This window comes from Polyangiaceae bacterium (genome assembly GCA_020633205.1).
GTDB lineage: Bacteria > Myxococcota_A > Polyangia > Polyangiales > Polyangiaceae > JAHBVY01.
This window is the reverse complement of record JACKEB010000014.1, coordinates 575,986-633,656: the sequence shown is the minus strand read 5'-3', so window position 1 is coordinate 633,656 and position 57,671 is coordinate 575,986. Positions and strand designations below refer to the sequence as shown.

General features: G+C 63.9%; 49 protein-coding genes and 1 tRNA gene (2 of these 50 only partly in view). 27 read left to right on the top strand and 23 right to left on the bottom strand.

Going from position 1 to position 57,671, the window contains the following annotated elements:
* Positions 1-528, bottom strand: the start of a protein-coding gene (locus H6718_22770; protein ID MCB9588249.1) for a diguanylate cyclase. 1,029 nt of this gene lie to the left of the window's left edge; only the first 528 of its 1,557 coding nucleotides appear in the window; it begins with the start codon at positions 526-528; its stop codon lies off the left edge, out of view.
* A 168-nt stretch (positions 529-696) separates the two neighbouring features.
* Between H6718_22770 and H6718_22765 the strand changes: the two genes are divergently transcribed.
* The 7 genes from H6718_22765 (at position 697) to H6718_22735 (ending at position 9,057) form a co-directional block, all read left to right on the top strand.
* Positions 697-1,350 (top strand): sigma-70 family RNA polymerase sigma factor, encoded by a 654-nt coding sequence (locus H6718_22765; protein ID MCB9588248.1) that lies wholly within the window; start codon positions 697-699, stop codon positions 1,348-1,350.
* On the top strand, positions 1,347-2,687 hold the full coding sequence (locus tag H6718_22760) for a FecR domain-containing protein (GenBank protein MCB9588247.1): 1,341 nt from the start codon (positions 1,347-1,349) through the stop codon (positions 2,685-2,687). The genes H6718_22765 and H6718_22760 overlap by 4 nt, the downstream gene beginning before the upstream one ends.
* A 17-nt stretch (positions 2,688-2,704) precedes the next feature.
* Complete coding sequence (locus tag H6718_22755; protein MCB9588246.1) at positions 2,705-3,883, top strand: hypothetical protein; 1,179 nt, start codon at positions 2,705-2,707, stop codon at positions 3,881-3,883.
* On the top strand, positions 3,876-4,775 hold the full coding sequence (locus H6718_22750; protein ID MCB9588245.1) for a hypothetical protein: 900 nt from the start codon (positions 3,876-3,878) through the stop codon (positions 4,773-4,775). Before H6718_22755 ends, H6718_22750 begins: the two co-directional genes overlap by 8 nt.
* 508 nt (positions 4,776-5,283) lie before the next feature.
* Positions 5,284-6,684, top strand: a complete 1,401-nt coding sequence (locus H6718_22745; GenBank protein ID MCB9588244.1) for a discoidin domain-containing protein — start codon at positions 5,284-5,286, stop codon at positions 6,682-6,684.
* A 256-nt stretch (positions 6,685-6,940) separates the two neighbouring features.
* Positions 6,941-7,013, top strand: a tRNA-Lys gene (locus H6718_22740).
* Positions 7,014-7,551: 538 nt separating this feature from the next.
* A complete protein-coding gene (locus H6718_22735; protein MCB9588243.1) occupies positions 7,552-9,057 on the top strand; it encodes a hypothetical protein in 1,506 nt (501 codons plus the stop codon).
* Positions 9,058-9,084: 27 nt separating this feature from the next.
* On the opposite strand, the gene H6718_22730 is transcribed toward H6718_22735, so the two are convergent.
* Together H6718_22730 and H6718_22725 are read right to left on the bottom strand one after the other, a co-directional pair.
* Positions 9,085-9,477 (bottom strand): MerR family transcriptional regulator, encoded by a 393-nt coding sequence (locus H6718_22730; GenBank protein ID MCB9588242.1) that lies wholly within the window; start codon positions 9,475-9,477, stop codon positions 9,085-9,087.
* Positions 9,478-9,546: 69 nt separating this feature from the next.
* Complete coding sequence (locus H6718_22725) at positions 9,547-10,308, bottom strand: SDR family oxidoreductase (GenBank protein ID MCB9588241.1); 762 nt, start codon at positions 10,306-10,308, stop codon at positions 9,547-9,549.
* 352 nt (positions 10,309-10,660) lie between these two features.
* Here H6718_22725 and H6718_22720 point away from each other — a divergent pair, with 352 nt between their 5' ends.
* Positions 10,661-11,059: a hypothetical protein gene (locus H6718_22720; protein MCB9588240.1), complete on the top strand. Its 399-nt coding sequence runs from the start codon at positions 10,661-10,663 to the stop codon at positions 11,057-11,059.
* A 47-nt stretch (positions 11,060-11,106) separates the two neighbouring features.
* Here the strand turns inward: H6718_22720 and H6718_22715 are convergent, their stop codons facing one another.
* The 3 genes from H6718_22715 to H6718_22705 all read right to left on the bottom strand — a co-directional run bounded on the left by H6718_22715 (position 11,107) and on the right by H6718_22705 (position 12,913).
* Positions 11,107-11,613, bottom strand: a complete 507-nt coding sequence (locus tag H6718_22715) for a GNAT family N-acetyltransferase (protein MCB9588239.1) — start codon at positions 11,611-11,613, stop codon at positions 11,107-11,109.
* A 7-nt stretch (positions 11,614-11,620) separates the two neighbouring features.
* Complete coding sequence (locus H6718_22710) at positions 11,621-12,343, bottom strand: hypothetical protein (protein ID MCB9588238.1); 723 nt, start codon at positions 12,341-12,343, stop codon at positions 11,621-11,623.
* Positions 12,344-12,556: 213 nt separating this feature from the next.
* Positions 12,557-12,913, bottom strand: coding sequence for a hypothetical protein (locus H6718_22705; GenBank protein ID MCB9588237.1), 357 nt, complete (start codon positions 12,911-12,913; stop codon positions 12,557-12,559).
* 1 nt (position 12,914) lies between these two features.
* Between H6718_22705 and H6718_22700 the strand changes: the two genes are divergently transcribed.
* From H6718_22700 to H6718_22680, 5 genes are all read left to right on the top strand, one after another.
* Positions 12,915-13,064, top strand: a complete 150-nt coding sequence (locus H6718_22700) for a hypothetical protein (protein MCB9588236.1) — start codon at positions 12,915-12,917, stop codon at positions 13,062-13,064.
* 106 nt (positions 13,065-13,170) lie between these two features.
* A complete protein-coding gene (locus tag H6718_22695; GenBank protein ID MCB9588235.1) occupies positions 13,171-13,836 on the top strand; it encodes a hypothetical protein in 666 nt (221 codons plus the stop codon).
* 53 nt (positions 13,837-13,889) lie between these two features.
* Positions 13,890-14,393 (top strand): DMT family transporter, encoded by a 504-nt coding sequence (locus H6718_22690; protein ID MCB9588234.1) that lies wholly within the window; start codon positions 13,890-13,892, stop codon positions 14,391-14,393.
* A gap of 37 nt (positions 14,394-14,430) precedes the next feature.
* Complete coding sequence (locus H6718_22685; protein MCB9588233.1) at positions 14,431-15,834, top strand: sigma 54-interacting transcriptional regulator; 1,404 nt, start codon at positions 14,431-14,433, stop codon at positions 15,832-15,834.
* A 50-nt stretch (positions 15,835-15,884) separates the two neighbouring features.
* Positions 15,885-17,174: a hypothetical protein gene (locus tag H6718_22680; protein ID MCB9588232.1), complete on the top strand. Its 1,290-nt coding sequence runs from the start codon at positions 15,885-15,887 to the stop codon at positions 17,172-17,174.
* 40 nt (positions 17,175-17,214) lie between these two features.
* Here the strand turns inward: H6718_22680 and H6718_22675 are convergent, their stop codons facing one another.
* From H6718_22675 to H6718_22665, 3 genes are all read right to left on the bottom strand, one after another.
* Positions 17,215-17,790 (bottom strand): hypothetical protein, encoded by a 576-nt coding sequence (locus H6718_22675; protein ID MCB9588231.1) that lies wholly within the window; start codon positions 17,788-17,790, stop codon positions 17,215-17,217.
* A gap of 69 nt (positions 17,791-17,859) precedes the next feature.
* Entirely contained in the window at positions 17,860-18,429 is a 570-nt protein-coding gene (locus H6718_22670) for a hypothetical protein (protein MCB9588230.1), read from the bottom strand.
* Positions 18,429-18,899 carry a DUF1330 domain-containing protein gene (locus H6718_22665; protein MCB9588229.1) on the bottom strand — a complete coding sequence of 157 codons (471 nt, stop codon included), beginning with the start codon at positions 18,897-18,899 and terminating at the stop codon, positions 18,429-18,431. Before H6718_22665 ends, H6718_22670 begins: the two co-directional genes overlap by 1 nt.
* A gap of 256 nt (positions 18,900-19,155) precedes the next feature.
* Between H6718_22665 and H6718_22660 the strand changes: the two genes are divergently transcribed.
* Positions 19,156-20,793, top strand: coding sequence for a hypothetical protein (locus tag H6718_22660; protein MCB9588228.1), 1,638 nt, complete (start codon positions 19,156-19,158; stop codon positions 20,791-20,793).
* Here the strand turns inward: H6718_22660 and H6718_22655 are convergent.
* The 3 genes from H6718_22655 to H6718_22645 form a co-directional block, all read right to left on the bottom strand.
* Positions 20,746-21,057 carry a hypothetical protein gene (locus tag H6718_22655; protein ID MCB9588227.1) on the bottom strand — a complete coding sequence of 104 codons (312 nt, stop codon included), beginning with the start codon at positions 21,055-21,057 and terminating at the stop codon, positions 20,746-20,748. The genes H6718_22660 and H6718_22655 overlap by 48 nt on opposite strands.
* Positions 21,058-21,268: 211 nt before the next feature.
* Complete coding sequence (locus tag H6718_22650) at positions 21,269-21,706, bottom strand: VOC family protein (protein MCB9588226.1); 438 nt, start codon at positions 21,704-21,706, stop codon at positions 21,269-21,271.
* Positions 21,707-21,786: 80 nt separating this feature from the next.
* Positions 21,787-22,308, bottom strand: coding sequence for a hypothetical protein (locus H6718_22645; protein MCB9588225.1), 522 nt, complete (start codon positions 22,306-22,308; stop codon positions 21,787-21,789).
* A gap of 215 nt (positions 22,309-22,523) precedes the next feature.
* On the opposite strand from H6718_22645, the gene H6718_22640 reads away from it, so the two are divergent.
* The gene (locus H6718_22640) at positions 22,524-23,804 is read left to right on the top strand and encodes a hypothetical protein (protein ID MCB9588224.1); all 1,281 of its coding nucleotides are present in this window, start codon (positions 22,524-22,526) and stop codon (positions 23,802-23,804) included.
* Positions 23,805-23,836: 32 nt separating this feature from the next.
* Here H6718_22640 and H6718_22635 read toward each other — a convergent pair whose 3' ends face one another.
* A complete protein-coding gene (locus tag H6718_22635; GenBank protein ID MCB9588223.1) occupies positions 23,837-24,256 on the bottom strand; it encodes a hypothetical protein in 420 nt (139 codons plus the stop codon).
* Positions 24,257-24,385: 129 nt separating this feature from the next.
* Complete coding sequence (locus tag H6718_22630; GenBank protein MCB9588222.1) at positions 24,386-25,816, bottom strand: response regulator; 1,431 nt, start codon at positions 25,814-25,816, stop codon at positions 24,386-24,388.
* Positions 25,817-26,030: 214 nt separating this feature from the next.
* Here H6718_22630 and H6718_22625 point away from each other — a divergent pair, with 214 nt between their 5' ends.
* A complete protein-coding gene (locus H6718_22625) occupies positions 26,031-27,164 on the top strand; it encodes a hypothetical protein (protein MCB9588221.1) in 1,134 nt (377 codons plus the stop codon).
* Positions 27,165-27,183: 19 nt separating this feature from the next.
* Here H6718_22625 and H6718_22620 read toward each other — a convergent pair whose 3' ends face one another.
* Positions 27,184-29,484 carry a TonB-dependent receptor gene (locus H6718_22620; GenBank protein ID MCB9588220.1) on the bottom strand — a complete coding sequence of 767 codons (2,301 nt, stop codon included), beginning with the start codon at positions 29,482-29,484 and terminating at the stop codon, positions 27,184-27,186.
* Positions 29,481-30,074 (bottom strand): YfiR family protein, encoded by a 594-nt coding sequence (locus H6718_22615; protein ID MCB9588219.1) that lies wholly within the window; start codon positions 30,072-30,074, stop codon positions 29,481-29,483. The genes H6718_22620 and H6718_22615 overlap by 4 nt, the downstream gene beginning before the upstream one ends.
* Before the next feature lie 788 nt (positions 30,075-30,862).
* Between H6718_22615 and H6718_22610 the strand changes: the two genes are divergently transcribed.
* From H6718_22610 to H6718_22595, 4 genes are all read left to right on the top strand, one after another.
* Positions 30,863-32,476, top strand: a complete 1,614-nt coding sequence (locus H6718_22610; GenBank protein MCB9588218.1) for a DUF1592 domain-containing protein — start codon at positions 30,863-30,865, stop codon at positions 32,474-32,476.
* The gene (locus H6718_22605) at positions 32,476-33,810 is read left to right on the top strand and encodes a DUF1552 domain-containing protein (GenBank protein ID MCB9588217.1); all 1,335 of its coding nucleotides are present in this window, start codon (positions 32,476-32,478) and stop codon (positions 33,808-33,810) included. Before H6718_22610 ends, H6718_22605 begins: the two co-directional genes overlap by 1 nt.
* Positions 33,807-34,703, top strand: a complete 897-nt coding sequence (locus H6718_22600; protein MCB9588216.1) for a hypothetical protein — start codon at positions 33,807-33,809, stop codon at positions 34,701-34,703. Before H6718_22605 ends, H6718_22600 begins: the two co-directional genes overlap by 4 nt.
* A gap of 71 nt (positions 34,704-34,774) precedes the next feature.
* Entirely contained in the window at positions 34,775-35,572 is a 798-nt protein-coding gene (locus H6718_22595) for a hypothetical protein (GenBank protein MCB9588215.1), read from the top strand.
* A gap of 16 nt (positions 35,573-35,588) precedes the next feature.
* Here the strand turns inward: H6718_22595 and H6718_22590 are convergent, their stop codons facing one another.
* Positions 35,589-37,301 carry a histone deacetylase gene (locus H6718_22590; GenBank protein MCB9588214.1) on the bottom strand — a complete coding sequence of 571 codons (1,713 nt, stop codon included), beginning with the start codon at positions 37,299-37,301 and terminating at the stop codon, positions 35,589-35,591.
* 181 nt (positions 37,302-37,482) lie between these two features.
* On the opposite strand from H6718_22590, the gene H6718_22585 reads away from it, so the two are divergent.
* The 3 genes from H6718_22585 to H6718_22575 all read left to right on the top strand — a co-directional run bounded on the left by H6718_22585 (position 37,483) and on the right by H6718_22575 (position 43,412).
* A complete protein-coding gene (locus tag H6718_22585; GenBank protein ID MCB9588213.1) occupies positions 37,483-38,862 on the top strand; it encodes a trypsin-like peptidase domain-containing protein in 1,380 nt (459 codons plus the stop codon).
* Positions 38,863-38,914: 52 nt separating this feature from the next.
* On the top strand, positions 38,915-41,083 hold the full coding sequence (locus H6718_22580; GenBank protein ID MCB9588212.1) for an alkaline phosphatase D family protein: 2,169 nt from the start codon (positions 38,915-38,917) through the stop codon (positions 41,081-41,083).
* A 127-nt stretch (positions 41,084-41,210) separates the two neighbouring features.
* Positions 41,211-43,412, top strand: coding sequence for an RNA-binding transcriptional accessory protein (locus H6718_22575; GenBank protein MCB9588211.1), 2,202 nt, complete (start codon positions 41,211-41,213; stop codon positions 43,410-43,412).
* Between the two features lie 4 nt (positions 43,413-43,416).
* Here H6718_22575 and H6718_22570 read toward each other — a convergent pair whose 3' ends face one another.
* The gene (locus H6718_22570) at positions 43,417-44,604 is read right to left on the bottom strand and encodes a hypothetical protein (GenBank protein MCB9588210.1); all 1,188 of its coding nucleotides are present in this window, start codon (positions 44,602-44,604) and stop codon (positions 43,417-43,419) included.
* Between the two features lie 695 nt (positions 44,605-45,299).
* On the opposite strand from H6718_22570, the gene H6718_22565 reads away from it, so the two are divergent.
* On the top strand, positions 45,300-49,469 hold the full coding sequence (locus tag H6718_22565) for a hypothetical protein (protein MCB9588209.1): 4,170 nt from the start codon (positions 45,300-45,302) through the stop codon (positions 49,467-49,469).
* A gap of 23 nt (positions 49,470-49,492) precedes the next feature.
* Positions 49,493-51,202 (top strand): outer membrane protein transport protein, encoded by a 1,710-nt coding sequence (locus tag H6718_22560; GenBank protein ID MCB9588208.1) that lies wholly within the window; start codon positions 49,493-49,495, stop codon positions 51,200-51,202.
* Positions 51,203-51,273: 71 nt separating this feature from the next.
* Here H6718_22560 and H6718_22555 read toward each other — a convergent pair whose 3' ends face one another.
* Positions 51,274-51,471, bottom strand: a complete 198-nt coding sequence (locus tag H6718_22555; GenBank protein MCB9588207.1) for a (2Fe-2S)-binding protein — start codon at positions 51,469-51,471, stop codon at positions 51,274-51,276.
* Between the two features lie 349 nt (positions 51,472-51,820).
* On the opposite strand from H6718_22555, the gene bfr reads away from it, so the two are divergent.
* Entirely contained in the window at positions 51,821-52,291 is a 471-nt protein-coding gene (gene bfr, locus H6718_22550; protein MCB9588206.1) for a bacterioferritin, read from the top strand.
* A gap of 58 nt (positions 52,292-52,349) precedes the next feature.
* Here the strand turns inward: bfr and H6718_22545 are convergent, their stop codons facing one another.
* The 4 genes from H6718_22545 to H6718_22530 all read right to left on the bottom strand — a co-directional run bounded on the left by H6718_22545 (position 52,350) and on the right by H6718_22530 (position 57,082).
* Positions 52,350-53,663, bottom strand: coding sequence for a tetratricopeptide repeat protein (locus H6718_22545; protein MCB9588205.1), 1,314 nt, complete (start codon positions 53,661-53,663; stop codon positions 52,350-52,352).
* A gap of 8 nt (positions 53,664-53,671) precedes the next feature.
* Positions 53,672-54,451, bottom strand: coding sequence for a DUF4331 family protein (locus H6718_22540; protein ID MCB9588204.1), 780 nt, complete (start codon positions 54,449-54,451; stop codon positions 53,672-53,674).
* A gap of 11 nt (positions 54,452-54,462) precedes the next feature.
* Positions 54,463-55,188 carry a DUF4331 family protein gene (locus tag H6718_22535; protein MCB9588203.1) on the bottom strand — a complete coding sequence of 242 codons (726 nt, stop codon included), beginning with the start codon at positions 55,186-55,188 and terminating at the stop codon, positions 54,463-54,465.
* Positions 55,189-55,789: 601 nt separating this feature from the next.
* Positions 55,790-57,082 carry a DUF362 domain-containing protein gene (locus tag H6718_22530; protein ID MCB9588202.1) on the bottom strand — a complete coding sequence of 431 codons (1,293 nt, stop codon included), beginning with the start codon at positions 57,080-57,082 and terminating at the stop codon, positions 55,790-55,792.
* Positions 57,083-57,230: 148 nt separating this feature from the next.
* On the opposite strand from H6718_22530, the gene H6718_22525 reads away from it, so the two are divergent.
* On the top strand, positions 57,231-57,671 hold the 5' end (the start) of the coding sequence (locus H6718_22525; GenBank protein ID MCB9588201.1) for a cellulase family glycosylhydrolase. 1,038 nt of this gene lie beyond the right edge of the window; 441 of the gene's 1,479 nt are visible here — the first part of the coding sequence; its start codon is at positions 57,231-57,233; its stop codon lies beyond the right edge, outside the window.

The following is a 57,671-nucleotide window of genomic DNA, read 5'->3' as shown; positions in this document are numbered from 1 at the left end:
CCCTTCCTCTTCAGCCCGCTCCTCCATTGCCGCGATGCTGCTCTGCAGCTCGGCGTTGTTGTTGCGTAGCTCTTCCTCGATCCATTTCCGCTCGGTAATATCTCGAGTCATCTGGACCGCGCCGGTGACCTCGCCGGACTCCGAACGCAGGGGGAAGCAGTCGATCACGACGTAGCTGCCTGCCTCGACGGGCGTGCGCAATACGAGCTCCGCCCCGTCCACGCGGGTGCCACGTAGCGCGTGCTGCAACGGTGTATCCAAAGGTAGCACGCTCTCCTCGGTCCCTGGCCGCACCAGCTCGAAGTTGTTGAACCAGTCCGGAGGGGCCTGAGTGGAGGGCAGCATGAACAGACGGCGCGCCGCCTGGTTTGCGTACACCAGCGCACCCGCAACGTCACACACGACCACTGCGTCGGGTAGCTGCTCCAACGTGGAGTGCAAAAGTCCGCTCTCCAAGCGCGCTTTGCTTAGGTCGACGACCGTGTGCGGTCCGATGCTGGCCGGGGGCTGAGAAAGGGCGAGTGCCATACCGCGGTGAACGGCGCTGAAGCAGCCGGCTTGAGCCCGGGAGGGAGGTCTCGTAGCTTTTCTGGTTTCTGACGCAGGGATCGCGCCAAGAGTCACCAGCTGGCTCTTTTTGGGGGGTGAGGGCGCGATGCATGAGCCGGAAGTGGCCGTTGCGGGAACTACCAACCGATGACCGTCGTTCAACTCAAGCGGAGCGCTCGCGCAGACCACCAAGGTGGTGCGCGGGTCCGTGCGCTGGCTGAACGACTGGATGACGCAGCACTCGTCAGCGCTATTCAACGGGGCGACCGCGCAGCGGCCGGAGAGCTCTTCGATCGGCACGCGCCGAGAGTACGTCGCGTGCTGGTTCGAGTGCTCGGCAGCGACCCCGATATCGCGGACCTCCTGCAAGAGGTCTTCGTTCACGCGCTGCGCGATCTGCCCAAGCTCAGTGACCCAAACGCCTTGGGAGGCTGGCTCAACGCGATCGCCGTAAACTTAGCACGCCGTACGATTCGCAAGCGCACGCGCTGGCGCTGGTTACGCCCCGCACCGCCAGAAGAGCTGAGCGCGGTGCCCGTCGATGGGCACGACGAGAACGGCAGCGAAGAGCTCGTCGCCGTCTATCGAATCCTCGGGGCAATGCATGCTGACGAACGCATCGCGTTCGCCTTGCGCTTCATCGAAGGCATGGAACTCAAAGAGGTCGCCGCTGCCTGCGATGTCTCCTTAGCCACCATCAAACGCCGCCTGGCACGTGCCGAGAGCTTCTTCAAGGAGCACGCGAAGGCAGACCCAGCGCTCCAAGAGCGCCTCGCCAAGAGCGAAGGGAGGCAAAAGTGACAGCACTCCGTCGCCTAGGCGAAGAGGTCGCGAGGCAGCAAGACACGCAAGGCGCAGGTCGGCCTGAGCTAGCCAACGCGGATCTCGAGCGCGCTCGCGAAAAATTCCTCAAGGAAACACAAGCCCCTACCCGTCGCACTCCGCGCGTTGTGTTGTTGGCCGCTGCAGCCTTTACGCTCGGTGCGCTCTTCTTCTTCCTGCGCACTCCAGAAAAGCAACTGAGCTGCGAAATCGTCAGCGCCGGGCGGGCGTGTCAGGTGGGTGAGTGGCTGCAGGCGAGCAGCCAAACACCACTGCGCTTCAGCGAGGGCACGACGGTGCTACTCGAGCCCGGCGCTCAAGCTCAACTCAAGGCGATGAACCAACACGGCGCGGACGTCACACTTCAGGACGGCAAGGCCGTAGTCAGCGTGAGTCACCTGACGGGCGCGCATTGGTCCTTTGCAGCAGGGCCCTTCGAGGTCGAAGTCACGGGCACGCGTTTCGATCTGGAATGGCACGATGCAGAGCAGCGGTTCTTGTTGGTGATGCAAGATGGGAGCGTGCTCGTCACCGGTCCAACGCTGGGCGACGGTCGTACGGTCGTGGCGGGTCAGCGCCTCGAGATTGATCTCGACGGCAACGCCGAGCTGGCTCCTCAAGACAGCGCCGCGCTGAACCGTACCGAGCCGCCTCCGACGCGAGTGGAGCAGACGGCGGATGTAGACGCTGGCCCGACCGGCAGCGCAGCGCCCAGTGCGTCGAGCGCGAAGCCCGGCGGCCCCAAGCTAGCGCCCGATGCTGGCGCGAATTTGACCTGGCAGGCGTTGGCGCGCCAAGGCGAGTACAAGCTGGCGGTGCAGACCGCGGAGCGAGACGGCATCGATGGTGTGCTCGGCTCCGCCTCAGGCGGAGACCTACTGCTGCTCGGAGACTCAGCCCGCTACGCTGGACGCGCGAATCTTGCGCGCCAAGCGTATCTCACTGCTCGCAGGCGCTTTCCCGGGACTTCTGCGGCGGCGATGGCGGCCTTTTCCCTCGGGCGCTTCGGTGGTGGAGACGCCCTCAGTTGGTTCCAACGGTACCTCGCGGAACAACCGACCGGCGCCCTCGCGAGAGAGGCGCTCGGTCGCGTTTTGGAGCTGCAAAACTCCGGGGGCGCGGATGCTGCAGCTCTGGGCACCGCGAGGAACTACCTGGCGCGGTATCCGTCGGGACCTCACGCGCCCCTTGCTCGGGCGATCGTCAATCGCGCCGCAGCCTTGGCGGACGCTGGGCCGACCGGAGACGGCGAAAAGGCTGCGCCAGCGCCTTCGAGTGGCTCCACGCCAGCCCCCACCCCATCGGCGACCGAGTAGTAGTAGGTTCGAAGAGCGTGAGGGGCGTACGCATCATTGTCGGGTTGCTTGGCCTAATGGGGCTTTGCGCTGGACTCACTCTGCCTGCCATCGATGCAGAGGCGGCGCCGGCCCCCGCTGCGGATGCGCCTCGCATCGCCCCGCGCATCTTGCTCGTGGTGGAAGGCGAGCCCGGTGCGTTGTTCCGCCGCCTGCAAGCGGAGCTGGAACAGCTCGGCTTCAATGTCCGCGCGGAACAGCAGGGCGGCACGAGTCTCGCGGAGCGAGCGGGTCGCGTTGGTGCCAATGCAGCGATCCGCGTGCCGCGAGCACGCAACGCGGTGGAAGTCTGGGTCGCTGATCCGGAGGGCGACGCCTCCGTCTTGAAGGAAGTGATCGTCACCCAGGAGCCGAAGAAGGGCGGCGCTGACGACGCGGTCATCGCGACCCGCGCGGTGGAGCTGCTGCGCGCGAGCTTCCTCGAAATCCACCTGGAGATGCCCGAGCCCGCGCCGGCGGAGCCTCCGCCAGCTGACCTGAGCGACGCTGGGGCCGGGAGTACGGGGGGCGCCGCTGAGGACGCTGGCCCCACCGACGTCGCGCCGAGTGCGAGCGCCCCTGCGCCTCAGGTGCCCCCAAGCGCCAAACCAGTCCCCGCGGCGACTCCTCGCGATTCCTCGCGGCAATTGCTGCCGCTCGACCACGGCAAGGAGCTCCGCCTCGTCGGAGTGGTTGCGGGCAGCGCGAGCCCCGGCGGAGTTCCGGCGGACGGCCACATCGGGCTCGGCTTGACGCTAGACTTCTCTCGGCACGTGGCGGCCACCGGCATGCTGCTGACACCCAGCCTGTTCAGTCAGCTGAGCGGGAGTGAAGGCTCCGCTTCGGTGCACATGAGCTTGGGCCTCCTCGAGCTCGCGTGGACCGGCGGCACCCGACTCGAGCCGGTGCTCGGAGCTGGGGCCGGCGTCGCTTGGCTGATCACCAGCGGCGATCCATCTGCCGGCTTCGAGGCCCAGTCCGACGCTGGTGTAGTCCCCGTCGGGTTGCTGCGCGCGGGCCTCGGGTGGCAACTGAGCGACACCTTGCGCGCCGCCCTGGATGGTCGAGTCGGCGCGACCGCGAGTCGCGTCCGCGTCCGCTTCGACTCCAGGGAGGTTGCAGAGTGGGGGCGGCCCCTGGTGCTCCTCTCCGCAGGGATCGAGGTACGCCTTGACTGATCGACAGCGACCGTTTGCCTTTGCGGCGCTTGCGTTGCTGACGTTGGTAGCGTGTCAGGACACGGATCTCGTCCCTTTGACCAAACTCGGCAGCGGAGGCGCCGGAGGGAACTCGAGCGGGGGCACCGCCGGGACCGCGGGCACCAGCGCGAGCGGAGCTGGGGGCGGCGTCAACGGAGGCGCCTCCGGTTCCGCAGGGAATGGACTTGGGGGCACGCTCGGGGGCGGCGCGGGCGGCACAGCAGGTCAGGCGAGCGGTGGAGCAGGTGGGAGCACCGCAGGCACTGGTGCGGCGGGCGGCGGCGGTACTGCAGCCAGCGGAGGCGCAGCGGGCAGCGGCGGTGTGGCGGGCAGCGGAGGCTCAGCAGGTAGCGGAGGAGCCGCAGGCAGCGCTGGTGCTGCAGGCAGCGCTGGAGCCGGCGGGGCGGGGGGCAGTGGTGGACTGGGCAGCGGTGGTCTGGGCGGTGCTGGTGGGCTCGTCGGGTACCAGCTCGGGGTGGTGGGCGGTGGACTCATCATGTCACTCGGCCAACCGGGAGCAGTGTTGTCAGGCCTGGAGACGGAAACCTGGAGCAACGGCACGAACACCTGCCAGCTGAACCTGACGGTGAGCAACGTGACCTTCACCTCGGGTTGCCCGACCTGCGACTGGGGCTACGACTTCGACCTGCTCAACGCCAACATCGTGAGCGGCGATTGCTCGCCCCTGAACTACACTGCTGGCGACCCCTCGAAGCGCCCGCGAGAGAGCTACGGCATCAAGCACCTCGACGCCCAGAACGCGGAGCTCTGGCGCTTCAACGGCTCCTCGTGGGCCAAGGTAGGCACCGTGTTTTTCGGCGGTGACCCGCTGGATGCGAGCGACTTCACCTGGAAGTGGCCCGACCCGTAGCTGGTTCCGCGCGGTAGTTTCGTCTCGAGCTACGTCGGCCCCCTCTGGGAGCACGACGGGTGCTTCCACGCTTCTTGCGCTGCACCCTCCCCCCCAAAAATGGACAAACCCTCAAACTTACCCGATTTTTCATCAATACTCGAGGTTCACTAGGCGGCCCCCGGTGAAATAAATTGGGTGCGATTTTCCACGAGATCGTGAGCCGTCTCCGCTGGGAGAGGGCACCTCTCTTTCAACCGACGACAACGTCAAGTCAGCAGACGGGATCCCTTCTCAACGGATCCTTTTCTCGTCCCCGGCGCTCGCGGCGAACGCTCCATCACTGCAGCGATGGGCGTTGATGTTCGTCTCGCTGACTGATCACTCACCTTCAGCGCTTGTTGCGGCTGGAGCGAATGCAGACGTGCGTCTTCTGTTTGGAGGGTCAATGAAACTTCGTTCTGAATTACTTACAAGCAATCGTTCCAAGGCCGCGGCGCTTATTTCCTCGCGGCATATCAATCGACGTATGCATTTCGTTTGCGCGCTCGGCGCGAGCCTCGCGCTCGTTGCCTGTGGCGGAAGCGACGACACCACGACGACCGGTAGTGGCGGCAGTGCTGGTTCTAGCGGCAGTGCTGGCTCCAGCGGCAGTGGCGCCTCAGGTGGTAGCGGAGCTGGAGGCTCTGGCGCAGTTGGTGGCAGCGGCGCAGTTGGTGGCAGCGGCGCAGTTGGTGGCACTGGCGCAGTTGGTGGCAGCGGCGGAGCGACAGGAGGCTCAGGCGGCGTGGCTACCGGGGGAACTGGCGGCGCCGTTGGTGGCGCCGGCGGCATGACCAGCGGCGGCTCAGGTGGCATGGCCACGGGTGGTGTCGGCGGGGCGACTGGCGGTAGCGGAGGAACGACTGGCGGCTCAGGCGGCATGGCCACCGGCGGTTCCGCGGGGATGTCCAGTGGCGGCTCAGCGGGCATGGGCACAGGCGGAACAGGTGGCACCACAGGAGGAACCGGCGGAACGACAGGGGGAACCGGCGGAACGGGTGGGGCCACCGGCGGCACAGGTGGAACAGCAGGGACCGGCGGCACCGGCGGCACGGGTGGCGCGAGCGGCTGCACGATCTCCGGCAGCACGCGCACGAACCTCGCCCGCGGCGCAACCGCGAGCGCAAACACGACCTTCGGCGGCTACAGCGCGGCGCGGGTCAACGACGGCAATCGTAGCCACGCCCTCGGCGGCTCCACCAGCTGGTCAAACAACGGCTCGGTGCCCGCCTGGGTGGAACTCAACTTCGGTGCGCCCAAGCGCTTTGGTCGCGTCGATGTCTATGCGACCACCGGCTACATCATCCAAGACTACGAGATCCAGTACTACAACGGCACGTCTTGGATCACCATCACGGACGTGGTCGGCAACGCGAGCCTGATCTCGACCTCGACATTCCCCGCGGTAACGGCCCAGCGCATGCGAATCTACGCGACCAAGGGGTCAACATCCCAGCCAGGCTACACACGCATCAACGAGATCGAGGTCTACGACAACCAAGCGCTGGACGCGACCGGCAGCGCATCGTCGACGTATCCCAACTACAGCATCGCCAAGGCACACGACCGCAGTCGAGGCACCAACCTGAACGACGGCTGGACGAACGTGGGCAGCCTACCGGCGTGGATCGAGTTGGACTTCGGTGAGTGTCGCCAAGTAGACCGCGTGGAGTTCTTCGGCACCGCCGGCTACGTCGCGCGGGACTACGACATCCAATACTGGGACGGTTCCGCATGGCAAAACGCCGCCACCGTCGCCGGCAACACGAACGTTCACAACGTCCACTCGTTCAACCTCATCGCGACCGACAAGATCCGCCTCTTCGGGCGACTCGGTCCCGCGAACCAGAGCACTTACGTCCGAGTCAACGAGCTCGAGGCGTACTGAGCAGAGGAGCCCATCAAGCAGCAAATCCCAACACAAGTAGTCGGATCGAGACGCCCCGGGAGTGGTACCAGGCCGCTCCCGGGGCGCCCCCCATTTGAGCTCCGTCTCAAGCGCCTCGCGCTGTTTTCGACCCCGCACCACCTCCCGAATCAGCTGTTTTTCAGCCATTTTTGGGGGGGAGGCCCGGCTGGCCTACGCTTGCTCTCCAACCGCGCTTGACAGGGTCTGCAGAGATGATAGAAGCCGCGGTCCCAACGGGTCATTAGCTCAATTGGTAGAGCAGTGGACTCTTAATCCATTGGCTGAAGGTTCAAGTCCTTCATGACCCACTCTAAGCCGCGCTGAAGCGCGGCTTTTTTTTCAGGACTCTCTGACCTCGGCAGCCCGAGCTTAGCTCGGGCAGACTGCCTCGGTTTCAAGTCCTTCATGACCCACTCTAAGCCGCGCTGAAGCGCGGTTTTTTTTTTCAGGACTCTCTGACCTCGAGGCGACGACCTTGGTCGGCGCCCAACCTGACGACGAAGCGGTGCACACCTGGAGCAAGGCGGAGCGCTTGCGCGCCCCCACTCCGTTGGGCGGGCAAGCGCGTTTGCTCAGCGGCGACGCGAAGTGCCGCGAGCGCAGCTCGCACAGGCTCCCTCGGTTTCAAGTCCTTCATGACCCACAGCTAGATTGAGCGGGATTCCCCATCGAGGCGGGTCCCGTTTTCTGCTTTGTGGCCCATCCTATCTGTCACCTCGACGATGAGCTTTTCGTTTTCAGCTGCTTTGAGCACCATGAATCAACACGAGGAAGCGCGAGCTTTCGTCAGGCGCCGCATGGGGTAGGCCGTCAGCACTCGGAACGCAGCTAACGGGCGAAAACGCGATGGGCATTACACGATTCTTCAAGCAGCTCTTCGCAGCGAAGCCGCTCAAGGTCGACTACACGACTTTTACAAACGACCGGCTCCGCCAACTCTGGGATGAGCGAGCTGACCTCACCGATGAGGCTCGTAGCGCCCTGCAGAGCGAGGCCGAACGCCGGGGCATCGCGCTCGCCCGGCCTGCCGTAGGAAAGAAGAAGAGCAAGCGCCACGCGCCACCTTTGAAGTCACCTCCCTTCTCCGATTCGACAGATGAGCTATCGATCGGCTACCAGCCGGACGGATCGATCGACATCCAGTCGGGAGCTTCACGCGTTGTCCTCAACGAGCCGCGCCAAGACGATGATGGCCGCCCCCGCTCGCCCGACGGGCTAGACGTTGCGCGTCGGCTCTTGGCCAAGCTTGCTCCCCAGCGTTCCCTTGAGGAACCGGCGTATACGTTTGTCGAAGCGGCACTCCTTGCGGCCAGGGCGGGTGATTCGCTGCCAGCGTTCGCCTCCACGCGCAGAGGCTTGCTAGCCGAACTGTGTTGTGCAGCCGCGGCACGCGACTCGGAGCGTCTGCTGGCTGTGAGCGATAGGGACGAGCAGCTGACGTACTATCGCGATGCGCTCCTCTTGCCTTTCGACGCTCCCAGGGTCTTGACGCGATCACCTCAGAACCTGCATGCGATTGTGCTGACAGCAGCGAGTGACCGAGGTCTTGCTGAACGGCACCTCGCTGAACTCGCTGACCAAGATCTCCCCGACGGTTTGTTGGTGGAGGCGACGCTAGTCGCCCTCGATCTTGGACTGGATGCCAAGCCACTCCTCCGCAAATGGCAGGTTCCTCGCGGCAACGACGAGGGTGAGAGGTGCCATCTGTGGAGGGCAGCTGAGGTTCGGCGTACGGTGCGCACCGACCTCGAGGCAGCGCTTGCGCTGGAGGTGGAGCTGCCCGCCGGCTGGCGGCACGACGACGACGCCTCGCTCGCCGTCGCTGTTAGGCTCGCCCGCAGCGATCCGGCGCGCGCTGTCGCCATCGCGAAGGAAATGGAGGCTGACCTCCGACACATGAGCTGGCTACGAGGCTGTGCGCGCGAGAGCGCGCCTGGTGCTGGCGAGCTCGTCGACGAATGGATCTCGGCGTTCAACTCGGGAACGTACGATCCGTACGGCTACTTCTCGGGCGTCCTCGAGTCGTGCCTTTGTTTGGGCGACGTCACTCGCACAACTCGGTGCTTGGAAGTCGCTGGAGCGACTGGTTGGCAGGTCGCGCATGCGGCGCGCTGGAAGCTTGGGCATGTTGCAGAGCGTGAGGAGCTGCTGGCGGCGCTTCTGATTCCGCACACACCAGGGCTTGTAGCCGGTCGTGCCGTAGAGCCTCACGCCCTTCCCCTTGCGGCAGGAAAGGTCGTCATCCGACCGGGTTGGCTCGATTTCTCCGACCCACATCCAGTCGAAACGCTCTCGATCGTCGCGGCCCTGGGAACGGATTCGCCGGCCTGGATGTGGGACTGGCCGCCCTAAAGATCGCGGAGATGGCGAGGGCTCCGGTCATGCTCGCTCAGCCTCCGCGGCTTCGGGTCGACTTTGAGTGACGAGGAGCTCCCGCAGCTTGGCGATGCGGTTCAAGACCGCTTCCCTTCGCGCGTCGAGGTCGGCGCGCATGCGGTCGATGTGTTCGAGCTTGGTCAATAGCTGTGGGATGCCTTCCTCGCACGGCCCGGCTCCTTCGTCCGTCAGGCAAGCGGCCATCCTTCGAACTTCTCGCGTGGAAAATCCAACTTCGATGAGGTCGCGGATGCGACCGGCGCGTCGCAGGTCGGCGTCGCTGTAACAGCGATAGCCGTTCTCCGAGCGCCGTGCCTCCAGGAGCCCCGCCTTCTCGTAGTGGCGCAGCATGCGCTCGGTGATCCCGAGCCTCTCCGCGGCTTCCTTGATCTGCATCACGAACCTACGGCTGTCCTAGCACGTTGACACTAGTGTCAACGTCAAGAGGCGCCCGCCGAGGTGGCTCTAGGACCGAAGCGACCAGCCGCCGTCCACGGTGATGGTCTGCCCGGTGAGCCATGCGTTGCTCGAGTCGCCCAGGCGTAAGATCCAGGGAACGATGTCCGAGGTGATGCCCCGGCGTCCCAGTGGGACCTGGAGCGCCTCTCGCTCTTCAATCATGCGCGCGTCGTCTTGCTTCAGTCCCATCATTCCGGTCAACGCGCCGCTCTTGACCGGCCCCGGCGCGACACCGTTCACCCGCACGCCGCTCTCAGCGAGCTCCATCGCCCAGGACGTCGTCAGATGTTCCAGGGCAGCCTTGCTAGCGGCGTAGTGCGCCAGCATGGGCGCCGCGCTTCGAGACACGGCCGAGCTGACGCTCACGATCGCTCCCCGCGTCTCTCGCAGCGCTCCAGAGGCGTGCTTCACCAGCAGCGAAGGACCCACGATGTTCACCGCACCAATCTCGGTGATCGCCTCATCCGTGTAGGCGTCAATGGGGAGGGGCTTGCCCGCACCTGCGTTGTTCACCAGGAGGTCCAGGCGCCCCCACTTTCCCAACGCTGCTCCGACAACACTCGCGGCGCTGGATGGCTGAGCGCTGTCCAGCTCCAGAGCCAAGATCGCGTCACTGTTCGCCGCGACACGCTTGAGCCGGGCTTGGTTGCGGCCGGTGATGGCCACGCATGCTCCCCGTTCGACCAACGCCAACGCCGTCGCCGCTCCGATCCCGGAGCTCCCTCCAGTCACGATCGCTACCTTCCCTCGCCAACTGTCACTCGTCATCTCGGTCCCTCGCTTTCATTCCGCCAAGGGTCGACCCTCAGCGTGCGACTTGAACCTAGCGACTTGACGCTAGTGTCAACGTCAAGCCCGGAGCTCCCTCACCCGATCCAAAAGCTGCCCTTTGACCAGTCAATAATTCCACAAGGAATTTAAATGTTCCGTACTTGCCGGAACCTGGCGGCGTGCTCTCGCAGCTGCGGTTGCAGGACCGTGCTCGACTCCCGGGAATGGGAAGCCGTGTCTCATTTCTGACGAGTGCTCGAACGCTCAAAGCGCGGGAAGCTCCACTGACGCTGGGCGTAAGAGCCCGCATCACGACGCGCTCGGTGCGTACAAGCTTTGGAGTGATGAGTTGAGTTTTCCCGATCTTTCGACGTTCCTCGAGTCTCTGCCGACCATTCAGAAGCGGCGCAAATTGCTAGTCTTCAGCGAGAAAGTGTACGCGCCCACCGGCGAGAAGGTGACCGAGGGCTTCCGCTACTTCGCTTGCCCGATTGGAGCCGTGGCGGCCGCGGTGCGCCACGGCGACTTCGCCAGTCTAGTGAACTTGCCTTTCGCGCTAGACGAAGATGGCGATCGGGACACGAGCAGCGTGGTGATTGACCTCGCGTGGACGCCCTCTTGCTCCTTTGTCGCGGCTCAGCCCGTTGAGTATCGGGACCACGCACCGACGCCAGTCGCAGCGCCCGTCGTCTTCGAGGGTCCTGCAGCGCAGGCGCTCAAGGACCATGTGCTAGCTCTGGGAGAGTAGCTGCACGCGCCAGTCATTTCCTCGGGGCACTGACGAATGCGGATTCTTCAGGCGCTCGTAAAGCGCTGGACGACTCCGCTCCACGCCGGGTCGTCGTAGGACTGCTCGGTGTACGCGCCCGCGGTGTAGCGCTGAATCGTCGCTCGCCAGAAGTGCGTTGCGTCTGTGTTGTTCGCGCGCTGGCGCACTTCCCACGGGCCACGAAACAGGTCGAACACGGCGCAGGCCGCGGTGTATCCAATGCCTTGTCGGCGATAGCGACGCAGCACGAAGAACTCGGCCATGTCATGCACGCCCGTAGTGCCAGTTAGGCGACTGCGAACTTGCACGAGCGCAAAGCCAGCGGGCCGCCCATCGACGCGTAGCACGAATGGATGATGCCCTTCCGCGCTCCAGTAGGGCTCGAGGTCCACACCGCTGAAACGACCTTGCTCGTCGACGTCAAGGTCAGCCAAGGCGCTCCAGTCGTAGCAGTAGAGCTGCATCAGACGCTCGAGCAGTGGCTGATCCGTCAGCGCGGCGCGGACCAGCGAAAAGTTCGGCGTACTGACCACCTAGGCTCTACTTCTTAGCGAGCACTTCAGTGCCCAGCGCGGTGCCAGCGGGTTGAGCCCACTTGCCATCGAGCGTGTTACCGGAGACGCGATAGAGCACGGCGCCGGCACCCTTGCCAGCTTCGCCCCAACCGACGACGAACGTCGAACCTTGGAGCATGCCCACACCGCTGAAGGTCTTGTCTGGGTGCTTCCAGGTCACGTTGTAAACCGCGCCGCTTGGCTTGATGGTCACCTCGCCGGTGTACGGCTTGCCATCGCTCGCGTTGGTGCCCGCGGTGATCTTGTAACTGCCGTTCAGCCCAGCGGGTCCCTCGAGGGTCTCGGTTCCGGCACCTGTCTCCACCGCGCTAGTCCAGCGCCCGGTGAGCTTGCCACCCTCGACCTTGTACACGGCGACGCCGAACTCGGCCGCCATGCCCCAACCCACACCGAGCACGTCGCCCTCCATCAGGCCCACACCCTTGTACTGGGAGCCGTCGGAGATGCTCCAGGTCAGCTTGTATACGTCGCCGCTCTGGGTGATGGCGACGCTCCCTTCGTAGCCTCCCTCACCGCCAGGGTTGCTGGCAGAACTGATCGTGTACGTCCCGCGCACCGCTGCCGCGCCGGTGGTTCCCGGAACGGGAGCTGCCGCGGGTGTGGTCGCGGGGGGCGGCTCCTTCTTGTCTTTGCACGCGAGCAGAGCCAACAGAATGAAACAGGATCCGAGTCCAGCAAGCTTACGCATAGCGCCCTCCGTTGAAGTCGGCGGTGAACCGCCAGCCTAACGCTACAGCGTCTCGCCTCGAAAGGCCACGCCTTAGCATCCGCGCTGATTCCACCAGCGCATTCCCACAAACCCAGCAGCTAGTTCCGCGTGGCAATATGCCATGCCTCGAGATCCGCTGGCCCTAGCCTGCTGGTGCGAAGGCTTGGTGCTAGGGTCATAGCCGTAGCGTCTTCAAGTCGCCGGCTGGATCGGCTCGAGCTTCGGCACGCGAAAGCCCATGGCGCCCCAAGCTTTGAACAATCGCCACATGAATCGCGGGGAGTGCGACTGGTAGCTTGGGATCTCATCTTCGAACGCCGCGCCCTCCGGACGATCCTTCAGCATCGTCCGCAGCTCCACCGCGGGTGCGTCTGCGCCGAGGCGATCGCGATACACCGACAACCAGTGTCCTCCCTTGAACTCCAGGAACACGGGGGAGTGACAGCAGCTGGTCACCACTCGCTGCGTCCCAGCGTCAGGGGACAACCGATGAGAGCTCCTCTGCGCGCCGGCCTCGACGATCGCCGCCACGCACTTCAACTGGCTCATCATGGCGGACCCGGTCAACCGCGTCATGCTACTGGGAGCGGATGCGCTGCCTGGACCAGCGTTGAAGCGACACGCGACGGAAGCCGTAAGGGTCTTTCTTGCCGCCTACGGCAAACCCGCCAAGCCAGGGTCGCTTCCTCGCGGTAATTAGGGAGCAGACGTATTGCTCGGAGTTGGCGACCTGATACCCCCTACGCGCAACAGCGGCCCTACGCTGCCGGCTTGAGCCGTCGCCGCTTCCGGGCAATACTCACGCCATGCGGTGGGTCTTGGCCGGCTCCCTGGTGCTCGTTGCGTGCGGTGGCAGCCGCGCTACTGGTGCGCGTGCGCCTGGAGTCTCTGACCAGCCCGTGTCAGCTCCGGTGACCGAAGCGCCTTCCGATGCATCCGGCTCAGTGGCTGAGCCGACAGAGCCGCCGCCGATTGAAACCCCGGCTCCGGCTCCCACGGACCCGGCAGACCTTCCCCCGACTCACCTGACATCGACCCGCCAACCGCTTCCGGAACAAGTGGCGGGCATTCGCCTCGGGGGTCCCTACCGTGAGGCAGCAGAGCGTTGTGGCGGCATCGAGGTCAACGATCGTTTCCCAGATCTTGCGATGTGCTCCCTCACCCCCATCAGCGTCCCAGGCGCGAGAAGCTACGCAGGGATGGAGGTCAACGACGAGCGGGTGTTGGCCATCAGCCTGTATTTCGAGGACAACCCGCTGCCGCTCCTGCGAAACAAGTACGGCTCACCCGAGTACTTTCTGAGCGGCGCGACCCCAGAGCGCGTGACCTCTTTCCGTACAGAAACTGGCCGAGCCGTGGCCCTCTGGCGCCTGGCGGATGGCAACATCACGCTGCTACAGCAAGAGGACGATTTCGGGGTACGCTACGAGGCGAGCGCCCTTAGAAAGTCCATCGAAGGCGCGAACTACTAGCTCCCTTGCCGCCAACTACGCCATCCCGCACCCTGGTTCTCACGGTCCTCGCGATGTTGGCTTTCGCGATGAACTCGGTATTGTGTCGCTTGGCGCTTACGCGAACGCAGATCCTCACCCTCCCTGGACAAGCGGCACCCGATCTCGTCAGCGCGAGCCTCATGGCGCTCTCTGGGGTTTCCTGGGGGATCTACTCGTTGAGGGGGAGAGGACAGGCGAACCCGACATCGACCACCGCGGGGAACTTCATCCGTAGCGTTCCGTTCGTGATCGTCATGTGGCTCGTGAGTCCGCACGCCCATCACCCGACGGATGGCTTGCTGCTCGCGGCGCTCTCCGGCGGCCTGACCTCGGCTGGCGGGTATGTGCTGTGGTACGCCGCGCTGAGAGGCCTCCTGGCGACTCAGGCTTCAGTGGTTCAGCTATCAGTACCGGTATTGACGGCGGCGCTCGGGGTACTCTTCTTGAGTGAACGTGTTTCCCTGCGGCTTGCGCTGGCGGGCACCCTGATCTTGAGCGGGATCGCGCTGGCGATTCACAGCGCTAGGCGACGCTAGCCTTCGGGCAAAACCAGACGTACAAAGACGCCCCGCAATGACGCGCACGGAAGAAACCCACCAGACGAAGCCCACAGGGCGCAACGACTCAGCGACCCCGGTCGGTCCGGAACTCATCGCCGTCCTGACGTGCAACCAGCCAAGCGCGGGCTCCTCGCGGCATTCGCTGCGTGGTGTCACCCGGGTAGAGATCGGGCGCTCCACGGAAAGGCGAGTCCGTCGCGAGGGTGCCACGTTGCGCCTTGGGCTTCCTGACGTCCGCCTGTCCAGCAACCACGCGCGCCTGGAGCTCGTCGATGGGAACTGGTGGTTCGAGGATCTCGGCTCGACGAATGGCAGCAGCATCAACGGCGGCAAAGCATCACGCTGCCTGGTGAGTGATGGCGACCTGCTCGAGCTTGGCTACAGCTTTTTCTATTTCCTCGAGGCAGTAGCCGCTGGTGGTCGACCGAACGATCAGGCCGCTTCTGAGCTCAGCACCGAGCCAGGCCTGGAGACACTGCAAGGTCCCCACTACGCGAACCTGGCACGCCTGATGCGCATCGCCGCGTCACCGGTGGCGATCCTCCTCCGAGGGGAGACAGGAACCGGCAAGGAAGTCCTGGCCCGGGCCGTTCACTCACTGTCCAAGCGACCCGGTCCGTTCATTGCGGTGAACTGCGGTGCGATCCCCGATAGCTTGCTCGAGTCTCAGCTCTTCGGACACCAGAAGGGCTCGTTCAGTGGAGCGATTCGAGATGAGCTTGGCTTCGTGCGCAGCGCCAACCAAGGGACGCTGTTCCTTGATGAAGTGGGGGACCTACCCGCGGCATCCCAGGCGGCCCTCCTGCGTGTGATTCAGGAAGGGGAGGTCGTTCCGGTCGGTTCTGCCAGGCCGATCAAGGTGGACGTTCGCATCGTCTCTGCGACCCATCAGCCGCTCGAGGCACTCATGGATTCTGACCGCTTTCGTCGCGATCTCTTCGCGCGCTTAGCTGGCTTTGTGCATGCTCTGCCTCCGCTCCGAGAGCGCCGCGAGGATCTTGGGTTGATCATCCGTCGGTTGGTCGAGGGCCTCTCGACTCCAATCGAGACCCTGAAGCCAGAGGTTGCGCGCGCGCTGCTGCGCTATGACTGGCCGCTCAACGTGCGGGAACTCCAACAGTGCCTCGCCACGGCGTGCGTCCTCGCCGCCGCGGGCGTAATCAGGCTCGAAGACATCCCACCTGGGGTCGCTGAAGCCGCTCGGCCGGAGTGGAAGAGCGCAGAAGTCAGGCGGAGCAGCTTCCCGGCAGCTACAGCGCTCTCAGCTGAGGACTCCGAGCTGCGACGCGAGCTTGTGGGTCGCCTCAGTGCGACCGGCGGCAACGTCAGCCAGGTCGCGCGTGACATGGGGAAAGCTAGGCAACAAATCCAACGCTGGATCCGCCGTTTCGCCATCACGCTTAGCGAGTACGAATAAGCCACTCGACGCTCGACCGCCAGGACACGCAAGGAGTGCTACATCACGCCATGCTCCGTCGCGCTCTGCTGCTACTTCCACTCCTCGTCGCCTGTAGTTCAAACGACGCGCCCAGCAACGCGAGCGGCGGCGCGGCAGGCAGTACAAGCGGAGGCTCTGCGGGAAGCAGCACCACCGGTGGTGCAACGAGCGGCGGCGCTGGCGGAACCGCAAGCCCTGGCGGGAGTGCAGGCTCGAGCCTCGGTGGCAGCGCAGGCAATCCAATCGGCGGCGTGGCCAACGCTCCAGGCTGCCCCGCGCCCATCACCGAGCCGAGCTGCAACGCAACCACAGGGCTGACAGCACCACTCGCAGATTGCTCCACCGACCAGCCTTGCAACACCCTGTCCACGGCGCTGGCTCCGCCGGACTGCCGCACCACGGCTAGCAGCCGCCCGGCATTTGACGACAACCCACCGCGGGCGTTTCCCGACGGTATCGGCGGCGCGACGCGCTATGCGTGCGTCTTCGCTCCGTCAGACGCAGCGTCTGTCCCTCGCCCCCTCCTGCTCTTCTTTCATGGCAGCCACGGGGACGCCAACAACGTCTACAACAGCACCCTCCTGAGACAGAAGGCAGAGACCGCGACCCTCGGCGGCAGCGGCGCCGCCGCAGGCTTCGTCCTCGCCTCCGTTCAGGGCCGCAACACTCACTGGGTGGGCGTAAACACTCCGGGCTCCCATCACGACTACTACTACCGCGACCTCAGCTCGCCGAGCTGCAACCCCGACGTGCGCAACGCAGACAACATCGTGGATGGCTTGGTCGCCGAGGGCATCGTCGACCCCCAGCGCATCTACGTCAGCGGTTGGTCCAACGGCGGCTTCTTTGCGGCCATGTACGCCATCGCTCGCCACGCGACATCGACTCCGGGAGGAAACAAGATCGCAGCTGCAGTTTCCTACGCCGGAGCGGATCCGTTCTTGAACATCGACGACAGCGCGACACCCTCCTGCCGACTCAATCCGTACCCCAAGTCGAGCCTCCCGATTCAGCTCGTGCATCGCGCTTGTGACGGCATCGTGCCGTGTGACGCGGCCCACCATGCTGCGGGCACCGACCAAGGCTTCGACGTCGAGTCTTGGGCTACGGCCCTGGGAACCCAAGTCGGGGCTGGCGTCGAGGACTTGATCATCGCCAGCGATGGCAGCAGCGAAGTAGCGACATGCGACCCGGGCTGCACGTCCGCTCAAGGCACCCTACCCCACCTGCGCTGGCCCGATGGCGTCGCGGATGGGAGCAACCAGGACTACGAAGTGCGGATGCTCGAGTTCCTCGCGGCTCACCCGCTCGCGCCATGAATTTTCCGCACGGTATATAGCCCAGCTCAGGCGAAGGAAGCTACTTGTCCTTCTTCTCCAGCTTCTCTTCGGTATCACGCTTCTTCACCGCGGCCTGGCACGCATCCATGCTGTCAGGCTGTGCTTGTTGAATCAGCTTACAGTAGCACGCCCGCTTCGCGGGTTCGTCGTGGGCGCTGTCGGCACACGCCAAGTAGGCGGACCAGTTCTCGTCGCTGGCGGTGATGGGGGCGAGGGGCACACCGTGAGCGATGCGCTCCAGTGCCCACGCTCGGACCTCGAGGCGCTGAACGCGCTCTTGCGCCTTCTGCGCCTCGGACTCCGCCCCGCTCGCCGCAGACGACGCACTCGCCGCTTGCGCCGACGCGCTCATCGCCACCGATGCGGCCGAGTTCGCGGCTTCAGCCTTGGTGGAGGTGCTGGCCTCCTTCTGTACCGAGACCCAAGCCGCCGCGACGGACGCTACCGCGGGGATCACAGCCAGCGCCACCGGGAGGCCCCAGCTCGGCCTTGCCGGGGCGGGCTCCGGCTTCGGCTCCGCAGGCTTGGCCTCGAGCTTCTGCTCGAGCGCGGCAAGCCGGCGCTCGAGCTCAGCGACGCGTGTGTCGTCTTCCACGGGCTCCCTCTCCACTGAGCAGCAGTGTAATCCCGAACCCGTGTTTTCAGGTAGAAATGGCTCGACCAGTCAGGCGGCAGCTACCGCGCGAATCGCCAGTAGCCGCTTGTAGAAGAGCCTCGCCCGCGCTTCGACGTTTGCGGGTTTCACCCAATTCCAGCCCAGAGCCTGCCAATCCGGGTCGTCTGGGTCCAGTCCCAGGGACTCGACGAAGGCGACGCCGGTGACGAAGTAGTCGCGCTTGTACGCGAACAGATAGGCGACGCCGTCTCTGCGCGCGTCTGCCCAAGCGGCGTGGGCTTCGTCGTAGCTCGAGAACCAGTGGTTGAGCACACCGCTCGAACTGTAGAGCAGCGTCCCATGTTCGGAGATCTCGACGTCACCGCTCAGGGCACGTAGCGCATGCTCCCAACTCGGGAAGCCGCACTCCCGCGCGACGACCGCCAGGCAGTGCTTACGCCTGAGCTCCCCGCCTTGGGCGACAATCGCCGCGTCATCCGCGCGACGGAGTTCGGGCAAAGCGCGCAGCCGCTTTACGGCGGCTGGATCACTACGCATCACGGCACGGTGCAGGAACTTCGCACGCAGCTTGAGTTCCTTGACTGGATCTTGTGCCGCGGCTTCGTTTCCGCGCGACATCAGGCGCCCCCAGGATCGAGCGCAGGCACCATCCCAGGCACAGCTTCTTCCGTGAGTGGCAACAAGCGCGAATCCTCGAGGGCGGCGATACGATGCCCGACCCCTGCCAGGTACGCAGGGTCAGACGCGAAGGCCAGGAACGACTCCACGCTGGCTTGCTTCACCAAGAGCATGGCGTCCCAGGCTTCTTCGGTCGGGCCAATCAGAAACGGCGCACCTCTCCCCCAAAACAGGATGCTTCCACCGGACCTCTGGAGCAGTGGCAGCGTGTGCTCCATGTAGACGCCATATGCGGCTTCGCCGCTGACGGGTGTGCTCGGGGCAAGCTCTGGGTGCGCTGAATAGTCCGCGACTTGCCGGTACTTCAGCAGGTTGAGCATCACCACGGGGCCTTGAAGACCACGCTGTACGAAGTCGCGGCCCGCGGCTTCGGTCACTTCCAGATACGTGCGCTGGGCGCTGGTCACCATCGGAGACATCTCCCTCTCATCCGCACGGATGAGAATTGAATCAGCCGCTACCCGCTCCCTCGGCTTTGAGGATGTCGCGTCACGATGTGATCACGCGAACAAAAGACACACAAGCAGGGTGAGCACTCTTTCCGGCGGGAAGGGCGCCCCTGCGGCACCCAGGACGCGAAGTTATCACGGGCGCTCCGCCTCGCAACCGTTAGATCCCCGACGTAGTCCGCTCTTCCCTGGGGGTGGGAGTAGCCGCTATTCTAACTTGATTAAACCTCTACTCACCCTCTCCATCGGCGCGCTGTGCCTCGGCTTGACCGCTGCGGCCCACGCTCACCCCGACTCAATCACCTCCCTCGGGCTAACGCCGCTCCCGTCCAGCTTCAACGCCACGGAGTGCAGCGACTGCCACGTTAGCCCCAGTGGGTCTTGCGGCACGGCCGGAGACCCGCTGGCCCCGTGCCTGAATCCGTTCGGAAAGGCGTATCGCCTGAGCGGTTGGACCACTGCGCTCGGGGACGCTGACACCGACGGCGACGGGCTCAGCAACGCAAGCGAGCTGGGGACCACAGGTTCAGCGGGGTTTCACGCCAGCGCAGAGGCTGCGGGCTGCGATCAGCTGGCGTGCGCCAGCGGAGGCGGAGGGCGCGTGGCGTGCGGTTCCAACGTGGACTGCATGGCGACGCGGGACGCCAGCCCAACCTACAACTACATCTTCGCCTTCGACTGCGCCTTGCACACCGCGGGCACCGTGTCGGGCACCGGCGCTTGGAGTTGTAGCAACTTCGACGAGTGCGCTTCACATCCGTGTGGATCCAATGGGGTCGGGGGCCAAGACGCCATGGGCTGCAATGAGATAGCCTTCTCAAGCTGGAGCCCACCGGGCTACACCTGTAGTTGCGCTCCTGGCTACGGCTTCAACGGCTCCACCTGTGTCGTGCAAACGGAGTGCACTGCTGGAACCGATGACTGCCACCCGCTAGCGGTATGCAACGATCCCAGCTCCGCGTTTGGAGATTTCACATGCACCTGCCCAGTTGGCTACACGGGCAACGGCCACGGCGCCTTCTCCTGCCAGGACACCAACGAGTGCACCGGTACTCCATGCGATGTGAACGCAACCTGCCTGAACACACCGGGCAGCTACACCTGCACTTGCAAGGCCGGCTACGTGGGAGACGGCCAACCTGGCGGCAGCGGATGCAGCGACATCGATGAGTGTGCGGGCCACCCCTGCAGCGGCTACGGCGAGGGGGGAGATGATGGGCAAGGCTGCACGCAAACCGCGAGCGGCGCTTGGACTGCGCCCGGGTATGCCTGCAACTGCAAGCAAGGTGCCTCATCCGACGGCACGAACTGCGTCGCAGAGGACGAGTGCGCCCTAGGCATCGCCGGCTGCGATCCAGTCGCCACCTGCAGCGACCCGTCGACGGCGCTCGGCGACGCGACCTGCACGTGCCCGCCGGGGTACACCGGCGACGGCACCACCTGCACTCAAGACGGCACCGGCGGCAGCGCTGGATCCGCGGGGAATGAGGCTGGCGGAAGCGCCGGTGCGTCGGCAGGTGGCAGCGGCGGCGCGGCTGGTTCGGCGACCGGCGGTTCTGGCGGCGCGAGCGCAGGAGGCACCGCGAACGCCGGCTCGGGCAACTCCACGGCGGCCGGTGGCACTGCTACCGGTGGCGCTGCGGGTACAAGCGGCAGTGCTGGTACAAGCGGCAGTGCTGGTACAAGCGGCACTGCGGGTACAAGCGGCACTGCCGGCACGAACAGCGGTGCGAAGTCCGACGATGACGGAGGCTGCGGCTGCAACGTGTTGAGCAGCGAGCGGCGCCCCCTCGGTGCGGCTTGGCTCTTAGCCCTTGGCTGGATGCTGGTGCGACGCCGACACCGAAGTGCCTGAGGCGTCGTTCGCCTGCTTCTCCAGGCGCCAGGCGCGCACCCGCTTGTAGACGCCAGCGCCGATCAGCGCCGGAGTGGCGACGACGCACACCGGGCATACGGCGCCGAGGAGCACTCCGCTCGCGACGCCGAACGCACCGATCCCAAGGCCACTCGCCAGGAATGCGTTGCCGTCTTTGCGTGCCTGCGCGGCGCCTTGTTCTCCAGTCGACTCATCCCGGGGCGCAGCGCTCGCCACGCCCTCGAACTCGCTCTTCAGCGTCATGAATTGCTCCTCGTCTCCGAGGTCAGAGCCGCGGGGCGTACAAAGGGTTCAGGCGCTGGACTCGCAGTTCGCGATCTTCTGCGTCACCCGCACAGATGGCTCGAAGTGCTGCTTGCGCACCTCGACGTATGCCGGAGCATCCCGCTCTACTTACTCAGACCACGCAAGCCCGGGCCTGGCCCCGCGGCTCAGGCGTTGTGGCAACAGCTGCTCAAGCGTCCTTGAGCAACCCCTTGCCGGGCACGAAGTTAATCTCGAGACGGATCCCATCGGGATCTTCGAACAGCAGTGAGTAGTAGCCAGGCGCCCACTGAGCCTCCTCCGGTGGATGCACCACAGTACCACCGAGCTCTTGCACGAGCTCGTGCACCTTGTCCACGTCCTCGCGCGTTCTCGCACGGAAACAAACATGATGCAAGCCCACGCGACGCTGAACGAAGCGCTCTGAGGCGTGCTCGGTATCCGCCGAGGAGATTGCCAAGCCCGTACGTCCTCCGACGCAGTAGTAGAAGCCATCGAAGTCCATCACCGGCTTCATGCCCAAGAAGGGCAAGAGACGCCCATAGAACTTTCGTGCCTCCGCGAAACGACTCACCGTGAGCTGCACGTGAGCCATGCCGTTGATCTCTATCCCCGCCTCGTCAGTCATGAGCCGCAGGGTAGATCTGCGAACCCACTACCGGCGCTGAAGTTTTGCAGGCGCCGACTGCAAGCACGCACGTGCGCCGCTCAGCGCTCGGGGCCGGGCACCGCAACCTCTCCCGGCTCGAGCTTGAAGCGCTTGGCGACCTCTGGCGGATCCTGTTTTTTGCCCATCCGGTGCACGCGCGTCACCAAGAGCTCCTGGCCATCTTGAGTCAGCGTCAGCGTGTCATGATGGTCGGCTTCGATGCAGTCGAGCACCCAGAGGGCCTGAGCTGTGGTCTTCGTCGTGCAGTTGAGCGGCATCGCGACGATGCCCTCCCAGACTTCATTTCCGCCGGGGTCACTCGACGCGACGACCAGCGACGGCCAGGTGTATTCGACACTGCTCCCGGGTGTCTCCCCTTCGGCGACTGCAAAGGTGCCGATCAGCCAAACCTCGCGGCGGTGCTCGACGGGCTGAGCACTGGGCTCCGCTGTCGTCAGCGCTACCGACTCAACTCCCGCAGGCCTTGGCGACATTGCCTGCTGGGTTGGCGCGCGCGTCCCCGAGTTGCACGCACTCAGCGACAGTATCAGACAGCACACCACCCATTCCGACTTGGACATCGCTCCGACTCCTCGAAGGTTATCCGTGTGGTATCGCCGACGCTTCCCAAACCTGTTTGAACCTCGCGTCTTTTCACGCCTCGCCTCCTCCAGGCGACCCAGCCTCGATGTGAAGCTCGGTTCACTGACGGATAACGTGAGCCAACATGGGCCCAGAAAAACGCCACCGGGGCGCAGGCGACTACGAGGCACGCGACTTGCTACACTGGCGCGACATGTCTCCTCTCCCCCAAACCAGACTGCGATCGCCACTCCTACCGCTGCTCGGCGCCTTGTGTTTGGGCGCCCTGGGTGTGAGCGCTTGCTCCTCAGATGACAACGCGGGTGGTAGCGGCGGACCCGGTGGCAGTGGAGGCTCTGCGGGCAGCGGCGCGAACGGCGGTAGCGCGGGAACCGGGGGAACGGGGGGAACAGCAGGGAGCACAACCGGTGGCAGCGCTGGCACAGCGGGAAGCGAGAACACCCGTAGCATGCGCGTGGGCTTCTCCCCTTGGCCTTGGGACGCAACCGTTTCCGCGGTGAATGACACCTATGACAAGATCGCGACCCACGGCGACCTGAACGCCCATCACCTGGACGGCGGGATCCCGTGGGAAGAAGCGCTCGCGGGCTCCGCCTACCCGGCCAACGTGGAGAACGAGTTGAAGGGTCGGGTGTCACGCTTGGATCCGAGCAAGCCGACCTACCTTGCACTTGCTCCGCTCAATCCCGCACGGAACCAACTCGCGGACACATGGGGAGCATCATCGAATATGCCTCGGGAGGGCGCGTGGGCCACTCGGGACTTCGACTCACCAGAGGTGCAGACTGCTTACGGCAACTTCGCCCTCGACCTGATCGACCGCTTCCAACCAGACTACTTCAACGACGGCATCGAGGTCAGTGAGCTCTTGCTCAATGACTCTCAGGCGTTCGACAAGTACGTCGACTTCGCCTGCAACGTCTACACGCGCATCAAGCAACAGCACGCGGATCTGCCTGTGTTCGTGTCTGTCGCGCTGAAGCATCCGGACTCGGCGGATGCGAAGACGATGCAACAGAACTTCGGCAAGCTCCTGGCCTGTACGGATTGGATTGGGGTGAGCACCTACGGCTATGTGTTCTACGGCCACGCGAACGCCGGTGACCCAGACAACCTCCCGGAGCGTTGGCTCTCCCAGGCGCAAGATATTGCCCCAGGGAAACCAATCGCGATCGCGGAAACCGGCTGGATCGCCGAGGACCTAGTGATCCCGACCTACAGCGTCAACGTGAAGGCCAATGAGGAGAACCAAAGAGCCTACGTCGCTCGTATGCTCAAGGAAGCCAACGCGCTCGACGTGCGCTTCGTGATGTGGTTCACGGTCGTCGACTTCGACCCGTTCTGGAACGGGCTCCTGGGGCAGGACCCGCTCGCGCAGATCTGGCGGGACACTGGCTTGTACGCTGACACGAACACGCCTCGCACAGGACTCGGCGAGTGGGACACTTGGCTCGCCCGGACCTGGTCACCCTAGCCTGAAGAGCAAGTATCAACGCGGAAACGCGCTCAGGCCAACACGGGGGCGCTGACGCTGTACTCACCCGCCTCTTCCAAGACCTGCTCGAGCCATGCCTCCGCCGCCTCACGAGTCGCGAATATGCGCTGTGGCGAGGGCGGAGGAGCAAGCCAGTTGGTAGCGATGATCATGCCTCGCAACACCGGGTTTCGCAGCACGATTGCCCCCGCGAGCACCACACGCTTGAGTTCCGCTTCGTGCCGCTTGATGTAGTTGGCCACCACCCGGCGATGGCGAGCACCCAAACCGCTGGCACCGTCCGCTAGGTGCAGGACGACGTGGCGTCCGCGCGCGACTTGGCGGCGCGACGCTTCCAGGTATGCGTCGAGGTCTTCATCGCTCACCGGATGCTCCGGCCAAACCACCACCACCGAGGGCCAGTGGCGCTCGTCGGTCAGGATGCGCGCCATCGGCCGATCACACCACTCACCTCACACTCCGTCCAGTGAAAGACGCGTGGAAATTACACGTGGCGACAACCACGATCGCCTGCGTACCTACGCCGCTCACTGTTGAGCACTTGCTAGGTCGCGCGTGGGTTACTTCAACACTTCACGCAGCATGCGCGCGAGCTCAGGTGCACGAAACGGCTTCTTCAAGATGTTCGCGTCTTGACCCACCGCGGAGAGGTGCTGCTCCGCGTAACCCGTCATGAAGATGATGTTGAGCGAAGGCATGCGTTCCCGAGCGCGCTCCACCAACTCTGGACCTGAGGCAGTTCCCCCCAGCACCACGTCGGTCAGCAACAAATCCACGCTCGTTTGCTGCAGGATTTCGAATGCGTCCGCGGCTGTCGAAGCTTCCAAAACACGGTAGCCAAGCTCCTCGAGCACAGACACCACCGTACGTCGAACGGCCGGGTCGTCTTCGACAACGAGGACCAACTCGCCGCGACCACGGGGTTGCTCGGCGGCTTCTTCCGGCTCCACGTGGGGAACGAAGCCGACGCGGGGAAGGAACAGCTCAACGCTGGTACCCGCTTCAGTCTCGCTGTGAATGCGTACCGCGCCGTGGCTCTGGGTGACGAATCCATAGACCATGGAGAGGCCGAGACCACTGCCACGCCCGGTCTCTTTGGTGGTGAAGAACGGTTCGAAGACACGCCCGAGATGTTCGCGAGGGATGCCGGTACCGGTGTCAGACACCGCGATCTTCACGTACTCCCCGACGACCAGGCCGTCCTCCGCCACATCCACACGGAAACGGTTCGTCGAGACCATCAAGATCCCACCATCTGGCATGGCGTCCCGCGCGTTGATCACCAAGTTCAGAATCGCATTCTCCAGCTGACTCGCGTCGACCAGCACCGGCCAGAGATCGCTGCATAGCTGAGTTTCGATTTCGATGTGTTCGCCGAGGCTGCGACGGGAGAGTTCTAGGACGTCCGTCACCAATGAGTTCACGTCCGTCGGTTCGGGATTGAGCATCTGCCGGCGGGAGAACGCGAGCAAGCGCTGTACGAGAGCGGCGCCGCGCTCGGCAGCGGTTAGAGCGCGGTCCGCGAGCTCTATCACTGGACGGTTCTCGCCAGCGCGCACCTTTAGCAGCTCCAAGCAACCGGTGATCACCGCTAGCAGGTTGTTGAAGTCGTGCGCGACACCACCTGTCAGTTGCCCCACGGATTCGAGGCGCTGGGCGTGCTGAACGGAGCGCTGTCGCGACAGGATTTCGGCGAGCTTGCGTTCGTTTTGCTCGAGCTCCTTGGCGCGAGTGGCGAGAGCCTCTTCCTTCGCAAGCTCCCGGCTTCTATCCCTGAGTCGTACGAGGGTCCTTTGCGCGCCATCGTCGGCAACGAACTCGCGACGCTGAACCTCCCAGGTGTCCGCGAACCGGTGGCGTAGGCTGCTACCGTGGGCGCCAATCAGCTCGGCCCTCTGGGCGCTCAGCAAATCGCAGAACGCAGAATTGCACTCCTGAATGATTCCCGCGGCGTCCTCGATGCACACCGCGTCGTCTAGAGCGTCCAGCAACCGTCCCACCTAAGCCCTGGAGTATGTCACAGCTGCGGATACCAAGAGAACGCCACTCCGGAATGCCCGCGTTTTGCAGCAGGAAAGGTTGCTTGTTCGCGCCTCCTGGCCGCGAATTCTCAGCAGCAAGCTGCGGATTCACGGGGGCTCGTGCTCTGGGCCGCTCGCGCAAACCTTGTTGTGAAGCGGTGCGGCGAGACATCATTGCCTCAAGATGGCCCCCACCTTCGCTCGCTTGGTCCCGCGTCGTGTCCACCTGCTCGCTACGTTGTTGTCCCTGTGTACTCCACTCGTAGTGGGCTGCGGAGACGACACCAGCGAGCCGGCGGAGAATCCTCACCCCTCCCTCGACTTGCCGGTGGATCAGCGAGGTCCCTACCAGGCGGGACACGTGAGCTACGAGACCACTTACACCCCCGACGGGGAGTCAGAGGCGCGCACGATCCTGGTCCACGTTTGGTACCCCACGGAAGACACCAGCGGAGAACACCCAAAGTACTTGGGCATCTTCGAAGGGCCGTACTCCTTCGAGGGCGCGACCCTGGCCTCGCCACTCGAGAAAGCCGGCTACCCCGTACACGTCTACTCCCACGGGGATCGGGGCTGGGGCGGCACCTCCGACGAGCTGATGAGCTACTACGCGAGTCACGGCTGGGTCGCGGTCGCGCCAGATCACACGGGCAATACGCTGAGCGGTAACCTCGATCCTCGGCCGACGGCGACCTACATCGCGCGCCCCCAGGACATCAGCCAGAGCCTGGATTTCATGGCGAACCTGCCGAGCAGCGACCCGCTGGCTGGCAAGCTGCAGCTCGATCGGGTGGTGATGAGTGGGCATAGCTTTGGGACGTACACGACCTGGGCCATCGCTGGTGCGGACTATGCCGTCGATGCAATCCGCGCGGAATGCCCGTCGGCTGAAGGAACGTGCAGCGAAGCAGAGGTGAACGCGTTTGCGGCTGGCTTCCGCGATCCGCGCGTCGTGGGCGGAATCCCCATGGCCGGTGGAGACAGCGCCTCGTGGTTCGGCGATCTGGACACCGCAGAGATCCCGATCATGCTGATGAGCGCCACGGGTGACCCCGTAGGAGCGGATACGCTATACGCCGAGGTCAAGAACCTGGACCTGACGTGGATCGAGATAACCGGTGGCTGTCACCAGCTGTTCGCACTGGGTGGCTGTCCGGACGTGGAAAGCCCGGTGGGCTACGGGATCGTGGACACCTACGCGCTGGCGTTTGGCCGTCATCTCGTGCTTGGAGACGACAGCGCAGCGACGCTGGCGATCCTCGACGGCACCACCAACGTCTCTGACTTGGTGACGTTTCAACGCAAGAACGCGCAGTAGCTCGAGCGCGCGGCGAGCTTCAGGGCTCGAAGTGGTAGTGCACACCCGCGAATAGCGTCAGGCGTTGCACCGGGGCGAGCTCCGCGGGGCCGTCGCTGCCATACACATTGGCCCCGATGGCATAGGGGCTGTGCTTGGCGAACGAGTAGGTGGCGCCAACGCGGTACTCCAGCGTCTCGACCCCTGGAACGTCTCCGGACACCGTCGCTTTCATGCTCCAGGCAGGATCGACCACGGGTCGCTTGCTGAACTCCCCTTCGTAGTACTGATCCACCAGACGCCGGCCCTGGTACTGGAGCGCCGTGGCCAGCGTGGGCAGATTTTCCCCAAGGGAATACGCGATGCGTGCGTTACCAAACACCTGGGGACCAACGGTGGGAAAGGTAGGCTCCGACCCCGGACTCTCCTGGCGCGTGTATGCACTGGTCAGGGTGAAACCGTAGCGCAGCGAATTCCTCAGCAAAGCGCCGTCGTAGGCGGCGTTGAGCCCCCAGTTGTCGATGCGCGACAGGTTCTGGTACTGGTACGCCTCAGCCGTCCCAGCCGAAAGTTTCCCCGCGGCAATGTTTGCGTCAATCGTGTCCTGATCGAGTGTTTCAATGGCGACCATGTCGCTCCACCAAGAGCGAAACGCCCCGAAAAACAGGCGGTGATAGCCGAAACGCTGCTCGAACGACGCTTCCACCGAGCGCACTGTCTCTGCCTCGAGATCGGGATTGGCGACGTCGGAGTTTGGGTCGGCATAGCCGCGCTCATAGGCGGATGGCGCACGGAAAGCTTGGGAGTAGATGCCCTTGAGCGTCGCGTCCTCCCAGGGCACGTAGACCAACGCGGCACGGGGCGACACCGCAGCACCAAAGCGCGGATCGAAGTCACCTCGCACGCCGGCGTTCAGGCTCAACGGGTCCACGAGCCGTGACGTGTGCTGCAAGTAGGCAGCGGCCGCGACGTTATCTTCACCAAGGTCGCCAACGGTGAGCCGAGTCGGTGAGGCGTGATCTTGCAGCCGGGTGAACGAATCCACGTGGCGTATGCGCGCGTCGATCCCAGCAAGCGTGGAGTTTCGACGTGCAGCGTCCCAGTCGTGGGTGCCCTGGAGCTCCGCACCGATGACGCGCGTCTTTCCGACCAGGCGCCGATCACAGCCGAGGAGCTGACCGTCGACGCAGTCCTCTGCGGCGTCGGTGCGGTTGTACCAATGGTAGTCGTAGAAGTCCGCGTAGAGCTTCGCTTCCAGCGAAGACTTCACGCTGAGCGCAAAGCGCCGCGACACATCGAGATTGATCCAGCGATCGGTCTCGTGGTTGTCAGGATCATCGAAGTTGCCGGTGTCTTGGACGATCGCATCCAGATACGGCATCGAGCGCTTGTAAATCCCAGCCCGCGCGGAAATGGTCCAGTCGCCGATGTACAGGCGCCCGTACGCCGCGGGGACTTCCGTGTCGTAGCTGTCTTCGGCGCGACCACCCCAGACGCCAGCTCGACCTCGCGGACCGAAGTTCTTCGGCTGACCCGTCACTGAGTCTTCGCCGTAGTCCTGATCGCGGAAATCGAAGACTTGGCCAGACTGCCGGAAGTACTCGATCTGCAGCACGGCTTCGGCGTCCTGACCAAACAGCTTGAACTCGCGTCCGTAGCCGGCACCGATGCGGTAGTCCCTACCCGCATCTGAGAAGTAGCCGCTCGAGCCCATGCCGCGCAGACCCTGGTCCTGATCCGTGGGGGCGCTGAACCCTCCTTCCAGGATCAAGTGCACTCCTCGGTAGTCCTTGGCGCGCTTGGTGACGATGTGCACCACGCCCAACATCGCCTGGGAGCCGTAGAGCACCGAACCTGGGCCGAGCACCACCTCCACTCGATCGATCAACTCGAGGGGGACGCCAGCGCCGCGCTCGAAGTATGCGGTGCCGTTCCACGGCTCATTCATGCGATGGCCGTCGACCAGTAACAACACGTGGTTGCCGTAGTCGACGGTCAACATCACGCCACGCGCCCCGACCTCCACCGCATGTAGAGGCGAAGAAGTCGTCATGCCCAGCGACAAGTAGTTCAGCGCCTCGTCCAGGCTGCGAATACCGTAGCGGCGAAGCTGCTCGGCAGTGATCGTCGTCGAAGTGGCTGGAGCCGTGTTCGCGCTCTCACTGCCTTTGCTCGCGGTCTCCACGATGGGCTCGTCTAGCAACGCCTCGACGTCATCGTCGTCCGTCTGCGCAAAGGCGCTAGAGCTAACGCCCAAACAGCTGAGGCCCACAGCGGCGCCGCCCAAACACCGGACGATTCCGCGCGAAAACGCTCGCCGAACAGGGCGCGACCCGCTCATCGGATCACCTCGGCCAGTTTGAGCAAGCGCGCTGAAAATTTCACGTTCTGGCGTTTTGCCTGGGGAAGATTGACGATCAGCTTCGGCTTTCCACTGACCAGGTCGAATGACACGACGGCGCGGCGCTCAGCGTACCCCGCGCGGGAGCCAATCGTCATTACGTCCTTACCGGTCAACGCCTCGGCGACTGTTTCCATCTCGGATTCCAGGCCAGGACACAGGTAGACGATGGCCAGACCGCCCTCGACGACTCTGCTCTCCAGCCACGAAGCTCCGCGATAGGACTCACGTTCCTCGGTATGAGGCAGCCCTCCGACCTTCGAGCGACGGCCAAGTTCAGCAAGCATGAGCTGGGCGGTGCGCTCGGAGTCGACGTCCGAGTCCTTGTACACGACAAGGATCCTGGCGACGTCTCCGGCGCGCGCCTTGAAGTTGCGGTCATAGGACGCGAGTTTCGAGATCAACTTCGCCTGGCGATTGACCGGCAGCTCCACCGTCGCGGCTTCGACGCCACTCAGCCACACCAAACCGAGCAGCCCTGCGGAAGCAGCCAGCCAGGTTCGTCTTGACGTTCGCGCTGGAACACGCATCGACAACTCAGCAATCCCCCATCAGGCAGGATACGGCGCGGAGCAGCCAGCTCTCAACCCTGACTGCGCAACAAATGGGTTTCTGCGAAGGAGCAAGCGAGAGTGCACTGCGGTTCTCATCTCAGCTGCGGTTGTCATCTCAGCTGCGGTTGTCATCTCAGCTGCGGTTCTCATCTCAGCTGCTGCAGCTGCGGTCATGAGTCGGGAGTGGAGGTCAGCGACCCCTGTTCTCAGTGGAATCGAGAGGACAGCGCTTGTGCATGCGAAGTGCCTGAAAACCCGCTGGATCCGTTCATATCCCAACCCGTATGTATAAGCGCAACAGCGCATCGGGCGCTCCACTGTTCCTCGACCCCTGCGCCGGAGGTTGATGAGCCGCCCTGCAAGACTGTAGCCCAACCCACGCTGAGCAAGCCGACCTTTCCGCATTCCCTCAGCGGCAAGCGAGATTTCCGCGCGGTATTATCACGCGCCATCTCCAGCGCAAGCAGAGGAGCCCTGGGTGCGCCGAGTGGCCTCCGGGTTGGCGCCTCCGGATCAGCTCGGCTGCTTGGGGGGGAGAGGTCAGTCGTTGGTGGTTTGTGACTGCCTGATCGTGTAGGTAACGCTCTCACTCAAGTATTCCCCGATCGGAATCCAGTGAGCCACTTTGCCGCTCAAACGCGTACTCAGAGTTTCCGGGCGCCAAACCTGACTTCGAACTCAGATCAGATTGACCCTGGCGTTTGCCCCCTCCCATACTCATCCCGGCTCGCGTGCGCCTCACTCGCGTCGAGCTTGAAGGAGCCATGGCCAAGCTGCTTTCGAAAGGCTGGCTTGCTGGTTTGCTCACCGTCGCATGCACGGGGCAGATCGAGCCGCCGCCAGAATCCCACAAGGCGCCGTTGAACCCGGCGCCGGTCACGCTCAAACGCCTGACCCAAGCTCAATACAGGAACGCGATACACGCCCTACTTGGGGCGGAAATCGTCGTGCCCTCGGCGCTCGAACCCGACAGCGAGGCTGGCGGCTTCTTGAATGTCGGCGGCTCCATTGCCAGCATCTCTTCGCGCGGCGTGGAGCAGTACGAACGCGCCGCGTACGACATCGCAGAGCAAGCGATGGAGCCAGGCGCCGAGCGGGATGCTCTTGTGCCTTGCGCGCCGGCTGCGAATGTCGACGACAGCTGTGCGAGCGCTTTCGTCTCGAGCTTTGGCCGGAGGCTATGGCGGCGCTCGCTCTCCCAAGCGGAGGTGGATCGCTACGTCGCGATTGCCAGCGAAGCGGGGCGCCAGCTCGGCGACTTCTACGACGGACTGGAGTTCGCCATGGCTGGCCTGCTGCAGTCCCCAGACTTCTTATTCCGCGTGGAACTGGGTGAGGCGGACCCTGGCTCGAGCTTCAAGCGCTACACAAGCACCGAGATGGCGTCTCGACTGGCGTTCTTTCTCTGGAATAGCACGCCGGACGACGACCTCCTCGACGCTGGCGAGCGCGGTGACTTGCTCGACGAAAGCCAGATCGACGCTCAGGTGGATCGCATGCTCGCCTCGCCACAGGCCAGGAGCGGCGTGCGGAACTTCTTCAGCGAACTCTACGGCCTGCAGGGCCTCGACGACCTGGTGAAGGACACCACGATCTTCACCTCCCACAGCGCAGATTTGGGGCCCGACGCGCGGGAGGAAACCTTGCGCCTCATCGAGTACATGGTGTTCGATGAGGACGCCGACTATCGGGACCTGTTCACGACTCGCAAGACCTTCTTGAATCGACGGCTCGCAGCGCTCTACAGCGTACCGGCACCCAGCATCGACGGCTTTGCCCTCACGGAGCTGCCAAAGGATGGGCCCCGCCGCGGATTGCTTGGGCAAGCGAGCGTGCTAGCGATGCACTCTCACCCCACGAACACCTCGGCGACGCTCCGCGGCAAGTTCGTGCGCACCGTGTTGCTTTGCGGAGAAATCCCGCCCCCGCCGGCGAACGTCGACACCTCGCTCCCAGAGGCTTCAGCAAGCGCGCCCACACTGCGCGATCGAATTCAGGATCACCTGAGCGTTCCGGTGTGCGCGAGCTGTCACCGCGCGATGGACCCGATTGGCCTCGCCCTCGAGAAGTTCGACGGCATCGGCAAGTTCCGCACACTGGAAGCCAATACACCCATCGACGCCAGCGGCGAGCTCGACGGAACGCCTTTCAAGGACGCGGTCGGTCTGGGTGAGGCGATCGCGAATCACCCGAACCTTGGGCGTTGTCTGACACAAAAGCTCTATCGCTATGCCAAGGCATCGGTGGAGCGAGAGGGAGAAGACGGAGAGGTCGTGCGCCTCACGGAGGCCTTCTTGTTGAGCAACTTCCGCATCAAAGTCTTACTGCGAGAGATCGCCAAGAGCGATGGCTTCCGCATGGCAACGGAGGGCGAGTGATGGCCCGCAAACTCGACAGGCGCACGCTGCTCAGGGGCTTGCTCGGCGGCGTAGCCGTGGGCGTTGCGCTGCCCGCGCTGGAAGTATTCCTCAACGACAACGGCACGGCCTACGCATCTGGCGAGGGCTTCCCGAAGCGCTTTGGCTGGTGGTTCTATGGCAATGGCAGCCACTCGAACAAATGGAACCCAGCCCTGGAGGGTGCGAACTACGAGTTGAGCGAAGAGCTCAGCCCGCTAGCGGACGTCAAGTCAGACATAACCGTCGTAAGTGGCCTGAAGGTCTATCAGCCGAACGAGGTTCCCCACGGAACAGGGCCAGCTGCGTTGCTCACCGGGCGCCGCCTCGGCGTCGCTGGAGGTGACTTCTCGAACAGCACCTTCGCCACCGCCACACTCGACCAGATGTTGGCAGATGCCTTCCGCGGCCAGACTCGCTTCCCTTCACTGGAAATCGCGGTGGAGCGCACCGACGCCAGCCTCAGCTACACTGGGCCTGGCCAGGTGAATCCTCCGGAGTGGAGCCCTGCCGCGCTCTTCGATCGCCTATTTGGTGTTGGCTTTCGCGCGCCGGGAGACGACCCGGTGATCGACCCCAGGCTCGCGCTGCGTCGTAGCGTCCTGGACGCCGTGAGTGAGGACGCGAACGCACTGAAGAAGCGCGTGAGCCGTTTCGACCAACAGCGCCTCGACCAGCACTTCACCGCCGTACGAGATCTCGAGAAGCAGATAGCCCGACTTGAAGAGGACCCGCCAAACTACGCCGCGTGCTCCAAGCCGATGTCGCCGCTCGACGAGTATCCTGACGTCGAGGGGCGTCCGCAGATGTCCGCAATCAGTCGAGTGATGAGCGACATGCTCGCCATGAGCCTGGCCTGCGACCAGACGCGGGTGTTCTCGTACTTGTTCAGCAAGCCAGTAGGCAACGTGCTCTACCCAGGCGCGCCCTTGGGCCATCACCAGCTCACTCACGACGAGTCCGGCGACCAGCCCCAGGTGACCAAAATCATCCAACAGATCATCGCGGAGTACGCCTACACGCTGCAGGCGCTGAGAGCGATTCCCGAGGGCGACGAGACACTACTCGATCACTGCCTCGTCATGGGCTTCTCCGACTGCAGCTTCGGCAAGAGCCATGCGGTAGACGAGTATCCAGTCGTCCTCGCAGGTGGGGCGAGCGGTCGCTTGAAGAAGGGCATTCACTACCGCGCTCCGGGCGCAAACATCAGCAAGCTCGGCTTCACGATTCTGGGCATGATGGACGCCGGTGTTGGCGAGTTCGGCGGTGACGAAGGGATCGTCAGTGAGGGCCTGGACGGCCTGGAGGCCGTGTGAGGCGCCTGCTTGCAAGCGCCTTGCTTCCGCTCCTGTTCAGCGGTTGCGGAGGAGATGCGGAAGTCTCTGAAGCACCCGAAGCGACTGCTCAGCAGGACTTTGGAGCCGTGCTGACCTTCGCGACCTTTGCGCAGCAGCTGGCTGAAGCAACGGACGACAAGCGCGCAGTCGCTGAGGGGCTGAATCTGGACGAGTCAGACGGCCTCGGGGAGGACGCAGCGACTTGCTACAAGAAGGACTTCGATGGCCCCGATGGTCGCGCCGGCGTGGACAATCAGTTCGCGGTGCTGTTGCCGCTGATCAAGACCTTCGTGGGAGAGGACAACATCGACGTCCTGCTCGAGGCGGCGATCACCAACGGCCAGCTCTTGATCGTGATGGATCTCCAAGGCCTCGATAACCTTGATGACGACCCTGACGTGAAGCTGCGCCTCGGTGCTGGTACCGGCTCGGTGCTTCAGGACACGACCGGCGCCTACGAACTCTACCAAACCTTCGGCTATAACCGCGAGGAAGCGCCAACGAGCGACTTCGCAGGCTACGTCAAGGACGGTACGCTCTACGCCAACGCCGCTGAAGCCTGGCTGCCGGTACGCGTGCTGGACGCAGACTTCAACCTCCATGTTCGCAACGCGAAGGTTGAGTTCAAGCTCACCCGTGAGACTCAAGTGGGCGGCGTGTTCGTCGAGGGCATCGTGAGCGGCGGCATCAACGTGGACGATTTCAAAGAGATCATCGCCGGCCTGAACATCAGCTCTGACCTGCAAAAGCTTGCAACGAGCGTGATCGGAGGCACCGCGGATCTCGCCCCTGACGGCGACGGCGTCTGCCAAGAGGTCTCTGCTGCGTTGAAATTCCGGGCGAGCCCGGCTTACATCCTCGACCAAGAATGAAACGCTCCAATTTCCGCCGGGTAATATACCTAGGCTCACTGTCCTCGGTTTGCGCGACTTTGCTTGCGCCTGTGGCACACGCTCAAGAAGCTGCACGAGACACGGCTGGGCCTGCGGACACCGGACACGCCACGCAAGCACCCAAGGGCCTGGAAGCATCGTTCCAAGCAGGCGCCTTTCGGCGCATGCTCCGCTACAACGACGACATCTTTCAGCGCCTCCAGAGCTACACCCTGAAGACCGGTCCATGGCTAGAAGGGAATCTCGCGCTATTCCCCGGCGCGTTGGCCGGGGACACTAGCGCCATCAGCTGGTTCGGAGTCGAAGGTAACTACGGCCAGGCTGTCGGCCTCGACTCCGAGCGCTACGCTGGAGAGAGCTTCGATACCTCGAGTCACGCTTATCGGATTGGGCTCGCAGCGCGCGTCCCTGTGGCGGAGCATCGTGTGCTCGGAAGCGTCTCCTACGGTCGCCGGATCTTCGAAGTGGACAACATCGTCCCGGACAACGCGTTATACCCTGCGGAACCGGGCATACCCGGCGCGGACTACCAGTTCGTGCGCATCGGCGCTGGCTTCGACTTTCACGCCACCCCAGTGCTGAGTTTGGTCACGGAGCTAGGATATCGCGCGGTGGTGGGCGAGGGAGACATCGCGACAGACGCTTGGTTCCCCAACGCCAGCGCAGGCGGCATCGACTTCACGATGCAGCTCCGCTACGCGCTGAGTGACGCACTGGACGTGCGCGCCGGATTCCAGCTCGAGCGCTACTTCTTCAAGCTGAGCCCGGAAGTGGGCGACTCGAACGTCGCTGGTGGCGCACTGGATCAGTACTTGGGTGCGTTCGTGGGAGTTGGCTACGCGCTCTAGGCCGCCTGGCTGCCAGCTAGGCGTTGCTCGAGGCGACGGTGAAGTGAGCCGCTTCTCTTGCCTCACGGATACGCTCTCGGCGCGACTCCAGGTCCACGTCCTCCGGGGTGTGGTGCCAGTGCACCATCAATTCAGCCTCCCAGGTGTACGGTTTTCCGTTCAGCAGCACCCGCCCCTGCGCGACCAGTGTGCTGGCCTCCAGCAATGGAAAGGGCTCGAGGTCACGGATCAGCGCTTCGAAGCGACCCTGGCGTTCAGGCTCTGCGAAGCTCGCGTCATGGCGCGCCGCGTACGCCAGATGAAAAGAAGCCGGACGGAACGCAACGCCCGCTAGCTGCAGGCGTTCCGCGATCCGGTTGAGCAGCTCACCGGCTTCTCGCGCCAGGCCGAGCCCAGGGTGCTCCTGGCCAGGCAGCTTTGGGCGGCGGGCGCTGAACTGGGCCCGTGGGTTACGCAGCGTGAGCCAGTTCACGAACAACACCTCTTCGGGTCGCTTGATCTCCGCGACGCACTCGACCAGTAGATGCCGCAGCGCACCAGCGTGGCCAAACAGCCGCATGCGGTCTCCACTGCCGCCCTCATCGAGCTCGACCTCGAAGTCAGAATAGCCCAGGCGCTCGAGCTGCCGCAGGATACCGTAGCGTGCCAGGGCGTACTCACAGCCGTCCTCCGTGTAGAACCCCAAGAAGCGTCGCGTGCCGTGCTGCACGTGGAGATCACCCAGGAGGTCGTTGAGCGTCAGCTCCGTCAGGCCCTCCAGGGCGCCGCGATCCAGGCTCTTGCCGATCCGCGCGAAGCGACTGCGCAGCGGATCGTATCCAGGCACGATGGGCGCCTCCGAGTCCAAGCCGCAAGCCAATACGCTACCAGCCAGGATCTTCCACGCATCCGCGTGGTAACCCCCCGCAGGCAGCCAGACGCACGCTTGATCGCCAACATACCACGACACCATCAGGTCACGCTGGCGGGCACCGTCCAAGGTGAGCCCAAGACCCCCCATCCTGTCGCCGGCGAGCACGTCGCCACCAGCAAGCACGAAGTGGAGGTCCGCTCGAGGCATGCGCGACAGCAGCGCGCCTAGGGTCGCCAGGTATTTCGAGTCGCCGGTTCCGGGAGGTAACACGGTCTCATCGACGTTCGGCAGCGGCCCCCAGTCGCAACCGGACAACGAACCGATCCACACTCGCTCGTCCCCGGCGAAACACTCACTGGTTCCATCCGGGGGATGCGCGTCGAGATCGATCACATTCACACGTCCGCGGAAGCCGCGAGTCCGCAGCACCGCCACCGCCGTTGCGATGTCATTTACCGGACATAGGCCGCCGCCGCGATTCGGGCCGGCGTGATGAAAACCGCCGAGCAAGTTGAAGACATTGCTGCGCTTGAGCAACGCCCACTCCGTCGCAGCCAGCGTGCCGCCGCATGCCAGGCGAATCGACCGCAACACCTCGTCGACGCGAAACTCCGAGGGGTCCATGGCGAACACCCGGGCCAGATCCTGCACGTCATGGAGTCGCTCGAGCAGGTCCGGTGTGTGAACCAGACTCAGCTCGGAGTAGGCGATCCGGCGAGGCCGTTCGAGCGCTCGCTCGTCGATCGCGCCCGCGTCGACCAAGTAGCCCACCACGAAGTCAGCACGGCGAGGCTCGATCCCGAGGACTCCCTCAGCTCCCGCTAGCGGCAACCGATACTCGGGGTGATACCAAACCCGCAGGGGCGCGCGGCCCATGCGGCGGAAACGATTGGCGATGCGCCGTAGGGCGACGGGAATGCGGGAGGTCATCTGGAATTTCTGGGATTGGTGGGAGGCGGGCAACCTACCGAGACCGCTGGCCCTCTATTCAGTGCAGCCAGCCCCGTGGCAACAGCGCCTGCCCTTGGACCTCGCATGGTGCTATAGCGGCCGACCCATGTCAGAGGCATCCGTCGTCCGCATCTTCGCGACCACACAAAACCCCGACTACGACGCACCCTGGCAGAACCACACTCCGGCGAGCAGCACCGGATCTGGCGTGACGCTCGACGAGGAGCACGTCCTCACCGGCGCCCATGTGGTGGCCAATGCCACCTTCTTGCAGGTGCAGAAGGTCAGTGACCCGAACAAGTACGTCGCGCGGGTCGTGGGGATCTGTCACGACGCCGACCTCGCGCTGTTGCGCATCGAGGACGAGCGGTTCGCCAAGCAGCAATATGCTGCGGCCGAGCTGGGTGAGCTCCCGAGCCTGCGCGATCGCGTCAGCGTGGTCGGCTTCCCCGTCGGTGGCGAAGAGGTATCGGTCACGGAAGGCGTCGTTTCGCGCATCGAGGTGCAGCGCTACAGCCACTCCCAACGACACTTGTTGGCGGTGACCGTGGACGCCGCGATCAACGAAGGCAACAGCGGTGGACCGGTCTTCTGCGAAGGCAAGGTCGTAGGCATCGCCTTCCAGACACTACGCGACGCAGAGGCGATTGGGGAGATGGTCCCCGTGTCGCTGATCAAGCGGTTTCTTCACGGAATCAAGACGAATCGTCCGCCGGAGATTCCTTCACTCTCACTACGTTCTCAGAGCCTCGAGAACCCGATGCTCAAGCGCGCTTCCGGCTTGAGCCCGGAGCAAACCGGTGTGCTCGTTCGGCGCATCGAGCACGGCGGCACCGCAGACGGAGTTTTGCGACAGGGCGACGTGCTCTTGCGCATCGGCGGCTACAAGATCGAGGACAACGGCACCATCCGCTACGAAGACCGCATTCGTACTCGCTACGACGTGGTGATGGGTGACCACTACGTCGACGACGAGCTACCCATACGCATCATGCGTGACGGCAAGGAGTTCGACCTGAAGCTAATTCTGCGCGGAAAGCAGTACTTGGTCGACCGCAGTCGCTACGAAGAAGAGCCTCGTTACTTCGTCTATGGCGGTCTGGTGTTTCAACCGCTCAGCCGCAACTACTTGGAGACCTGGAATCGCTGGTGGGACAAGGCACCTCCGGAGTTCCTCTCCCACTATTACACCGGCGTCCGCAGGGCGGATCAGCGGGAGATCGTGGTGCTCACACAGATCCTCGCCGACGACCTGACGGTTGGTTACGAGGACCACAGCAACGAAGCGGTGCTGGGCGTCAACGGCGTGATGCCCGTGGACATGGCTGACTTCGTCCAGCGCATCGAAGCGGCGGGCGATACCTGTGAGTTCGAGACATCGTGCGGAGCCCGGCTGTTGTTCGAGACGCAAGCCGTGCGCGAAGCCGGACCACGCATTCTTGAGCGCTATCGCATCTCTCGGGACCGTTCGCCGGACCTCGGCTGAGACCGCTCGCGTTTGTGTGGTCTACCCGTGGGCTCCGGGCTAGAACGAGCCCATGAAGCGACGGGAGTTCTTGGGGGTCACGCTCGGCGTAGCCGGTAGCGTCATTGGCACTTCTGCTTGTAGCTCGGACGAAGAAGGGGGTGAGGGCGGAGGCTTCGGCGACGGAAGCGCCTTCTTTCCTCAATCGGTCTGCTCAGGAGACCCCAAGGCCGACAGCGTGATCTTGTGGACGCGGGTCGTCGATAGCGACGCCAATGGAGACCTCAGCTTGGAGCTCCACGTCGCCAAGGACGAAGGCTTCAAGGAGCGTGTCAGTCTCGACGGCGCAGATGCGATGAGCCTCACGGCCGAGGCGGCCTTCGACGGCTGCGTGAAGGTGCGTGTCACTTCGCTCGAGGCGGGCGCCTACTACTGGTACCGCTTCGTCTACACCAAAGGCGGGAAGCAGTTCGCCTCGCGCACTGGGCGCACCAAGACCGCTGCCGCCGCTGGCAGTGACGTCGCTGTGCGTTTCGCCGTGGCGAGCTGTCAGGACTTCAACGGCAAGTATTACCATGTGTATAAACACATGGCCGACCAGGAGCTCGACTTCTTCGTGCACCTGGGAGACTACATCTACGAGACCACCGCGGACCCTGGTTTTCAAACCACGGCACCTGGGCGCGCGGTCACCTTCCGCGACTCAGCTGGCGCGATCGCGTTCAACGTCGGAACCGACAAGGAGTACTACGCGGCGCAGTCTCTGGATAACTACCGCGAGTTGTACCAGACGTACCGCTCCGACGCGGATCTCCAGCGCGTCCACGAACTGTTCCCGATGATCGCCGTATGGGACGATCACGAGTTCTCCGACGACTGCTGGGGCAACGTCGCGACCTACACCGACGGACGGGAAGACGAGACGGAGCCCTCCCGACGCCAGAACGCCGACAAGGCGTGGTTCGAGTACATGCCGGTGGACTACATGACCGGCGCCGACTTCAAGTACGACCCCGGCGTCGCCTTCCCAACCGACATCACGATCTATCGCGACTTCGTGTTTGGTCAGCACGTTCACCTCGTGATGACCGACCTGCGCCGCTACCGCCCAGATCACATCGTGGCGGAAGACGCCTTTCCTGGCGCGGTGTGTGTGACCCAGCAGGACATCACGGACAACGGCTTCCCCACGGAAATTGCTCGGCCGTACGTAGACATCGAGGCCTTCCAAGGCGGGACGTACAAGACGGCACTAGCAGACAACGCCGACAAGACCGAGTTCGACCCGGCCCAGTTCACCGGCCTGGTGAGCGTCGACTTCATCAACGGCTTGCTCGATACCATCAACGAGAGCCTCGGAACCCCAATCGACAAGATTGACGACACCGACGCGACGTTGGAGCAAGGCTACGCCTTCCACATGCTGATGAAGAGCGACCGCTACGGGCAAGTCGGCGCGCGCTACCTCGTGGTCAAGCCGATGTACGACGCCTATGCGCGGCTCCGCTACCTCGCGACTAACAAGGCGAGCGAGAGCATCATGGGCGACACCCAAGAGTCGTGGTTCATCGACACGCTCAAGGGTTCAGGCAGCACCTGGAAGGTCTGGGGCAACGAGTACACGTTCATGCCTCGCACGGTGGACTTGAGCGCCGTCGACTCACTCCCCAGCTTGTTCCGCCAGAAGTTCAGCCTCTCCGCAGAAGACTGGGATGGCGTGCCGAACAAGCGCCAGGAGTTGCTGAGCCAGCTCTCGGCGATTGAAAACATGGTCGCCGTCACCGGCGACATTCACGCCTTCTTCACCGGGGCGCTACGCACCATGGACAACGCGAAGGGCTTCACGGAGTTCGTGTGCGGCGGCATCAGTTCAGGCACCTACAAGACTCTGCTGGTCAGGACCGCCCAGAGCAGCCCAACCCTCGCCGCCGCGGGCGCCGTGGCGCTAGCGATTGGCGTTGGGGACTTCCTCACGGATCCAGACATCAAGGCCAACCCGCACCTGGCCTATCAGGCGTTCGACAAGAACGGCTATGCTACCTTCGTCGCAGACGGTAGCAAGCTCGAGGCGACCTACCACGCCATCACGGAAGAAGACGTGGCCAAGGCGGAGCTGAGCGGCGGCTATGGCGAGCACTTCGTGGACACGGTGTTCCGCGTGAACGCGGGCTCCATCGATCTGTTGCTGGTTGAGGGCGATGCCACCAAGAAGTGGGATCACGCCAGCAACGCTTGGATCTGAGGCAACCAGCCCACTGATCGCGTGGCCGCTCACGGCCGCCAAGCCGCCTCGAGCAGCCTCGGATCAACAAAGTCCTATCAGTTCATCACGGCTGCCGCATCAGCGCCGGCCGTGATAAGTCGACGGCATGTCCAACGGGAGCTCCCGCAAGGAGCAACAGGCTGCTGACTTTGGTGTGGCTGAGCGCATCGCTCAGGAGCGCGGAGGAAACCCGGCAGGGATCCAGGGCGCGCTTCGGCTGCTCGGGGAAGGCGCGACAGTTCCCTTCATTGCTCGTTACCGCAAGGAAGCAACCCACGGCTTGGATGAGGTCGCTTTGCGAGAAATCGGGGAGCGCGCGAAGTACCTGACAGAGCTCGCGGAGCGACTGCTCAGCATCAAGCACTCCATCGCTGAACAGGGCAAGCTCTCCCCCACCCTAGAAAAGCTGCTGGATGCGTGCACCACCAAGACGGAGCTCGAGGATCTGTACGCACCGTACAAACCCAAGCGACGCACTCGGGGTGAGATCGCCAAGGAGCGTGGGCTGGAGCCGCTCGCCGACGCCCTGTGGCAAGCCGCGCTAGGCAAGCAGGCCCCAGCTGGTTCACCGCAAGCGCTCGCCGCGCGCTTCGTCGACCCAAAACGAGAGGTAGCCGACGCCGCTTCAGCGCTGCAAGGTGCTCAGGACATCTGCGCGGAGCGCATCGCGGACCGCCCCAAAGCCAGAGCGCTGGTGCGGAGCGCGGTCGAGCGCGGCGACGTGAGCGTGAAGAAGAGCAGCAAGCACAAGCAGGCCCGCACCAAGTTCGACGACTACGACGGCTTTGCGGAACCGGCGGCGCGCATTCCCTCTCACCGCTTGCTCGCCATCTTGCGTGGCGAGAACGAAGGCGTATTGAAGGCGACCCTCACCTTCGACGAGGCGCGCACCCGCGATGCTCTGGAGCGCGAGCTGGGGCTCAGAGGCAACTCAGCCTGGTCCAGCCTGCTCGGCGCCGCGCTCGACGACGCAATGAGCCGCCTGCTCGCGACGGGGGCACGCAGTGACGTTCGCGGATTGCTGAAAGAGCGCGCCGAGCGCGAAGCCATCGAGGTCTTCGCGCGCAACCTGGAGAAGCTGCTGTTGGCTGCGCCCTTTGGAGAGCACTGGGTGCTCGCCATCGACCCCGGACAGCGCACCGGTTGCAAGTGCGTGGTGCTCGACCCAACGGGCAAGCTGATCCGCACGGCAGTAATCAATCTAGTCAATGGCCCGAGAGCGCTAGAGCACGCCGCCCGCACGCTGAATGACCTGTGGCGGGAGTTTCCAGTTGCTGCAATCGCCGTGGGGAACGGGACTCACGGCAGGGAGACAGAAGACTTCGTGCGCGAGCAACTGAAGCTGCGAGCCAACTCGGAGCCCGTGCCAGTGGTGAGCGTGAACGAATCTGGAGCCAGCGTGTACTCAGCCAGCGATGTCGCTCGCGAAGAGCTACCGGATGAGGACGTCACTATTCGTGGCGCGGTGAGCATCGGAAGGCGCCTGCAGGACCCTTTGGCGGAGCTCGTGAAGATCGATCCTCAGAGCATCGGCGTTGGCCAGTACCAGCACGATGTGAATCAGGGCCGGCTCGCGAACAAGCTGGGAGAGGTCGTCGAGAGCTGCGTGAACCACGTGGGCGTGGAGCTGAACACCGCGAGCCCGGCGCTCTTGGCGTTCGTCTCAGGCATTGGTCCAAAGCTCGCCCGGAAGATCGTCGAGCACCGTGGCGCCAAGGGGGCCTTCCCCAATCGCAAGGCGTTGCTCAAGGTACCAGGGCTCGGCGCGAAGACGTTCGAGCTGGCAGCTGGGTTCTTGCGAGTGCGCGCTTCCAAGCATCCACTGGATCGCAGCGCCGTGCATCCGGAGCGTTACGACTTGGTGGAGCGAATGGCCAAGGATGTGCAGCTCGGCCTCGACAAGCTAGTTGGTCACGGCGATGTGATTCGCAAGCTTGATTCCGCGAGGTACCTGTCATCGGACGTCGGCCAGTACACCCTGGACCATCTGCTCGCAGAGCTGGCTAAGCCAGGTCGCGACCCGCGAGCCACCTTCGAGGCTCCCAAGTTCAGAGACGACGTGCGCACCCTGGAAGACCTCAAAGAAGGCATGGTGCTCGAAGGCCGCGTGACCAACGTCACGGCTTTTGGCGCTTTTGTTGACGTTGGGGTGCACCAAGACGGTCTGGTTCACATTTCGGCGTTGGCCGATCGCTTCGTCAAAGACCCGAACGAGATCGTCGGTGTCGGCGATCCCATCCGGGTCAAGGTGTTGGGTGTGGATCTCACCCGCAAGCGCATCAGCTTGAGCGCCCGCGGGTTGGCCTAAAGCCTCAATCCTCGAGAGCCGGGATGGCCTGACGCTCGACGGAGAACACATCTGGGATGCGCGACGTGCTGTAGAACAGCGTGCCGTTCGCAACGCCCAGGCGCTCCACCCAGCCCACCTGCTCCAGAACCACGCGAGGTTCGCCACTGGCCGCTTCGCTCGCTGTCGCCAGGCGACCGTGGGTTGGCACCGTCCACAGGGTGCCATCCCGCTGCTCGAAGCTGCCGCCGTAGGTAACCCAGTACGCTTGACCATCAACCACGGTGAGGTTGCGCGCGTACTTGTGCGTCCCTCCCGCGTTCTCGAGCACTCCATCCGCATCGACGTGCCACACGCTGCCGCCCTCGACGCCCGACGTGAACCACAGCTCGCCGTCCACCACCTGCAAGTCGTGGGTCGAGTGGTTGCCGAACCCCGCGATCTTTTGGCCGAGTTTCCCAATCACGAGCTCGCTATCCGCGGCCTCGAGTTCCTGGCTCAGCGGGACGCGACGGATGCTGCCTTGGTCTCGCTCGCTTGCGTAGTAGAGGAAGCCGTCAGCAACCGTCGGGGAACAGGCGCTGGCATCGACCACCAGCGACACCACGCGACCTGGTTGGTCTAGTGACACGCCAACGATGCTGAGGCTCGCCCAGTCGTACCAAAGCACGAGACCATCGGCGATCACCGGGCGCTCAGGCGTCTCGAAGCCTTGCGCCAGCAAGCCGCCTTTTCCGCTGCGCAGGTCCTGAAACTCGAGTGAAGTGCCGCCCTCACGCTGAGTCGTCCACACGCCGACTCCCTCGTCGGCCCCAATCCAAGACAGGCCAGGTTGCTGATCAGCGACGACCGAAATCTCTCCGCTAGCGAGGGAGACCGCGAGCACGCTTTCACGCGCACCATCAGTAAACAGCAGGCTGTCGCCGGCAGTTGCCAACCAGTGCTCGCCGTCACCGCTCCCCGTGTAGAGCACCGTCGCCTGGCTCCCATCGCCCGGCGCCGAATCCGTTTCGCAGTCGCGATCGAAAACTCCGCCACACTCGACCTCCAGGCTCCCCGATGACCTCGGGGGAACACCCGGATCAAGCTGCGTGGGCACTTCGGGCTGGTTGGGGTCTTGTGCGTCGGGACCCTGAGGATCGGCGTTGGTCACGCCTGCCTCCCCGGAACAGGCCAGAGTGACGAGAGCGGTGAGCAGGAATAGGCGTTTCATCGATACTTTCCGTTGCAAGTGCGGGCAGCCGAACGGGCGACAACCGCGAGTGTCTGGCGCAAGGCCGTCAAGTTGCGGTGGATATCGACCAGCCCAGAGTCGAGTTGCGTAAAAAGACACTGAGCTCGCCGCGCGAGTTTTCGGGGGGGAGGGCGCCATGAACGTGCGTCGCAATCCGACTCGGCGACCGGTCCGGCAGATCCGTGCGGCTTTCTAGTTTCCGCGTGGTTATTCTTTGAAAGACAGAATCAGACCGCCCAATCTGCGCGCGCCGATACTCTCGGTACTCCTTTGGACGCAACGCGGTTCGGCCGTCGAGTCGTCAAAGTGAGCATCGGTGCCGCCCCAAGCTCGGACAGGGGCGAGAGAACTGAGACGGATCGCCCTACGAAAGCTAGTGGCGCGCCCCCTCACCCCCCAAACCTGTCGAACGACCGCTTGGCATCGCGCTGTCTACGGCATCGCGCTGTCTTTGGCATCGTGTCGGGCCACGACGATTCCGCTGGTTGGGCTTCTGTCGCCGCCAGGCTGGATTGGCGTGCGAACTGGCCGCCTCGGTGTGGATCGCCGGAAACGTTTCAGTCACACTCCAAAGTCCACGTCGGGGACGTTGGGCGGTGGCGCGAAAGCTGAGAACCAGCGTTCAAACCAGCCAATCAGTGTTCGGAACGGCTTGCTTGGGAATGGGACGGAGTATGAAACACATGGGGGGCCAGGCGGTGGTGAACACCCCGGCTGGAGGTGGCGGTTTCCAGAAGCGCACTCGCTCCTGGCGGCGCCTCGGTCTGTTCGCCTGCGCGATGGGGTTGGGGCTCATCCCGGGCTGTAGCAACGACTTCAACCTTGATCGCCGCGCGCCGGCGCGAGGTAGCGTAGGTACCGAACTCTACGGCTTGGTTTGCGACCGCGTGGGCGCTCAGAGCCTGCGTGAAGACATCACCGGCGGTTCCTTCCACGAGATCTGTCACCCGAATCCGAACGGCGAGTACTCCACCCAGGTCAAGCGGGAGCTCCTCAATCCGCTGCGCGCCGACGCTCGAGACATCAACGGCAACTCGGTCCCGCTCGAAAAGCAGCAGGCGGACCGCGAGTACCACATCGCGCGCATCGAGGCCCTGGGGCGCCGCCGCACCGATCTAATCAAGGCCTTCGATACCGCGCTGCCTGATGTGGACATCGCCTTGCAGAAGGTGCGCAAGGCGGATGACCAAACAGACTGCAGCGTGGGGGGAGACGACGCCGCGCGTCGCGCTTTCCTCGAGGAACTAGCGGACACCTTCGCCAACTTCGTCGACCTCTACAACGACGAGACCATCCCTGCCCTCACGCGCTCGCTAGGTAACCTGATGGTCGACCTCGGGCGCGACCCCGACGCCCAAGAGGCGCTCACCCGCATGGACGCGCGCCAAGGCTATCGCCCGCTGAACGTCGCGCTGGGGGTCGCGCGACCCGCGCTTGCCTATCCTCGTTTGGGCGAGCTGGCAGACACGCTGCTCACGCTGTTGGCGTCGGACTCGGACCCCTACAACCCCGCCAACAAGATCAATCCCAAGCAAGACACCTTCTTCCAGAATCACAAGCCAGTCGTCGGCTCCGCACACTCGCAGTTCCAGGATCTGCTCACTGTTTTCCGCGAGGAACTGCGCACGCCCTCGGAGCCGGCGCAAGGGCCCCTCGGCACGGTCTACGACTCCCGCCTGGATCTCACCGCGGTCAGCCGTCCACGCACCAAGCTCGAACTTGGTCAGGCGCTGCTGCTCGAAGAGGACCCGAGCTTCGAAATCGGTCTGCCGCGCTACATCGTGGCGCGCGACGCGCGTGGGGTCGCCCTGGTCAATCGACCGCAGAACGTGCTGCCCGCGCCTTTCATCCCGGGCACCGACGGCAGCCCCGAGCTCGACGCGCTCGGCCAGTTCGTCACCCAGTCTGGGGAGCAGCCTCCGAGCCCGTTCTTTGCGGTGGGTTCTCCGGACGGCAGTCGGGATGGCTTCGGCCGCGCGCTCCTGAACCAGAGCGACCCGCTGTACGTGTACCGCGACGTGAACCGCAGCTTACTTGGGCGCGTGCTGCGAGATTTCCGGCCGCACCTCGTGAGCGTGGATGACGGTGGCAACGAGGTCGTGATGAAGCTGCTTGCCGGCTTACCGCTACTACTCGGCGACCGCGACCCCGACGCTCAGGGCACCAAGGTCTACCCGCCCGACCCTGACCGCGGAGAAGACTACACGCTCGTCGGACAGACACCGCCGAAAGATCTCGCGCAGACACCGGTGACGCTCCACTACCGCGCTTACCACGCGGAAAATTCACCGATGGCGCAGCTGGTGCACGGGGTCGGCGCGACGCTGGCCCACCCAGAGGTGGACGACGCGCTGACACTCACCCGCCAGCTGCTGCGCAAGTACCCGAAGATGGTCGCGCGCCTGGTGAAGCTCGGCATGCAGCTCAAGGCCATCGCCGACAAGCACCCCGAGGCGTTCATCCCGGAGAAGTCGACGTTCTGGGACGAGCTGATCGACGTCTTCATCCGCATGTCTCGGGATCCAGACATGCTCGAACAGCTGATCACGGCGTTCGGGGACTCGCGCACCTTCGAGCTCAAGGACACCTTCGCCGCCTTCATGAAGTTCAAGGATGAGCTGACCTACTACAGAGACGACGCCAATCCAGCGAACTACAACATCATGAACGGGCTGGACCCCTCTGGGAATCAACTCCCGGATGGCCAGCGCCTCTGGAACAACACGAAAAACGGCTTCGGCACGCTGTCGACACCAGTCGATCGCAACGCGCCGGACACCGGCTCCAACCGCAGTGGACTGCAGCGCTTCATCCAGCTCTTGCACGACGCCAAGGGCATGAGCGCCTGCACCAAGCCCGGCGCTTCCGTGAGGATTCAGCTCTTGAGCGGCGTCCTCGCGGGCGTCACCACCATCGAGTATCCCCAGGACCGCATCCCGACCACGGCGGTTTGCGCCCTCGTCGGCCAACCGGCGCCGCCGGCAGACATGCCGCTATGCGGCATCCTGCGTTTCCCCGACGTCGCCAAGCTGATCCTGGATGTCGCGCTCAACCGCGCTCAGTTCGACGTGCGGGACCCCTGCCTGCGCGCGCTGATGGACTCGAACCTCACGGTGATCGTCGGCGGCGCGGACAACTTCCTGCAGACCATCAGCGGCATCAACGGCTTCACCCTGCAGCCCACGGTGGAAGCCATCAGCCGCATGGCGTACTTCGACACGCCCTTCGAGATCTACAACCAGACCGGCGGCTTCGTTGGCACCTACGCCGGCACCCAGCATTACCCGAAGACGCGCGACTTCCTCGCTGGTGTGATCGATCCCATCCCGACCATGGTGTGTCCGCCGCTCCTTGGGTCCGACGGCAAGCCGTGGAAGGACCCTTCAGACGGCATGCAGCTCAATCTGCGCTCCTGCGAGCGGGTCGACGACTTGATGCGCTACCGCGATCAAAACGCGCTCTTCCCCCTGGGCGAATTTGGCTTCATCGAGCGCATCACTCCCCTGGCGGAGTCCTTCGCGGACAACGACATGAACGATGAGTTCGTGGACTTGTTCGACACCATGCACCTGCACTGGGGCTCGCCCGCCCAGAGCCAGGCCGAGTGCGACCCGAGCGCTCCCAAGACGGACGCCCGCTGGTGCTCTCAAGACGGCGGCGTCCGCTACGAAGCACTCCTCGCGGAAATGCTTCAGAACTCCGACCTGTTCGCTGCCTTGCGCGACATCATCCCGGTGCTCGCCACAGAGGAGATCGAGCGCTGCGAGAGCTTCAACGCGAGCGGCGAGTGCGCGACCACGACACGCAAGAACGCGATCGCGGTGCTCGGCGACGTCGCGCGGGTGTTGATCGACCCGGATCGCAACAAGGGTCTGACCGACATCAAGGGTAGCCAGAAGGTCACCCTGAACGACGGCACGGTGCGTAACCAAACCACCCCGCTCTACTTGCTCGTGGACGCGCTGAAGGGCATCGACAAAGCATTCGCCGACTACGAAGGCCAAGGGGGCAGTCCAGATACGCTCAAGGGTTGGCGCCAGGCCCGCAGCGAAATCGTCGACACCTTCTTCATCGTCGATGGCTCACCAACCGAGGCGCGCTTCCGCAACGACGCGGTGCCCGCAACCCTCGACAAGGCGCTTGGCGTGCTCCAAGCGCAGATCCACGCCCACTGCCCGAACCGCAACTTCACCACCTGTACCTGGGGTCGGGAGGAGCTCGGTCACAACGTGCAGGAGGTGATGAGCGGCCCCACGTTCGCGACGCTGATGGACTTCATCACCGCTCTCCGCGAGGATCCACGTGCCCGCCGCGAGCTCCAGCGCTTCTTGATCTACTTGATCGATGACGCCTCGGACAACGACGCGCAAACCACCACGCTGTCGTCTGTCAGCGATCTGCTCCAGGTGCTCGATGACGGCCAGAACCTGGAGCCGCTCTACAAGTGGATCTCCAAGGCGGTCGCGCCGAGCCTGGTCGACAGCAAGGGCAACGTGAAGCGGCGCTCGTCTGCGGACGCGATGATCGAGGTGCTGTCGCGCATCTTCGCGCGGGCCTACGACAAGGCGGGGGACAAGACCTGCAACAGCTATGTGGATCCCAACAAGGCCATCACCGTGCTGCTCAAGGCCTTTGTCACTCCGCCCGCAGACAACACACCGGCCCCCATCGAGACCGTCATCAGCGTGATCGCCGACGTCAACCGCAAGGATCCACGGCAAGACACCAAGTACACCGCAGACGACTACAAGAACCTCTCCAACGAAGTCAGCGACTTCTTCCTCGATGAGGGCAGCGGACTCGAGCAAGTGTACGAAGTAGTCCGCCAGGCAACGCTCAAGTAGTCGCTATCTCTCCTTCGCTTACGATGAATGCGCGTCAACTCTTAGCGCTCGGTTTGGGGGTGAGTGTGCTGTGTGGCACCGCCCGGGCTGAAGCCGCAGGTCTCTACTTCTCCGATCGCGGCGTGCGCCCGATGGGGCGCGCCGGCGCGTTCATCGCAGGCGCCGACGATGCAGGTGCCATCTGGTACAACCCAGCAGGCCTCGCAGATACCCCCACAAGTTTCCTTGCGGATTTTACCTGGCTAAGGCTCACCAGTGAGTACAAACGTCAGCTCTTGATCCGCGACGCCAGCGACACCCTGCAGCGCGTGGACTCCGCCACGGTTGAAGGCTCGACGCCGGTGCTACCGCTGCCGACCTTGATCGGCAACTACCACCTCAAGGAGCCGAATCTCTCCATCGCAGCCGGCTTCTACGCGCCATACGTTGCCCTCGCCGGCTACCCAGAGACGGTCAACGGACAGCCGTCCCCCGCCCGTTACACCCTGGGTTCGTTCAACGCCTCCACCGTGGTGTTGATGGGTGGCTGGGTTGGCTGGGCACCCACAGAGTGGCTACGCATCGGCGGCGGAGTTCAAGCACTGATGGGCACGGTGCGTTCCACCATTGCGTTCAGCGTCAGCCTGGAAGATCGTCTGCTCGGCGCTCCGGAGCAACCCGAGTACGATGCGCTGAGCCAGTTCGAGATCGGGCCGTTCATCGCCCCAAGCGGTAACGCGGGCTTGATCTTGATTCCCCACGAAAGCGTGCGAGTGGGGCTCAGCGCGCACACTCCGACGGTGATCGACTCCGACGCGAAGATCCGCGTGAGGCTGCCCTCCAGCGTGATCTTCGACGAGGCGAGCGTCGACGGAGAAGACGCTCACGTAAAGGTGAAGCTCGCCGGCATCGTACGCGCAGGCATCGAAGTGCGCCCCGTCGAGCCGCTGCGCATCGAGGCCGCTTTCGTGCGCGAAGTGTGGTCAGCCCACGACAAGATCGAGGCGACACCCAAGAACATGGCCATCATCAACCTGCCTGGTGGCCCCCAGCGCATCACGCTGCCCAGCATCGACATCCCACGCAACTTTCAGGACTCCGACAGCTACCGTTTGGGCGCGGAGTATCAGCTGCCGATCGATGACTACAAGTTGGTCACCCGGGCAGGCGTCGCCTACGAGACCAGCGCCGTGCCGGACCCTTACTTGTCCCTGTCTTCCCTGGACTTCGACAAGGTGCTCGTGACCGTGGGAGGGAGCCTCTATGTCGGCGACCACTGGCGCTTCGATGCGCTCTACGCCCACGCCTTCACCCGTCAGGTGTACGTGGATCCAGCCACCGCGAAGGTGGGACGTATCAACCCCGTGAAGGGCAACGCACCCTTCGAACCGGTGAACGGCGGAACCTACTCCGCGAGCGCAGACCTGATCGGCTTTGGCTTGCAGTACTCGTTCGACGCGCCGGAAAAGCCGAGCAAAGCGGAGCAGCCGAGATTGCGCCGAAAGCCTGAATCCGATCCGAAGGCGGCGCCCCTCACCCCCACGAACGAAGAAAAGGCCGACGACGTCGAAGAGCTCGACGACGAGTCTTTCCGCGGGGTAAAGCCTGCTGACGTGGACTTGGATGAGTCTAATGGCAAACCCAAGGGCAAGCAGCCGAGCGGGAAGCAGCCCGAAACGAAAAAGCCCAGCAGCAAGAAGCCGCTGGACCCGAAGTACCGCGGGGTAAAACCCGAGGACGTAGACCTGGATTGACTACTAGGCAGGCTGCGCTGTCAGGCAGGCTGCGCTGTCAGGCTGGCTGCGTTGCTAGGCTGGCTGTGCTGTCACGCTGGCTGAGCTAGGGGCATCAGCAAGTCGACGCCGCCCTCTTCGACTTCGCTGCGCTGGAGCTCGTCCTTCACGACGAGCTTCACCAGCGGCATGCAGCCGCCGCAACCCGAGCCGGCCTTGCAGTTTCGAGAGACCGCCCGGGCGCTCCCGCATCCATCGCGGACGCACTGGCGGATCTGTTCATCATTCACGCGGTGACAGTGGCAGACGAGCATAGGGAAAGCGGGTGTGGCGAGGGGTTAGAGGGGGCTCTGGTGAGCGCCGCGACTAGGTCCATGGACCATAACTTCTTGATAACGGATATCAATATCGCGCCGCACTTTTTCATGAGGCTGGAATGCTTCGAAGCCTCCTCGGAGTGGGAAACGGCCGCGGATCAAAGCTACTTAAGCGCCTGAACGGGCAGCCAGCAGCGCGCGCCCCGCAAAGCCAAGTGCGCGGATCCTTTGCGGTATTGACATCCCTTATCGCGAATTGGGGCTGTCATTGAGCTGTCCTACCGTTACCCTCCGGGGACACTCGAGCAGACTGGAGAGGCAGATGAAGGGCGACTCAGAAATCATCGACGCGTTGAACGAGGTACTCACTTCGGAACTCACGGCGATCAACCAGTACTTCATCCACTTTCGCATGTGCGAGGACTGGGGCTACCAGAAGCTCGCGGAGAAGAAGCGCTCCGAGTCCATCGAAGAGATGAAGCACGCGGACAAGGTGATCGCGCGCATTCTGTTCCTCGACGGCGTACCCAACATGCAACGCTACTTCCCCGTGAAGGTGGGCGAAGAGCCGATCGAGATGCACAAGGTCGACGTGGAGCTCGAGTACGAAGCGGTGAAGCGCCTGAACAAGGCGATCTCGCTCTGCCGCGACAAGCACGACAACGGGACCCGTGAGCTCCTCGAAGGCATCCTGCTCGAGGAGGAAGAGGGCATCGATTGGCTCGAGGCTCAGCTCCACCAGGTCGAGGAGATTGGCCGCGAGCGTTACCTCGCGGAACAGATCTACGGCTAGCCAGCGCCTGCGCAGCAGCGGCTAGGCCTGTTCAGACCTAGCCGCGACGCGGCGTGTGCTACTTGCAGCCTTGCTTTGCGGTGTCCCGCAGCTTGGCAATCTCCGGGTTCTTGGGGCTCGCCAAGCGTGGGTCCTTGGCGAGCTCGCAGGCGCGCTTGGTGTCCTTGTTCGCCAGGCTCGCTTCGATGGCCAAGGAGAAGGCGCGCTCCGTTGCGCGGTTCTTCAGGTTCTGCTCCGCCAGGCTCTGGGCGCGCTTCGGATCTTCTCCAGGCCCGAGATAGAACTCGCAGGCGTGGTCGGCGAACGCGAGGGGGTAGCGCTTGAGCAGCGACTCATAGCCCTGCTTTGCCTGAGCGGTGTACTTCGCAGCCTCGTCCGGGGCTGAGTCTTTCAAGAGCTCTGCAAGCACTGAAGCCGGCTCGGGGTCGCCATCGGGCTTGAGCACGCTGAGCAGCAGCTTCTTTGCTTCGTCCTTGTTGCCCGCTTCTTGCTCGAGCTCCGCGAGGTGGACGTTTGCGACGACGTACTGAGGCAGCAGAGTGACCGCCTCGCGATATAGCGGGAGCGCCTTCTCCGGCTTTCCTGCGTGCTCTGCCCACATCACGCCGCGCTGAAAGCTCACCCACGCGACGGGGAACGGCGAGACGTCCCGATATTTCCGCACGGCTTCAATGAAGGACTTGTCCGCTGCCTCGAAGTCGCCCGCCGTCATCTGCGCGACGGCGAGGGCGGACAGCGACTGGTAGCTCGGGTACTTCTCCGCGATGGCCTTTCGTTCGGCGACGATTTCATCGAGGTACTCGCCTCGCGCCATCCAGATGGTCTCCCGCTGCTTCTTGAGCTTGTCGGCTTTCGCGCCCGCCTTCTCCGCGGCGTCGAGGGTCTTCAGCGCTTCGTCAAAGCGATGCAGGGCACTGTCGACGCTGGCCTTCAGGAGCAGCGCTGCCGGCTCCTTGCCATGCTTCTGCATCGCGAGCTTGACCTGCTCTTCAGCCTGGTCGAAGTCGGAGTAGCTCCCGATGTACTGTGTGCGCGAAAGGTAAGCGCCAACGAGCGCCTCGCGAATCTGCAACACGTCCCGCTTGCTCAGCAGCCTCTCTCGGCCGTCAATCTGGGAGCTCAAGTTCCCCACGGCAATGTCTCCCGGCGTGGGCTTGCTGGTGTATGGACGCAGCGGATCGAAGGATGCGGCCGCAGGCACCATGGCACTGGCAGAGACAGGGGCCGTCGGGGCAGATGCCGAAGCCACGGCAGCTGGCTGCTGTTCATCACAGCCGGGTAAGCAACAGGTACAGAGCGACACCAAGAGCAGCAAAGCCGCCCCTCGCGGGGCGGCTTTCTCTGCGATGGTGCCTGACGTCAGGCGCTTCACGATGCTCTTTAGTTAGCTGAAGGAGCTAGGAACGGGAAGGTCGCCGTCTGGTTTCCGTCCGCGTCGACTGCGATACCGTCGGTCACCACACCTGGGGTGGCCCCCGAGAGCGCCGTATAGCTGCTGTCGATGACATCCATGGTTAGGGTGCGACCGCCGCACTCGTCCGGGAACGTGCCCGACTCAACGGCGAGGTAGACGTTGCAACTGCCCTTCGAGCTGTTGACGCGCAGGAAGTCAGCCGCCAACACACCCGCTAGGGCGTCGTACGATCCGCCCGACGCAACGAAGAAGGCTTGGTTGCCGCACATCGTGTCGAGGGCGTCGTAGTACCCCAGCGAGGCTTTGATCTCAGGCACAAAGCTGGCTGCGTCAGCAGGCGTCTTCGAGTTGAAGTCGTCCTTCGCCGCATCCTTCGCCGGGTTGTCCCCCAGCGGTTGGATCAGTGCCGTGCTCACAGCTGGACGCCCCATGCGGTCGATCTGCGCTCCAAGGGTCGGTGCCGCGGGGAAGCCGCCCCCGGTGCCACCGGTACCCGCAGTACCCGCTGAGCCAGCGCTTCCGCCAGTGCCCCCCGTACCAGCGTTGCCCGTTCCAGCTGTACCGCCGGAACCAGCATTACCGGTGCCGCCGCTACCGCCAGCGGCGCTGCCGCCGCTGCCAGCGGTCCCTGCGGAACCACTGGTACCGGCCTTGCCGCCACCGCCGCCGTCGTCATCGTCCCCACAGCCCACGAGGGCGAGACTGGAGGCCAACATCACAAGACCCGCAATATTTAGAATCTTCATGCTGCCTCCTTTCAGTTTCCGACCTGGTTCGTGGATGCCCAAACCCGCAGCTCGTCACCAGCCGCGGTGACGGGGGTCTTGTTGAGTTGGACGACGATCGACATCACGTCGCCGCCGAGGAATTTGTCCGCCGCCGGCATCGTGCCGTTCACGGTTCCTCCGAGCATCCCGACCAGTGCGTCCGAAGTGGTCGCGTCGACCTGCGGGCAGCCAGCCACCGAACTCATCGGCAAGGTTGGTGCAGCGGTCTTGACCGTTCCAATAGCGTCGCTGAAACCGTCCAGGTTGAAGAAGAACGGATCGTTGCGGAGTCCCGCGAAGACCTTCATGTCCCCGTTGGTCGAGTCGAGGCCAGCGCTAGGCGTTGGGTCACCCGACACGTAATCGATGGTGCCGTTCGGCCCCTCGAGCCAGCACTGGATGCTCGAGTTGCTCGTGAACTGACACATCACCATGTAGCTCGTGAGGACGCTCGGATCCGAGGTTTGCGGGTTTGTGAGATGAAAGGTGTAGATGACGGACGTGCTGAACGAGGAGGTGTTGGTGGCCCCAGGCACCACGTTCATCACCAAGTTGATCTTGGACGCGTCGGACTCCATCCAGGTGTAGAGGTCCGTGATGTCCGCAGCCGGATCTGCCACTGCAGCAGGCGAATCGGTGTGATCCGCTGCCCAGGCGCCGCTGGTGGCGGTTGCGAGCACCGCAACCAAGCCAGTCATTAGTAAGGGTCGCTTCATGCTTAGTGTTCTCCCATCAAAAGACGCTCCGCCACCCAACAGGCGGAAGCCACAACCCAAGCTGCGTGGTCTGCAGCTCAAGCCTATGGGGCCGCTTTCCCTCGAGCGTCCCCTCCGAATTCCCAAGGGTACGACTGGAGCCAGGAGAACGGATCAAAGATCAGCTGCGCACTCGGCTTTTGGTCGCACATTCGCTCCCACTGGAGCGCGCGCCGAGTCGCGGGGGTGGCGAAAGGCGTCAGGAGATGAGCTCCGTCTCAGCGTTTTTGCGCTGGGGCGTGTAGTTTCCGCTGCGAAAGACTGGACGCAGGAAGGAGCTGGTCCGACGCACCGGCGCCCTGATTCAATCGGGTCCAATGCATTGCGCCATTTTCTGGCGCGGCAGATTTCCACGCATGATTTGTGGGGCGGTGACTTCGCGGCGCTGTCGTTCGGTTCTCCCTTACCGCGTGCTCATGACAGCGTGCTCATGACACCGAGCGCCAGAGCTGGGTCGGCATCCACAAAAGAAAAACGGCGCCCGGTCGATGTGGGCGCCGTCTCGGAACTACGGACCTGTATGTAACAAGTGTCCAAGCGCGCATCGCTGCGCGGCCCGAGTTTATGCGCGCGCATCGCTGCGCGCTTTTGCCCGCTGGCGTGCCTGGATCTCTGGGGACTCAGCCACCGCCATGCCCAGGAGGCGAGTGCCCTCGAGCAGGTGCTTGATGCCCGTGCGGCTGAGCTCAGTCGTCTTGGTTCCCACGTCCGGGTAACCGCGCCCGTCGGCGTCCGGCTGCACGTCGTTCCAGTTCGCGAACAGGCGACCCCAGTCGCTCTCCAGGGCCTCGCGCACGCGCTTGAAGCCGTAAACAGGGTACCAGAACATGTCGTGGTAGGCGACGGAGGCGACGTACGCCCAGGGCGCGAGCCACGTCTTGAGCGACCACTCGACGGGCTTCTTCAGCGGACCCCAGTAGATGCGGTGCTGGTTCCGCGAGGCAAAGGTCATCTCCTTGAAGGGACCCTGGAAGTTCCACTTCTCGTCCAGCGCGTCGACATCACCGACGAACTCGATGTCCCGGGTGTCGCCGCAGCCGAGACCGAGGTCGTGGGCCAGGCGCACGAACTTGAGATCCTTGAGCGGATCGAAGCCCATCAGCTTGCCGGCGACGGCGTCGATGGCGACCTGATCCGACGAGGCGAGCAGCACGTTCTTGACGTGGGGGATCATGCAGCGCGGGCCAGGGCCGTCCCCCGCGAAGGTGCCGTCCATCACGGCGAACACGCCACGATGGATCTTCTTCTGGATCATCAGGAGATCGACGAGGGTCTCGTGGATCACCGGGTGGGTCCAGTGACGGTGCTCGTTCAGCAAGCCACCGAACGCGTTCTTCATCGCGCCGGTCGTGGTGGTGAAGATGTGCGTCTTGATCGTCGGCAGGTGGAGGATGTTCTCACCGATGAAGCGCTTCGGGATCGAGAAGCCCTTCGGGTAGACCTCGTTCAGGCAGAGGAACTTCTTCGTGAGGTCGCCCACGGCGTCACGAACGTCGATCCACTCTTCACCCTCATACAGGTGAACGTTGCGCAGGCCGTGCGCCTGGACCACGTCGAGCTGCTTGTTCTCACGCTCGCCGAGGTGGGCGTCGATCACCACAGTGCGGTTGTGGCAGGCGTGAATCAGGTTCGGGTCGTAGCCGTCCTGCTTCATCGCGCGGATCACGCCTTCGAGCTGCCACGGCGTGGTGGACGAGCCGGGGAAGAAGAAGTGCCAGGAGATGTTCACCTTGAGCGCGGTGTCAGCGTCCTTGGCCACCGTTTGCTGGTAGTCCGCCAGGTTCATCAAGCGGTGGTAGTCCTCGAGCACGGTCTCGGGACGAGTGCGGACGATGGCGACTTTGCTTCGGGTCATCTGCGTAAGCTCCTTGATCGGGGGGGTTGGCTACTACCATCCCCTTCCGGGCGCCAGGTCTTGACCCGGATCTCCATGAAACCTGCATCAAAACCAGGATTCTAGCGACGGATTGCCGCATTTCGGTGCCCTTGGTAGGGGCTCTAGCGTGAAGTGGAGCTTCCCAGTTTCAGCTTGTGCCCTTGCCCTTGCCTGCGTGGGCTGTGGCAGCGACGACCAGAGCACCTCTCCCCCAAAATCTACGGCGCCGTGTGGTGAGGCGGCCACCCCAGGTGTTCCGTTTGGGGTGCAGTGTGGGCAGCTGGTGGACGAGCAGGGGCGTGTCGCGTTTCTTCGCGGAATCAATGCGCGAATCGATGGCGTGTTCGATGTCCGCTTCGACGACGGGCGCGTCGCGTTGGAAGAGGTGCCCGCCTTCACCGCGGAGGACGCTCAGCAGCTGCGCGACTTTGGCTTTGATTCGCTGCGACTGCCGATCAACTGGAGCGCGATCGAACCCACGGAGACGGGCGGCTTCAATGAGAGCTACCTCGACGAAGTCGATCGCGTGGTGAAGCTGTGCGCTGATGCCGGTGTCATGGTCTTGCTC

Coding starts and splice junctions, on each gene's coding strand:
- H6718_22565 (MCB9588209.1), top strand. CDS start 45,300: ATGAAACACATGGGGGGCCAGGCGGTGGTGAACACCCCGGCTGGAGGT.
- H6718_22625 (MCB9588221.1), top strand. CDS start 26,031: ATGGCCCCCACCTTCGCTCGCTTGGTCCCGCGTCGTGTCCACCTGCTC.
- H6718_22540 (MCB9588204.1), bottom strand. CDS start 54,451: ATGAAGATTCTAAATATTGCGGGTCTTGTGATGTTGGCCTCCAGTCTC.
- H6718_22535 (MCB9588203.1), bottom strand. CDS start 55,188: ATGAAGCGACCCTTACTAATGACTGGCTTGGTTGCGGTGCTCGCAACC.
- H6718_22665 (MCB9588229.1), bottom strand. CDS start 18,899: ATGGTGACCAGCGCCCAGCGCACGTATCTGGAAGTGACCGAAGCCGCG.
- H6718_22530 (MCB9588202.1), bottom strand. CDS start 57,082: ATGACCCGAAGCAAAGTCGCCATCGTCCGCACTCGTCCCGAGACCGTG.
- H6718_22620 (MCB9588220.1), bottom strand. CDS start 29,484: ATGAGCGGGTCGCGCCCTGTTCGGCGAGCGTTTTCGCGCGGAATCGTC.
- H6718_22615 (MCB9588219.1), bottom strand. CDS start 30,074: ATGCGTGTTCCAGCGCGAACGTCAAGACGAACCTGGCTGGCTGCTTCC.
- H6718_22635 (MCB9588223.1), bottom strand. CDS start 24,256: ATGGCGCGCATCCTGACCGACGAGCGCCACTGGCCCTCGGTGGTGGTG.
- H6718_22655 (MCB9588227.1), bottom strand. CDS start 21,057: ATGACGCTGAAGAGCGAGTTCGAGGGCGTGGCGAGCGCTGCGCCCCGG.
- H6718_22765 (MCB9588248.1), top strand. CDS start 697: ATGACCGTCGTTCAACTCAAGCGGAGCGCTCGCGCAGACCACCAAGGT.
- H6718_22680 (MCB9588232.1), top strand. CDS start 15,885: ATGCTCCGTCGCGCTCTGCTGCTACTTCCACTCCTCGTCGCCTGTAGT.
- H6718_22745 (MCB9588244.1), top strand. CDS start 5,284: ATGCATTTCGTTTGCGCGCTCGGCGCGAGCCTCGCGCTCGTTGCCTGT.
- H6718_22650 (MCB9588226.1), bottom strand. CDS start 21,706: ATGACTGACGAGGCGGGGATAGAGATCAACGGCATGGCTCACGTGCAG.
- H6718_22695 (MCB9588235.1), top strand. CDS start 13,171: ATGCGGTGGGTCTTGGCCGGCTCCCTGGTGCTCGTTGCGTGCGGTGGC.
- H6718_22670 (MCB9588230.1), bottom strand. CDS start 18,429: ATGTCGCGCGGAAACGAAGCCGCGGCACAAGATCCAGTCAAGGAACTC.
- H6718_22685 (MCB9588233.1), top strand. CDS start 14,431: ATGACGCGCACGGAAGAAACCCACCAGACGAAGCCCACAGGGCGCAAC.
- H6718_22640 (MCB9588224.1), top strand. CDS start 22,524: ATGTCTCCTCTCCCCCAAACCAGACTGCGATCGCCACTCCTACCGCTG.
- H6718_22590 (MCB9588214.1), bottom strand. CDS start 37,301: ATGGGCCGCGCGCCCCTGCGGGTTTGGTATCACCCCGAGTATCGGTTG.
- H6718_22585 (MCB9588213.1), top strand. CDS start 37,483: ATGTCAGAGGCATCCGTCGTCCGCATCTTCGCGACCACACAAAACCCC.
- H6718_22610 (MCB9588218.1), top strand. CDS start 30,863: ATGGCCAAGCTGCTTTCGAAAGGCTGGCTTGCTGGTTTGCTCACCGTC.
- bfr (MCB9588206.1), top strand. CDS start 51,821: ATGAAGGGCGACTCAGAAATCATCGACGCGTTGAACGAGGTACTCACT.
- H6718_22725 (MCB9588241.1), bottom strand. CDS start 10,308: ATGACGAGTGACAGTTGGCGAGGGAAGGTAGCGATCGTGACTGGAGGG.
- H6718_22705 (MCB9588237.1), bottom strand. CDS start 12,913: ATGAGCCAGTTGAAGTGCGTGGCGGCGATCGTCGAGGCCGGCGCGCAG.
- H6718_22700 (MCB9588236.1), top strand. CDS start 12,915: ATGGCGGACCCGGTCAACCGCGTCATGCTACTGGGAGCGGATGCGCTG.
- H6718_22730 (MCB9588242.1), bottom strand. CDS start 9,477: ATGCAGATCAAGGAAGCCGCGGAGAGGCTCGGGATCACCGAGCGCATG.
- H6718_22690 (MCB9588234.1), top strand. CDS start 13,890: ATGTTGGCTTTCGCGATGAACTCGGTATTGTGTCGCTTGGCGCTTACG.
- H6718_22575 (MCB9588211.1), top strand. CDS start 41,211: ATGTCCAACGGGAGCTCCCGCAAGGAGCAACAGGCTGCTGACTTTGGT.
- H6718_22735 (MCB9588243.1), top strand. CDS start 7,552: ATGGGCATTACACGATTCTTCAAGCAGCTCTTCGCAGCGAAGCCGCTC.
- H6718_22580 (MCB9588212.1), top strand. CDS start 38,915: ATGAAGCGACGGGAGTTCTTGGGGGTCACGCTCGGCGTAGCCGGTAGC.
- H6718_22605 (MCB9588217.1), top strand. CDS start 32,476: ATGGCCCGCAAACTCGACAGGCGCACGCTGCTCAGGGGCTTGCTCGGC.
- H6718_22570 (MCB9588210.1), bottom strand. CDS start 44,604: ATGAAACGCCTATTCCTGCTCACCGCTCTCGTCACTCTGGCCTGTTCC.
- H6718_22560 (MCB9588208.1), top strand. CDS start 49,493: ATGAATGCGCGTCAACTCTTAGCGCTCGGTTTGGGGGTGAGTGTGCTG.
- H6718_22710 (MCB9588238.1), bottom strand. CDS start 12,343: ATGCGTAAGCTTGCTGGACTCGGATCCTGTTTCATTCTGTTGGCTCTG.
- H6718_22645 (MCB9588225.1), bottom strand. CDS start 22,308: ATGTCCAAGTCGGAATGGGTGGTGTGCTGTCTGATACTGTCGCTGAGT.